The organism is Butyrivibrio sp. MB2005 (assembly GCF_000424285.1).
Lineage (GTDB): Bacteria > Bacillota > Clostridia > Lachnospirales > Lachnospiraceae > Butyrivibrio.
Genome location: NZ_AUJP01000026.1, coordinates 1 through 53,791 on the forward strand (window position 1 = coordinate 1; position 53,791 = coordinate 53,791).

General features: G+C 41.9%; 47 protein-coding genes. 46 read left to right on the forward strand and 1 reads right to left on the reverse strand.

Annotated elements, in window-relative coordinates; all coding sequences use genetic code 11:
- Nucleotides 1-291: 291 nt before the first annotated feature.
- The 38 genes from G610_RS20890 (at nt 292) to G610_RS0113325 (ending at nt 45,628) form a co-directional block, all read left to right on the forward strand.
- Nucleotides 292-2,241 carry a beta-L-arabinofuranosidase domain-containing protein gene (locus G610_RS20890; RefSeq protein WP_051197997.1) on the forward strand — a complete coding sequence of 650 codons (1,950 nt, stop codon included), beginning with the start codon at nt 292-294 and terminating at the stop codon, nt 2,239-2,241.
- A gap of 150 nt (nt 2,242-2,391) precedes the next feature.
- Nucleotides 2,392-3,363 carry a hypothetical protein gene (locus G610_RS0113145; protein WP_026525174.1) on the forward strand — a complete coding sequence of 324 codons (972 nt, stop codon included), beginning with the start codon at nt 2,392-2,394 and terminating at the stop codon, nt 3,361-3,363.
- Nucleotides 3,364-3,462: 99 nt separating this feature from the next.
- Nucleotides 3,463-5,043: a Y-family DNA polymerase gene (locus G610_RS0113150; protein ID WP_051197998.1), complete on the forward strand. Its 1,581-nt coding sequence runs from the start codon at nt 3,463-3,465 to the stop codon at nt 5,041-5,043.
- Between the two features lie 70 nt (nt 5,044-5,113).
- Nucleotides 5,114-5,518: a hypothetical protein gene (locus G610_RS0113155; RefSeq protein ID WP_026525176.1), complete on the forward strand. Its 405-nt coding sequence runs from the start codon at nt 5,114-5,116 to the stop codon at nt 5,516-5,518.
- 173 nt (nt 5,519-5,691) lie between these two features.
- A complete protein-coding gene (locus tag G610_RS0113160; protein WP_026525177.1) occupies nt 5,692-7,059 on the forward strand; it encodes a hypothetical protein in 1,368 nt (455 codons plus the stop codon).
- 377 nt (nt 7,060-7,436) lie between these two features.
- Nucleotides 7,437-8,915: an MBOAT family O-acyltransferase gene (locus G610_RS0113165; RefSeq protein WP_026525178.1), complete on the forward strand. Its 1,479-nt coding sequence runs from the start codon at nt 7,437-7,439 to the stop codon at nt 8,913-8,915.
- A 64-nt stretch (nt 8,916-8,979) separates the two neighbouring features.
- Nucleotides 8,980-10,134 (forward strand): alginate O-acetyltransferase AlgX-related protein, encoded by a 1,155-nt coding sequence (locus G610_RS0113170; protein WP_026525179.1) that lies wholly within the window; start codon nt 8,980-8,982, stop codon nt 10,132-10,134.
- Between the two features lie 91 nt (nt 10,135-10,225).
- Nucleotides 10,226-11,269, forward strand: coding sequence for an NAD-dependent epimerase/dehydratase family protein (locus G610_RS0113175; protein WP_026525180.1), 1,044 nt, complete (start codon nt 10,226-10,228; stop codon nt 11,267-11,269).
- Between the two features lie 137 nt (nt 11,270-11,406).
- Nucleotides 11,407-12,828 carry a GGDEF domain-containing protein gene (locus tag G610_RS0113180; protein WP_026525181.1) on the forward strand — a complete coding sequence of 474 codons (1,422 nt, stop codon included), beginning with the start codon at nt 11,407-11,409 and terminating at the stop codon, nt 12,826-12,828.
- Between the two features lie 102 nt (nt 12,829-12,930).
- Nucleotides 12,931-13,890 carry an ArsR/SmtB family transcription factor gene (locus tag G610_RS0113185; RefSeq protein ID WP_026525182.1) on the forward strand — a complete coding sequence of 320 codons (960 nt, stop codon included), beginning with the start codon at nt 12,931-12,933 and terminating at the stop codon, nt 13,888-13,890.
- 176 nt (nt 13,891-14,066) lie between these two features.
- The gene (locus G610_RS0113190) at nt 14,067-15,377 is read left to right on the forward strand and encodes an ABC transporter substrate-binding protein (protein WP_026525183.1); all 1,311 of its coding nucleotides are present in this window, start codon (nt 14,067-14,069) and stop codon (nt 15,375-15,377) included.
- Nucleotides 15,378-15,393: 16 nt separating this feature from the next.
- Nucleotides 15,394-16,329 (forward strand): carbohydrate ABC transporter permease, encoded by a 936-nt coding sequence (locus G610_RS0113195; RefSeq protein WP_081667473.1) that lies wholly within the window; start codon nt 15,394-15,396, stop codon nt 16,327-16,329.
- A 3-nt stretch (nt 16,330-16,332) separates the two neighbouring features.
- On the forward strand, nt 16,333-17,181 hold the full coding sequence (locus G610_RS0113200) for a carbohydrate ABC transporter permease (protein WP_035797576.1): 849 nt from the start codon (nt 16,333-16,335) through the stop codon (nt 17,179-17,181).
- Nucleotides 17,182-17,246: 65 nt separating this feature from the next.
- Entirely contained in the window at nt 17,247-19,073 is a 1,827-nt protein-coding gene (locus G610_RS0113205) for a glycoside hydrolase family 2 protein (RefSeq protein WP_026525186.1), read from the forward strand.
- Between the two features lie 176 nt (nt 19,074-19,249).
- On the forward strand, nt 19,250-23,092 hold the full coding sequence (locus G610_RS22300; protein WP_051198000.1) for a starch-binding protein: 3,843 nt from the start codon (nt 19,250-19,252) through the stop codon (nt 23,090-23,092).
- Nucleotides 23,093-23,277: 185 nt separating this feature from the next.
- On the forward strand, nt 23,278-24,294 hold the full coding sequence (locus tag G610_RS20905) for a LacI family DNA-binding transcriptional regulator (RefSeq protein ID WP_051198001.1): 1,017 nt from the start codon (nt 23,278-23,280) through the stop codon (nt 24,292-24,294).
- A 275-nt stretch (nt 24,295-24,569) separates the two neighbouring features.
- Nucleotides 24,570-25,895 (forward strand): extracellular solute-binding protein, encoded by a 1,326-nt coding sequence (locus G610_RS0113225; RefSeq protein ID WP_026525187.1) that lies wholly within the window; start codon nt 24,570-24,572, stop codon nt 25,893-25,895.
- 93 nt (nt 25,896-25,988) lie between these two features.
- Nucleotides 25,989-27,350: a carbohydrate ABC transporter permease gene (locus tag G610_RS0113230; RefSeq protein ID WP_051198002.1), complete on the forward strand. Its 1,362-nt coding sequence runs from the start codon at nt 25,989-25,991 to the stop codon at nt 27,348-27,350.
- Entirely contained in the window at nt 27,350-28,612 is a 1,263-nt protein-coding gene (locus tag G610_RS0113235; RefSeq protein WP_081667475.1) for a sugar ABC transporter permease, read from the forward strand. Before G610_RS0113230 ends, G610_RS0113235 begins: the two co-directional genes overlap by 1 nt.
- A 13-nt stretch (nt 28,613-28,625) precedes the next feature.
- A complete protein-coding gene (locus tag G610_RS0113240; protein ID WP_196809845.1) occupies nt 28,626-30,476 on the forward strand; it encodes an alpha-amylase family glycosyl hydrolase in 1,851 nt (616 codons plus the stop codon).
- Nucleotides 30,477-30,674: 198 nt separating this feature from the next.
- Entirely contained in the window at nt 30,675-31,196 is a 522-nt protein-coding gene (locus tag G610_RS0113245) for a cysteine hydrolase family protein (protein ID WP_026525191.1), read from the forward strand.
- A 92-nt stretch (nt 31,197-31,288) separates the two neighbouring features.
- Nucleotides 31,289-33,262, forward strand: a complete 1,974-nt coding sequence (locus tag G610_RS0113250; RefSeq protein WP_026525192.1) for a glycoside hydrolase family 31 protein — start codon at nt 31,289-31,291, stop codon at nt 33,260-33,262.
- A gap of 35 nt (nt 33,263-33,297) precedes the next feature.
- The gene (locus tag G610_RS0113255) at nt 33,298-33,780 is read left to right on the forward strand and encodes a PTS sugar transporter subunit IIA (protein ID WP_035797578.1); all 483 of its coding nucleotides are present in this window, start codon (nt 33,298-33,300) and stop codon (nt 33,778-33,780) included.
- A 41-nt stretch (nt 33,781-33,821) separates the two neighbouring features.
- Nucleotides 33,822-35,261, forward strand: coding sequence for an N-acetylglucosamine-specific PTS transporter subunit IIBC (gene nagE / locus G610_RS0113260; protein ID WP_026525194.1), 1,440 nt, complete (start codon nt 33,822-33,824; stop codon nt 35,259-35,261).
- Nucleotides 35,262-35,364: 103 nt separating this feature from the next.
- A complete protein-coding gene (locus G610_RS0113265; RefSeq protein WP_026525195.1) occupies nt 35,365-35,661 on the forward strand; it encodes an STAS domain-containing protein in 297 nt (98 codons plus the stop codon).
- 114 nt (nt 35,662-35,775) lie between these two features.
- Nucleotides 35,776-37,362, forward strand: coding sequence for a bifunctional metallophosphatase/5'-nucleotidase (locus G610_RS20910; protein WP_035797579.1), 1,587 nt, complete (start codon nt 35,776-35,778; stop codon nt 37,360-37,362).
- 5 nt (nt 37,363-37,367) lie between these two features.
- Nucleotides 37,368-37,634, forward strand: coding sequence for a GIY-YIG nuclease family protein (locus G610_RS0113275; protein WP_026525196.1), 267 nt, complete (start codon nt 37,368-37,370; stop codon nt 37,632-37,634).
- 70 nt (nt 37,635-37,704) lie between these two features.
- Complete coding sequence (locus G610_RS0113280; protein WP_026525197.1) at nt 37,705-38,631, forward strand: aldo/keto reductase; 927 nt, start codon at nt 37,705-37,707, stop codon at nt 38,629-38,631.
- Between the two features lie 44 nt (nt 38,632-38,675).
- Entirely contained in the window at nt 38,676-39,806 is a 1,131-nt protein-coding gene (locus G610_RS0113285) for an aldo/keto reductase (protein WP_081667477.1), read from the forward strand.
- A 148-nt stretch (nt 39,807-39,954) separates the two neighbouring features.
- On the forward strand, nt 39,955-40,356 hold the full coding sequence (locus G610_RS0113290; protein ID WP_026525199.1) for a hypothetical protein: 402 nt from the start codon (nt 39,955-39,957) through the stop codon (nt 40,354-40,356).
- Nucleotides 40,357-40,369: 13 nt separating this feature from the next.
- Complete coding sequence (locus G610_RS20915; protein ID WP_051198003.1) at nt 40,370-41,296, forward strand: glycoside hydrolase family 43 protein; 927 nt, start codon at nt 40,370-40,372, stop codon at nt 41,294-41,296.
- Nucleotides 41,297-41,393: 97 nt separating this feature from the next.
- Nucleotides 41,394-41,861 (forward strand): cysteine hydrolase family protein, encoded by a 468-nt coding sequence (locus G610_RS0113300; protein ID WP_026525200.1) that lies wholly within the window; start codon nt 41,394-41,396, stop codon nt 41,859-41,861.
- A gap of 297 nt (nt 41,862-42,158) precedes the next feature.
- Nucleotides 42,159-42,422: a hypothetical protein gene (locus G610_RS0113305; RefSeq protein ID WP_035793279.1), complete on the forward strand. Its 264-nt coding sequence runs from the start codon at nt 42,159-42,161 to the stop codon at nt 42,420-42,422.
- Between the two features lie 106 nt (nt 42,423-42,528).
- The gene (locus G610_RS23115; protein ID WP_155831032.1) at nt 42,529-42,900 is read left to right on the forward strand and encodes a hypothetical protein; all 372 of its coding nucleotides are present in this window, start codon (nt 42,529-42,531) and stop codon (nt 42,898-42,900) included.
- The gene (locus G610_RS0113310; RefSeq protein WP_051198004.1) at nt 42,803-43,243 is read left to right on the forward strand and encodes a GNAT family N-acetyltransferase; all 441 of its coding nucleotides are present in this window, start codon (nt 42,803-42,805) and stop codon (nt 43,241-43,243) included. Before G610_RS23115 ends, G610_RS0113310 begins: the two co-directional genes overlap by 98 nt.
- 29 nt (nt 43,244-43,272) lie before the next feature.
- Complete coding sequence (locus tag G610_RS20920; protein ID WP_242829654.1) at nt 43,273-43,908, forward strand: YunG family protein; 636 nt, start codon at nt 43,273-43,275, stop codon at nt 43,906-43,908.
- Between the two features lie 15 nt (nt 43,909-43,923).
- Nucleotides 43,924-44,463: a histidine phosphatase family protein gene (locus G610_RS0113320; RefSeq protein ID WP_026525202.1), complete on the forward strand. Its 540-nt coding sequence runs from the start codon at nt 43,924-43,926 to the stop codon at nt 44,461-44,463.
- Between the two features lie 61 nt (nt 44,464-44,524).
- Nucleotides 44,525-45,628, forward strand: coding sequence for a hypothetical protein (locus G610_RS0113325; protein WP_026525203.1), 1,104 nt, complete (start codon nt 44,525-44,527; stop codon nt 45,626-45,628).
- 44 nt (nt 45,629-45,672) lie between these two features.
- Here G610_RS0113325 and G610_RS0113330 read toward each other — a convergent pair whose 3' ends face one another.
- Complete coding sequence (locus G610_RS0113330) at nt 45,673-45,870, reverse strand: (2Fe-2S)-binding protein (protein WP_026496556.1); 198 nt, start codon at nt 45,868-45,870, stop codon at nt 45,673-45,675.
- A 653-nt stretch (nt 45,871-46,523) separates the two neighbouring features.
- Here G610_RS0113330 and G610_RS22305 point away from each other — a divergent pair.
- The 8 genes from G610_RS22305 to crcB all read left to right on the forward strand — a co-directional run bounded on the left by G610_RS22305 (nt 46,524) and on the right by crcB (nt 53,711).
- Nucleotides 46,524-47,180, forward strand: coding sequence for a hypothetical protein (locus G610_RS22305; protein ID WP_022766337.1), 657 nt, complete (start codon nt 46,524-46,526; stop codon nt 47,178-47,180).
- A complete protein-coding gene (locus tag G610_RS0113340; protein WP_026525204.1) occupies nt 47,173-49,110 on the forward strand; it encodes a Mu transposase C-terminal domain-containing protein in 1,938 nt (645 codons plus the stop codon). Before G610_RS22305 ends, G610_RS0113340 begins: the two co-directional genes overlap by 8 nt.
- A gap of 3 nt (nt 49,111-49,113) precedes the next feature.
- The gene (locus G610_RS0113345; protein ID WP_026525205.1) at nt 49,114-50,112 is read left to right on the forward strand and encodes an ATP-binding protein; all 999 of its coding nucleotides are present in this window, start codon (nt 49,114-49,116) and stop codon (nt 50,110-50,112) included.
- Nucleotides 50,093-51,421 (forward strand): hypothetical protein, encoded by a 1,329-nt coding sequence (locus G610_RS0113350; protein ID WP_155829732.1) that lies wholly within the window; start codon nt 50,093-50,095, stop codon nt 51,419-51,421. Before G610_RS0113345 ends, G610_RS0113350 begins: the two co-directional genes overlap by 20 nt.
- A 78-nt stretch (nt 51,422-51,499) precedes the next feature.
- Nucleotides 51,500-51,760, forward strand: a complete 261-nt coding sequence (locus tag G610_RS0113355; RefSeq protein WP_013282470.1) for a type II toxin-antitoxin system HicA family toxin — start codon at nt 51,500-51,502, stop codon at nt 51,758-51,760.
- The gene (locus tag G610_RS0113360) at nt 51,757-52,104 is read left to right on the forward strand and encodes a type II toxin-antitoxin system HicB family antitoxin (protein WP_022766333.1); all 348 of its coding nucleotides are present in this window, start codon (nt 51,757-51,759) and stop codon (nt 52,102-52,104) included. The genes G610_RS0113355 and G610_RS0113360 overlap by 4 nt, the downstream gene beginning before the upstream one ends.
- A 279-nt stretch (nt 52,105-52,383) precedes the next feature.
- Complete coding sequence (locus G610_RS22310) at nt 52,384-53,310, forward strand: GNAT family N-acetyltransferase (protein WP_013282472.1); 927 nt, start codon at nt 52,384-52,386, stop codon at nt 53,308-53,310.
- Nucleotides 53,311-53,342: 32 nt separating this feature from the next.
- Complete coding sequence (gene crcB / locus G610_RS0113375) at nt 53,343-53,711, forward strand: fluoride efflux transporter CrcB (protein ID WP_013282473.1); 369 nt, start codon at nt 53,343-53,345, stop codon at nt 53,709-53,711.
- The last annotated feature ends 80 nt before the right edge of the window (nt 53,712-53,791 follow it).

Genomic DNA, 53,791 nt, shown 5'->3' on the forward strand with positions numbered 1-53,791 from the left:
CAGGTATATAAGGATAGAAATATGATGCACTTTTATATACTTTTTTCTGTGCTTTATAAGTACCAGGGGTGAGTGTTACAGGAAATGCTTATCGAAAAAGTATATAAGTCAAATTATCATTTTCAATTTATATACCGAGCGGAGAAGTTACGGGAGAAATAGGTATATAAATTTGACGTAAGAGCTTTTCTTATATATGTTGTGCAAAATGGCGCGTTATAAATATTTTAGGAACACTTTTGTAAAAAGAGAGAATAAAATAAAATAAATCAGAATTATAGGAGATTTTTTATGGAAAAAATGTACTACGCATCAAAACTTGCAGACGTTAGTGTGAACGACAAATATTTGGATGAAGCATTTCATCTTGAAGTAAAGAATCTGCTTTTGCTGGATCCGGACAGGCTTCTTGCGGGATTTCGCGAGACAGCAGGACTTATTAAGGGATTGGATGATGATGGCTGTATAGCACTTATGAAAGGAAAAAAGCGCTACGGCGGAATGTGGGAGGATGGACTTATCGGAGGACATACTCTTGGACATTATGTTACGGCTTTGGCTCAGGCTGTGGTTAATCCCGTGCTTTCTGATTCAGAGAAAAAGGATGTATCAGACAGACTCACATATATTTTGGTGGCTCTTAAGCAGTGTCAGGAGCTTGTAAAAGGCACAGAGGGCGAAGGCTTTTTGTTTGGCGCATCATTCCCATCAAAGGAATTCAGAGACAATCCCTTCTTGCAGTTTGACAACGTAGAGCATGGACTTCAGGAGCTTTTCACACAGGCATGGGTGCCGTGGTATACAATGCACAAGATTTTAACCGGCTTAAATGCATCCTTTAAGATTGCAGGGGATCCTCTTGCGCTGGAGATTGCAAACGACCTTGGAATCTGGATTTCAAAGAGGACAGAGAGCTGGTCAGAAGAGGTAAACAGGACCGTGCTAGGCATAGAGTATGGCGGAATGAATGACTGTCTCTATGAGCTTTATCAGATAAACCGCGATCTGAAGGAGAGCGGAAGTGAGTTGTTCCATCCTGAATTTGAAAGATTTGCGAGGGCTGCTCATCGCTTTGATGATACAGAGCTTTTTGAGAAGGTTTTGTCAGGGAAAGAGAACATTTTTAATAACGTTCATGCCAATACCACAATCCCTAAGTTTATCGGAGCACTTGCAAGATATGAGTCCTTCCATGAGGAGACCAGATATCTTGATTATGCCGAAGCCTTTTTTGACATTGTGATTGGCAAACATACCTATGTGACAGGCGGAAACAGTGAAAATGAGCATTTTGGTGAGGACAATGTCCTTGATGCAGAGAGAACCAATGTAAATAACGAGACATGCAATACCCACAATATGCTTAAGTTCGCAAGACGCCTCTATGAGCAGACAGGTAAAAAGAAATATCTTGATTATGCAGACAGAACCTTTGTAAATGCCATAATGCCTTCTCAGAATCATGAGACCGGCTTTACCACTTATTTTCAGGCAATGGCTACGGGTTATCAGAAGGTATTCAATAACCTGGACGGTAATTTCTGGTGCTGCACAGGAACCGGCTATGAGAATTTTACAAAGCTCCAGGACGGCGTATTTTTCGAGGATAAGGAAAAACTCGTTATTGCTCTTTATATGGCAGCTGAGCTTAAAACTGAGTGTTATTTGGTAGCTATGGACTGCGATTTTGTATCTTCCGATGAGGTAAAAATCATTGTAACTCCTGCAGAAGGCAAGAGCTTTACTAAGGATCTGTATCTTGTTATTCCCACATGGCTTAAGGGAGAGATGACCGTTACATTAAAAGGCAGTAAGTATGAGGCAAAAGAAAAGGACGGATTCATTATTGTTCCCGAGGATGAGCTTTCAGGCGGCTGTGAGATAGTACTTAAATTACCTATGGAAATTACCTGTCACAACCTGCAGGATGGCAAGGATACCTACGCATTTATGTACGGACCTTACGTGCTTTCTGCTAGACTTGGCACAGCAAAAATGCTGACTAAATCCCATGGAGTTGCAGTGAGTGTTGCCTGTGAGAAGGCGGTAGATTCTGATGAGATTGTCATAGAGAGCGAAAAGAGTGTGGATGATTTTATCACCAATATCAGTGATCATCTTGTTAAACGTGATGGCGAGATGGAGTTTGACCTGACAGGAACAAATAGGAATCTTGTTTTCACAACTCACTATAATCAGTACAAGGAAAGCTATGGAATTTATTGGAAATTCAGGGTTTAAAACGGAAAAATTATTGAAAAATCTCCCATTTATATAACGAAGAATGGCTTAAAATAGGCAAAAACCAGCCGTGTTAGACATTTGTTGGACAATGGAAATTATAATTCAAAATGTAAATTTAAAATTTCTTTTGTGAGGGAGAGAAAATCAATGAAAAAGATCACATTTAAAAACGGTATTATAGTTACTCTGGCAACAATGATGGCAATGGCTGCAATGGCAGGATGCGGTAATAGTACAGCTGCTGATGCTACTGAGGAAGATCAGATCGTAGAAGAAACAGTAGCAGATGAAGAGGTTCCTCTTGCTTCCGGAGAAGAGGCTGTTACAGACATTCCTGCAGCACCTTATTTTTCTAAGGGCGTATATGTGAACTACTCTAAGGATGCTGAGAATCCGCCTAAGACCTATTTCTATGTTTTCAGTGATGATTCATATGGTTACACAGCAGACGGTGAGAACGACGACATGGGCGTTCCCTTTGATATTACACAGACTGACGGACAGGTAGAGTTTTCCTTCGGCGGCGCAGAGGAATCCAAGGATGTTCTCGTAATCACAGGTGTTGAGAACGGAATGATCTATGGCTGCTTCGAGGATGTTCCTGAGCGTGAGCTGGTATTCGAGCCTGTTGCAGATGCTGATCCCGAGAATTTCAGTGCTGTTAATTATCTGAGTTCTATGACCGGTGGAGATAATGTATACAGAGATGCAAACGGATGGAGCGTACATTACAATCCTTCATGCATCACAGTTAACCAGGGTGGCCCTGTAACAACATTCGTTTACACAGGTGACTGCGCAGGAACATGCATGATTACTGCTACATACGACGTTGATAAGGATGCAAAGACAGCTGCAGAGGATCTAGCTGCTTCCTATGGCGATCAGGCAATGGTTTCAGATTGCGTATTCCCCGGAACAGAGGATGTTGAAGGCTTCTATGTAGATGCTGTTCCCGGACAGACAGGCCCCGGCCTCTATGCTTCTGCTTTTGTAAGAGAGTATATGGGTGGATACCTTATATTCGAGTTTACACAGCATGTAGCAGGAGATGATGAGATGGATATGGCTGTATCTGACAATCTCTCAGCAATCATTGATTCACTTTCATTTGAATAATATTTATAAATACCAAATGCTGATGTGATAAATCCCCTAAGTAGATATGAAAATCTGCTTAGGGGATTTTTATGTCATAAATATTTTCCAGGCTGCATAATGTTTGCCCTTACTTTGCTACTTTACTATAATATTCATGAGGAAAAAACAGTGAAACAAAGAGCTTATGTGGCAATAGATTTAAAGTCCTTCTATGCATCTGTCGAGTGCATGGATATAAGCCGGGATCCGCTGACCACGAACCTTGTGGTTGCAGACAAAAGCAGGACCGAAAAGACAATATGCCTTGCTGTATCGCCGTCCCTGAAAAAATGGGGAATACCGGGGAGAGCAAGGCTTTTTGAGGTGGAACAAAAGCTAAAAGAAGTAAACAGAGATAGACTTAGAAAGGCACCGGGCGGTGTTTTTACAGGTGAATCCTATGATGACGAGGAGCTTTCCAAAAATCCATCACTCAAAATCGGATACATTGCAGCGACACCCAGAATGGCCAGATACATGGAGCTCAGCACCAGAATTTACAAGTGCTACCTTAAATATATCGCACCTGAGGATATCCACGTTTACTCCATCGACGAGGTTTTCATGGATGTGACGAACTACCTTGGAATCTACAACATGACCCCCAGGGAGCTGGCATCAACCATGATAGAGGAGATTAGGAAAAACACGGGAATTACAGCTACTGCAGGCATCGGAACCAACCTTTATCTGTGCAAGGTAGCCATGGATATAGTAGCCAAGCATGTAGAAGCAGATGAAAAGGGCGTACGTATAGCAGAGCTGGATGAGATGAGCTACAGAGAAAAGCTATGGGAACACAAACCCCTTACGGATTTTTGGCGTGTCGGGAGAGGATATGTGAAAAAACTCTCAGCCCTTGGTCTTGAGACCATGGGAGATATAGCAAGATGCAGTATCGGTGGCGCCAGGGATTTTTATAATGAAGAGCTATTATACAAGACCTTTGGGATAAATGCAGAGCTTTTGATAGATCATGCCTGGGGATATGAGCCCTGCACCATGGAGATGATAAAGGCCTACAAGCCTGAAAACAACAGCCTTAGCCAGGGACAGGTCCTTCATTGCCCTTACACCTATGACAAAGCAAGGATAATTGTCAGAGAGATGGCTGATGCACTGGCTTTGCAGCTTCTTGGTGAACATAAGGTAACGGATCAGGTGGTGCTTTCAATTGGCTATGACAGGGAGAGTCTTGATAATCCTGAAATTGCCCGTAAATTCAAAGGTAATATCAAAAAGGATTACTATGGAAGAGCAGTCCCGGAGCATGCCCACGGAAGCCGGAGTCTTGAAGAATTTACCTGCCTTGGCAGTCATATCATAGATGCGGCACTTTCGATTTTTGATGAAAAAGTAGACCCGGATCTGCTTATCCGGCGCGTGAATATAGTAGCTGCCCACGTGATTGATGAAGCGGATGCAGTAAAGATAGAAAGCGAAGCATTTGAACAGCTTTCGTTATTTGAAGATATAAACCAAAAGGAAGAGAAAAAGCAGCAGGAAAAGGTTCTGAATGAGAAGGAAAGAGCCCTTCAGGAGGCTGCTCTTGAGATAAAAAAGCGATTTGGAAATAACGCTATAGTAAAGGGAACCTCAATGCAGGAAGGGGCAACAGGACTTGACAGAGGAAGGCAGATAGGAGGTCATAAGGCCTGAGTACTGCTAATCTTGGAATTTAAGGCCCGGTTGTAATATAGCGAAGCGGCAACAAAGACAGGATAGGGAAATGGGAAAATACGACGACATAATAAATATGGAAAGACCAATATCGAGAAATCACAGACCCATGGCTCTTGAAAACAGGGCTGCACAGTTCATGCCCTTTGCCGCCCTTACGGGCTATGATGATGCAGTGGAAGAGACCGGGCGCCTTACTACAGAAAAAATCGATCTGACTGAGGAGCGAATACGGGAGCTTGATGAGAAGATTTCAGAAGTTGCCGCACATATCAAAGATGGTCCTGTGAAAATGCTTGTCACATATTTTGTTCCGGATCTCTATAAATCCGGAGGAGAATATGTGACAAAGGAAGTTACCATAAGGAAGATAGATTCATACAAAAAAAGTCTGGTCCTGGCAGATAAAACCGAGATTTTCATACATGATATTTACGACCTGATCACGGTATAAAGCGGGATGGATTCCTACAATAAGTAGGAGCGATAAAACTGAGAAATGCGGCTACGGACATTTGTTGGACATTGTGTGATAAAACAGTGACAGTAAGATTGATATGATGTAATCAGCATCAGATCAAGCGATGTGACTAAAATTATTAATTGTTTCAAAAGGGGGAACAACAAATGGCTGGAAAAGATAAAATTTATACAAATGATAATACTCCTTCAGGAGATAATATTATTGAAAGCTCCGAGAATCAGGAGAAGGAAATAATAGATAATCCTTATTTAAATGACGATCAGAATGATCCTGAACATAATCCTGATGAGAATCAAAATAATAATGTGTTCGGCGATATGTTTAATATCAGAGAGCCCGAGCTTGGAGAAGTATACATCGATGAAGATGTAGAAGAGGTCCTGGAGAAATACAGGGAAGAGCAAAGACAGCGCGAAGAGGAAATTCGCAGAGCAAAGGAAGCTGAGGAAAAAGCTAAGTATGATCTTGAGCATCTCCGTTTTGTAAACAAAAAACCTGAGCTCTATGATATCGAAGATGAGGCAAAGGAAAACCAGGTCAAAGATCAGAATGATAATGATTTTAGTATCTTTTCAAATTATGAGAAGCAGAATGAAGATGAAGAGAAATATGTAAACACACCTACCGGCAATGAAAACTCTGAAGCGAAGAAGCCTGACGACATAGGCGAGAATCCTTTTGCTAAAGCCAAAAAGGATAATGTAAAGAAGGTAAGTGCAAATGACCTTCAGAAAGAAGTGATGGCTCAGCAAAAGCAGGTTTCCGGCATAGAAAAACCATTAAACAAACAGATGGTCGACGATCCCGACATCATTCCTGTAATGGACACTCCTATGCCAATGACTTCTAAATATAAAGGTGATGTCATCGTTAAAGGAAACCATAATGGCATTATAAATGACATTATCAACGCCGGAAGCAAAGAAAGCAGAATTATTGATAATGAATCTGTAATTATCAAGGAAGATAAAGCTGTTAAAAGCATTAACCTGATCAACATTGAAGAATCCGTTAATGGAGGAAATAAACGTCAGAATAAGTCGAAGGGATTGCATTACCAGCCTATCTTAGGTAGTGAGACTCCCGGCTGTCTGAAAAAGACATATCCTGTAAATGGGGATACCGTTTCTTATTTGCAGGCCATGGTTGCTACTGCTAACATGAGCCGTGGATTTTTCCGCGATTCAAGGCAGTACAACGAGTTTGTACACGCTATGGTCATTTGCCATGATTTAGCATGGGATATTAACAAGCATTCAAAGAAAAGAAATTATGACCCGGCAAAGCTGGCTCGTGAACAGAAACAGTACGACGAAGCAGTTGAGCACTTAAAAGAGACAGCCAGAGCTTACAAGGCGTACAAGTATTCAAGTAAGGAAAAAGAACTTGATCCTGCTAAGAAGACGCTTAACAGTGATGACAGGAAAAAGCTTAAGCTTATGGATGATGTTTTAGGGAACAGAAATCGATATTTTAGAGGAAAAGATCCTCTCAATACCATTTCTCTGTAAAAAATGATTTTTTTAATCATATAACCTAAAGTAAATAACAAATTATCCGATAATATTATCAGAAAGATAAAAATACAGGGAACGCGACAAGACTCCGGTTTCTGTATTAGCACTTCCCGAGAGGGCCCGAGCTCTCAGAGGTTGAACCAAACGAAACATACTAAAGAGTAGTAAACCAATAACGGAAGTAACGAGATAAAACTCCTTTTTTAATTCCTCCCATATAATAGTGTTAAAAACAGTCCGGTTCGCCATTTCCGGACTGTTTTTATTTAATGGACCATGGGGACGGGGTCCATATTGCGCTAAATAACGTAACCGTATTAAAATAGGAAATGTGTTTTACACACTAATATGGTAGAAATGGAATTTTAATAATGGTTTTCAGCTCAACAGTATTTTTGTTCTGCTTTCTTCCGGTGACCATCATCGGATATTTCATAATAAATAATCCTACATACAGAAACACCTGGCTGCTTCTAATGAGTCTGGTGTTTTTTGGCTGGTCTCAGCCCGGGTACTTGTGGATCATCATTGTCAGTATCATCGTCAATTACTTATCGGCCTATATAATCGCTTATTCTAAAGAAAAAAAGAACAGACATATTCCCACGGGATTTATCCTGTTTGTGGCAGTTACGGTAAATCTGCTCCTTCTTTTTTACTTCAAATATCTGGATTTCATGATACAGACCGTAAACGACCTGGCTCATTTGAATTTAGAGCTTAAAAACATCGTGCTTCCCATAGGTATTTCATTCTTTACCTTCCAGGGAATGAGCTATGTTATCGATGTCTACAGAGGTGATGTGCCGGTTCAGAAGAATCCTCTTAAGGTTGCGCTCTACGTGGTGCTTTTCCCGCAGCTTATCGCCGGTCCCATCGTTCGTTACATCGATATCGCAAATGAGATCAATGACAGAAAACACACCATCGATGATTTTACCAAGGGAATCACCAGATTTGTGATAGGTCTTGGAAAAAAGGCCATCATCGCCAATACAATGGCGGAGGTTGTGGACAGTGTCTGGAACGCAGGCGTTACCAACAACACTGTTGCAATTGCATGGATTGGAAGTATAGCCTATTCACTACAGATTTTCTATGATTTCTCAGGCTACAGTGATATGGCGATAGGAATCGGAAGAATTTTTGGTTTTCATTTTATTGAGAACTTCAACAGACCCTATATTTCAAAGAGTATTACGGAGTTCTGGAGAAGGTGGCACATTTCGCTGTCCACCTGGTTCAGAGATTATGTGTATATCCCTCTTGGAGGAAACAGAAGGCATCTTTACAGGAACCTCAGTATAGTGTTCCTGCTTACAGGTCTTTGGCATGGAGCTTCCTGGCATTTTGTGCTGTGGGGTATCTGGAATGGCCTGTTCATGGTCATTGAGAGACGCTTTAGGAAAAAGCCCACTGACAAGAACAGCAATGCTGGTAATGGAGCCGTAGCAACAGGCAAATCTTCAGCCGGTTCATCCGGCCTTGCACTGAAGATTCTCGGCCACATTTATGCACTTTTTGTTATAAATCTTGGCTGGGTGCTCTTTAGGGCAGATAATTTCAGCCTTGCTCTTAAGTACATCGGAACCATGTTCGGTGTTGGAATCTCACAAACACCGGGCTTTACCATTATGTGGTATCTGAACAACTGGGTTATTTTCGTATTTATCCTTGCGGCTTTGGACATAGCAGGAGGCTTCATGGGCCTTAGAAAAGCTGTGGAGAACAGCTTAAATCCGGCACTTTGTAAAGTGGCAAAAATAGTTGTGGTTTACGGAATCCTGATTCTCTCTATCATGCGAGTTATGTCAGGAACCTATAATCCTTTCATCTATTTCCAGTTTTAAGAGAGTCGAAAGAATTCAGAGATGTAGGAGCTTACCGTTAAAAACTCCCACGGAGTAACAATATATGGAAAAAAAGATTTTTGAAAAAATATATATCGCCGGCGTTGCGCTGATTCTGCTGCTTCCGGTTCTTACGATAAACAGGGATCCGGACGCCATTTCGGAGAAGGAGAACAGGCCTCTTACCGGACTTCCAAAGATTGTAAGGGATGGCAGCATAAATAAGAATCTTCCTGTGGATATCGAGAGTTATTTAGATGACAGAATCGGCTTTCGCGATCTTCTTATTTCAGCCAATGCTCTTTTGCAATATCACGTATTCGGAAGAATGGAAGACGGCACCAGATACAGACTTGGTCCCGACGGCGAGTTTAACATCATTGAGAGCGATATGGTGGAATCCTATCAGCATGCAAACCTGTTTTCTGATGAGGAATTAGCAGAAGTAACAGCTGATTTTAAATCCATTTCCGATGGTCTTAAGAAGAGAGGCACCGAGTTTTATTACATGCAGTGCTGGGATAAGCAGTCAATTTACCCTGAGTATTTTCCTGACAGTGTGCTGCAATACGGGGATATCTCAAGAACGGACCAGGTGCTTACATCTCTTGCAGAGAACACAGATGTAAATGTGATTCCACTAAAGGATAAATTCATCAGTGAAAAGTCCAATTACGAGGTTTACAGTAAATACGGCGATCCTGTGCACTGGACTCCCAGAGGAGCGCTTATAGGCTATACAGAGACCATGAATGTCATCAATGAGGGAAGGGATGAGCCCTTTAAGGTCCTTACAGATGATGATTTCAATATAACCATGACGGATCAGGGCATGAGCTTTTATGGCGGCGTTAAGAGAAGCAATATGTCCGAGGCATTCGAGCTAAAAGAGACTCATGCAGTCATGAACGAGGATTACGACGAGGAGCATGAGGCCTTTGACGGCTACAGAACATACCATTTTACCAATGAGAATGCGGGAAATGACACAAAAGTCCTTATTATCTGTAACAGCTTTATCGTTAATTATCTTAAGGAGGATTTTGCGGAATCCTTTGGAGATACGCTGGTTATATGGAATGACATAAACAAGAAGCTTCCCAAGTGGATTGAAGACTATGATCCTGACATTGTGATATATGAGATGGTTGAGCGTTATGTATCCTATGAGCATCTCCACAAAGCAGGAAAAGCCATGAGAAAAGCATATGACAAATAATAATAAGCCCTATTGCGAAATATTAACAGCGATAGGGCTTATTTTTGTCTAGAATTAAATATTAGATGAATAAAAGAGGAGGTACTTTTTAATGAAAGCACTTTTTATTGGTGGTACAGGCACAATCAGTATGGGAATAGTAAAAAAGCTTGCGGAGGATCCTCAGTGGGAGGTTTATTTATTAAACAGAGGAAACCGCGCAGATGAAGTCCCTGAGAGCGTTCATCAGATAACAGCTGATATAAATGATGAAAACAGCGTACTTTCAAAGCTTGAGGGTATGAAATTCGACGTGGTAAGCGACTTTATCGCTTTTGATGTAAAGGCTGCAGAGCGTGATTACAGATTATTTAAGGATAAGACAGCTCAGTATATTTTCATTAGCTCGGCATCCGCATATAACAAGCCATCTGCAAGCTATGTGATAACGGAAGGAACAACTCTTGCCAATCCTTACTGGGAGTATTCCAGAAATAAGATAGCCTGCGAGGAATTCCTTATGGAAAAATACCGCAGCGAGGGCTTCCCTGTTACAATCGTAAGACCAAGCCATACTTATGATGAGAGAAATGTGCCCCTTGGCGTACATGGAAATAAAGGCTTTTATCAGGTAATTAAGCGTATGCAGCAGGGTAAACCCGTAATTATTCAGGGAGATGGAACATCGCTTTGGGCATTGACCTTCAACAGAGATTTTGCAGTGGGTTACACAGCTCTTATGGGTAACAGACACGCAATTGGCGAAGCATTCCAGATTACAGGTGATGAGATTCTATCCTGGAACCAGATTTATCAGACAATCGCAGATGCCCTCGGAGTAGAGCTTAAGGCCTGCCATGTTTCATCAGAATTTTTGAGCGCTGCAGGAGAGGCATACGGCTATGATTTCACAGGAAGTCTTATAGGAGATAAGGCTGTATCTGTAGTTTTTGATAACAGTAAGCTTAAAAAGCTTGCACCCACCATGACTACAACAATTCCTTTCCATAAGGGTGTTCGTATTTCACTTGATTACGTGTTGTCACATCCCGAGAAATATCAGGAAGATCCTGAATTTGACGCATTTTGTGACAACGTGATAGCTGCAATGGAGAAGGCAAAACAGGATGTTGTTGCAGCAAAATCTGTCAAATGATGGTGTAATGCGATTTTTTGATACTTAATTCATAAATTAATAATAAGTTCATAAGAAATAGATTATCAATGATTTGCTATAATTGTATGTGACACAATATTTGTTGTAACTCTGCATACGAAAGGCGGATTGCAGCTATGAATTTTCAGAATGTGGCAGATAGCATAAAAGCAATGACCTGTATAGTATCCGTTGAAAAGCTTGAAGGTGGAGGACACGGCACTATACGTATTGTCACGGGCAATAAGGCTTATATTGACTCCATAGAACACCCTATGGATGGGGTTGCTATGCTTACGGATAAGTTTGTTCCAAACTGCGAGTACACCACATATCTGCCAAAGGATCTGAATTTCGAGGATTTCTGCTACAGATCCGCAGTTGAGAAAAAGTGTCTGCATTCCTATGCACATCCGGATCGTTTCGATGTGTGGTTTAATATGACTTTTATGCCGCTGTGGCCTGATGATGGGAATATCTGCTATTGTACGTATTCCATGGAAATCAATCAGGAAGCAGATGCTGCCAGAATGTCCAATATATCCAGCGATATCGCAGCTGCCGTACTTGAGACCTGTATCATGCTCCGTGGAACAACGAATTTTATAAAGACGATAGGCGATATTGTCGGTTTTGTAAGATCATTGTGTAAGGGTGACAGGTGCTGTCTGATTACCATGGATCATGTCGAAAAAACAGTCACTGTTCTTGGAGATGATTTTGATGAGAGCTTAGGAGTCAGAGAAGTAGAGGAAGCTTTTGGTGATAGATTCTATGAGATTGCATCCACATGGGAAGATACAATTTCAGGCAGTAACTGTCTTATAGTTAAGGATCAGCAGGAAATGGAGGTTGTTAAAGAACGCAATCCGGGTTGGTATGAGTCCCTGGTGGCAGCGGGAGTAAAGACCATTGTTCTTTTCCCTCTGAAATACAGACTTGAGCTTCTTGGTTATATGTGGGTGATCAATTTTGAATCTTCTGAGGCACCGCGTCTTAAAGAAGCCCTTGAGGCTGCTTCATTTATTCTGAGTTCTGAGATATACAATTATCTGCTGCTGGGACGCCTTAAAACCCTTAGCTCCAAGGATATGCTTACCGGTGTACAGAACAGAAATGAGATGAATAACATGGTTGACAGTTATGTCAATGGCACTGCAGAGTATTCTGATAAGTCTGTCGGCATCATTTTTGCAGATCTTAACGGACTTAAAGCCATTAATGATAATGAAGGTCATGTAGCAGGTGATGAAATGTTGAAGGATGCAGCTGCGGTACTGGCTGAAGTCTTCGATGAGGATAATATATATCGTGCAGGAGGCGATGAATTCACCATTATAGCTCCGGGAGTTACTGAGAACGATCTGGCAGTTAAGATTGATGAGGTCAGAACCATAGCTGAAAAATATGAGGACGTTTCCTTCGCAATGGGATATGCTGTCGTGGAGAATTCAGCAGAAATAAGAACAGCGCTAAGAAAGGCTGACGAGCGGATGTACGTCGATAAGGAAGCCTATTATGAAAAGCATCCTGACAAGCGCCGGGATGCAACAAGATAACCTGAATTAAACAGCAAAATATTATGATAATCTAATTGGCACCTCAATTTTTGAGGTGCTGATTTTTGAAATGATGCTAAAAGATGGGAGGAAGTATAATCTGTGGCTAAAAATATGCATTTAAATTTGGGGAAGCCTGAAGAACTTACTGCCGTTGGCAGAGCGCTCTCTGTGCCTATAAGGGCGCAGATTTTATCTATTATAAGTAAGCAGGTTTTGAGTATAGCTGATATAGCAAGGGAACTGGGGATTCCTGCATCCAGCTGCGCATCTCATATTAAAGCGCTTCAGGAGGCAGATCTGGTGCGTGTAGAGCAGATTCCCGGTACAAGAGGCAGCATCAAGGTATGCTCCAGAAATGTAGACAGAATCGATATCAGACTTGTGGAACCTGAAAAGGACGTTGATGATGTTTTGAAAATTGAGATGCCCGTTGGAGCATATACTAATGTAAGCGTTGCAGAACCATGCGGACTGGCCGATGAAAACGGCATAATCAGTATGGATGACAGGGAAGAGAATTTTTATCTTCCGGAACACATAAATGCACAGATTCTTTGGTCAGGACAGGGATATATTGAGTATTCCTTCCCCAATCAGATTTTCTCATTGCCGTTTAAGGCGGATGTACACAGAATATATATTTCTGCAGAGATGTGTTCTGAGGCGCCGGGCTTTAATCCGGAATGGAAATCTGACATAACGCTCTGGATAAACGATAAGGAGTGTGCTACCTGGCTATGCGGAGGGGATTACGGTGAGAGAAAAGGCCTTAACAATCCTGATTACTGGCCTAATGGAAGAACTCAGTACGGAGAGCTTGTAACCTTTGAGGTCACCAGGGAAGGAACTTATGTTAATAACAAGAAATGCGGTCAGGTGACAGTGGAAGACTTAAGACTTATGGATTCCCACAAGATCAAGGTCAGATTTGGAAACAAAGAAGATGCCAAACATATGGGAGGATTCAACATCTTTGGCAGGAAATTCGGAGATTACGCCCAGGGAATAGTAATGGGAATCGGTTATCAGTACGCCGGTTCCGGGAAAAACGGAGTTTAATGCTCCGTTTTTTTGTTGCACTTTTTCTATATGGAATCACTTAAACAAAAATCATGTTCAAATCACTAAAAATCCGCTCAAAACCACCCTTTTTAACAACAATCATGTTGAAATACCAGTACAAAAACAGCAATAATTATCTTGTAAAAAACAACAAAGCTTTTCTAGGAGGAAGTATGATGAAGCGAAAAAATGTATTGGCAGGGTTACTTACAGGAGCAATGCTCGCAACCGTAGTGGGATGCGGAAGCGGACAGGCAACAGAGGTATCTGACGAGGCAGTGCCTACAGCAGGGGATTTGGATGAGGCAGCTGAGGAGGTTCCCACAGTTGAACCCGGAAAAAAAGGAACTATCGAATTCTGGACAGTGTTTACAGGCGCTGATGGAACAAGCATGCAGGCCATGGTAGATGCCTACAATGCCACAAATCCCGACTACACAGTAAATCACAGAGCTATGGAAGCAAATGATCTTTATCTGAAGATGCCACTTGCTATCCAGTCCGGAGAGGATGTGCCGGATGTTTGCATCAACCACGTGGAGAGAGTTCCGCTTTTTGAGGAAAACGGATACCTTGAGGATTACACACCTTACCTTGCAGATTCTGAGGTGAGCGCTGAGAACTACAATCCCAAGGCATGGCAGATGACAGAGCTGGATGGCGGACACTACGGAATACCGCTGGATGTTCACTCTTATATTCTTTATGCGAACATGGATCTCTATGAAAAATACGGAAACGGAGTGCTTGATGACGGCCTTCTCACATGGGATGAGATCAAATCTGTAGGAGATGCCTGCGTAGCAGACGACATTATTCCCATCGGAATGTCATGGCTGAGAGTTAAGTTCCTTTCATCCTATGCACAGCTTGGCGGAAAGCTCAGCTCTGACGGAGAGACACCTGATTTTAACAACGATAACGCACTTAAAGTCCTTAACACTTGGAACGAGCTCTATGATGCAGGCTATACACACAAGGACGGCGATGATCCCTGGCAGCTTTTCCTTGCAGGCAAAATGCTTTTCTGTCCTGAAGGAATCTGGATGTACAACGACATCAAGGAAGCAGGCCTTAACGCAAAGATGCTGGATTACCCGGTATTTGACACAAACAGCGTAGGTAACTGGACATCTTCACACCAGTTCGTAATTCCCAAGAACGATAACAGAGACGATGAGAAGACACAGGCAGTCCTTGATTTCATCAACTTCATGGGTAATCACTCCCTTGATTGGGCAAAAGCCGGACAGTGTCCCGCACACGTTTCCATCAAGGATGTAGCAGAGTTCCAGGATATGCCTCAGGCTTTCCTTGCTGATGAAAACGATGAGCTCAAGATCTATGACTACAAGTATTACGGATATGCTGTTGAGAGCCTTGATGTAGTTCTTGGTGATGTTCTCTTTGAGAGAATGACAGCCCAGGAAGCTCTTGATAAGGCAGTTCAGGAAACCAAGGATAAGATAGAGATGGGTGAATAATACCCGGGAGGTACGTATGAACAGTTCTGATTATGCTATCGATATACCACTTGAACAGACCAAGACTAACACGAAAAAATCGAAGAAATTTAGCATAACTCCCTACCTTTTCATAGCACCGCATATCTTATTGTTCGTTGCATTTTTCCTGATACCTATGGTGTATGGAATTTATGCATCCTTTACCAAATGGAATCTGTTTGGAAGTCCCAGCTTTATCGGGACTTCCAACTATGAAACCATCTTTTTCAACCATGACTCCACGTTTTATAAGCAGTTTTGGAATGGTCTGAAAAATACGGTTACTTTCGTGCTGATATGTGTGCCTTTTCAGATATCTTTGCCGTTGATAATTGCGGTACTTCTGGATAAAAAGCCTAAGGGTAGGAATATTTTTCAGGGAATTTTTTATTTGCCGACGCTATTTTCAATAACTTCGGTGACACTTACATGGTTATTCATTTTCAACAGGACGCTGGGACTTTTCAACCATCTTTTTGGTACTGACATCAACTGGTATGGCGAGCAGCCCTACGCCTGGATGACTATTGTTATTGCAACGTTGTGGTGGGGAATCGGAGGAAATCTGATCATCTATGTGGCGGCCCTTGCAGGAATCGACAGGTCGATTACAGAGGCTGCAGCATTGGACGGAGCTACAGGTTTTAGGAAGTTTTTCCATATAACACTTCCGCAGATACAGTTCCCTCTTACATATACGATTGTTGTATCTGTTATTGCGCAGTTCAATATCTACGGACAGCCTCTAATGATCACAGGCGGCGGTCCCAGTGAGAGTACGCATGTGCTCCTTATGTACATTAGAAATCTGGCTTTCGGAACAGGAAAATCTGTTGCGGGAATGGCCAGTGCGATGTCGACAGTTCTTGGACTGATAATAGGTGTTGTATCAGTCATTCAGATAATAATGATTAGAAAACAGGAGGCTTAAGCTATGGGGAGAACAAGAGAAAAAAGAGTTAAGATCTTCGCATTTATATGCCTGCTTTTGGTTGCTATAGTGATGCTGGTGCCCATGCTCTGGATATTCATATCATCCTTTAAGGTTGAGAGTGAAGTAATTCAGGCAGGTGGATTCCTGTTTTTCCCTAAGACCTGGACATTACAGAATTTTAGGGAGATTCTGGATTTTGGCAACAAGCAGCTTCCTGTTTATAACTGGTTTGTAAATTCATTTGTAGTATCGGGATTACATACAATTCTTGCTGTAATATTGTATTCACTATCAGCGTATGCGTATGCTAAACTTAAATTTAAGGGAAGGGATTTTATCTTTATTTCTATGATGTTTTTATCATCTTTTCCCGCTATTACCAACATCATCCCGATGTACAAGATCATGCACAACCTTCACTGGCTAAACCACCTGGTATCACTGATAATTCCGGGACTTGCCGGTGTCTACAATATTTTCCTGATACGTCAGTTCATAATAGGCATTCCGGATTCACTGCTTGAATCCGCAAGAATTGACGGAGCTAATGAGTTTTTCATTTACAGACACATAATAGTTCCATGCTGTAAGCCAATTCTTATCGCTGTGGGACTCTTTACTTTTACCGGCAGCTGGAATGACTTTTTATGGCCTTCCATCGCTATCAACAACCTGGACAGACTTACACTGACGGCAGGACTCCAGCTCGCAAAGGGCGTTTACGGCAATAAGATAGCGCAGATGAGTGCCATAGCTACTATTGCGATTGTGCCTATGATCATTCTGTACATGTTTACTCAGAAGTATTTTGTTAAAGGAATAAATATCTCATCCGGCGTTAAAGGATGAGGAAAAAGAGAAGAATTATTATTCACCCGTTAGGACAGGGTGATTGAGGAGAGAGGAATATTTAAATGGCTACAAAAAGCTACATTAAGGATTATCCGAGACCGCAGATGGTCCGCGATGATTTCGAACTTTTGAACGGAAGCTGGGATTTTGCTTTCGATGATGAAAACAGAGGAGAAGAGAAGGGCTGGAATGCGGGTTTTGACTCGGATCTTGTGATTCAGGTGCCCTTTACCTATGAGACAAAACTCAGCGGAATCTGTGATGAGACAAGGCACGATCATGTCTGGTACCAGAGAAAGATCACTTTAGAAAAAGCAGAGGATAAACAGTACATCCTGCATCTTGAGGGAAGTGATTACCTGACTAAAGTTTGGGTAAACGGAAGTTTAATTGGCAGCCATGAAGGCGCTTATGAGAGAGCGAGCTATGACATGACAAATGCGCTTAAAACAGGCGTAAACCGAATTGTTATAGGAGTATCGGACTCTTTCTCAATATCGCAGCCAAGAGGAAAACAGCGTTGGATAAACAACAATTTCGGCTGCTGGTATGTTCAGACTACAGGTATTTGGAAGACTGTATGGATGGAGGCTGTGCCCAAGGTACACTTCGACGAACTGAAGATAACACCTGATATTGATGATGGCGCAGTGGAAATTACAGCAGCAATAAAGGGAATTGTGGGCTGTGCCGATGCCGGAATCTGCGGCGCACCTGCAGATAATGAAGGCACGAATGATAAAGCCGCCCTCAGTTTATATGGTGAGATTTCTTTTGACGGCAAGACAGTAAAAACATTCTGCGAGAATATCCATAAGAATCTGACTGAGCTAAAGGTTGATATTAGAGACTACGAGCTGACAGAATGGGGCTTAAAGCTCTGGGATACCTATGATCCCAATCTTTATGATATGACTCTTGAAATCAGGCGAGGCGATGAGTGTGTTGATAAAATCGGTTCATATTTTGGAATGCGCAAGGTCAGCATAGAGAACGGCGAAGTGCTCCTTAACAACAGACCGATTTATCAGAAGCTTATTCTTGATCAGGGCTATTTTGCAGATTCTCACCTTACACCTCCCAGCGAGGATGCGCTTATAGAGGATATCGACAAAATACATCAGCTTGGATTTAACGGTCTTCGTAAGCACATGAAAATTGAGGATGAGCGCTTTTTATATCACTGCGATGTAAAGGGAATGCTGGTATGGAGCGAGATGGCGGCCTGTTATGAGTTTACGGATGAGGCAGTTCGCAAATTCACTGACGAATGGGTTCAGATAGTAAAACAGAACTATTCACATCCATGCATCATCACCTGGACTCCATTCAATGAATCATGGGGAGTTCCGCAGATCGCAAGGAATGAGAAACAGAAGAAGTTTACAGAGGCTATCTACAATCTGACAAAGAGTATAGATGATACCAGACCGGTCATTGTAAACGACGGATGGGAGCACACTGTATCAGATCTTCTGACTCTTCACGATTACGAAGAGGACGGTGATGTTTTCAAGAAGAGATATGTGGATTACAAGGATGAGATCCTTAATGGTACCTACTGTCATAACAGAGCGAATCTGGCTATTGTGGAGGGCTATGGCTACAAGGGTCAACCTGTGATCATCAGCGAGTACGGCGGAATCGCATTTTCATCAAAGGATGATAATCAGTGGGGCTATGGTAACTGTGTTTCCGATGAGGAGGCGTTCCTTAAGCGTTATAAGAAGATTACTCATGCCATAATGAGCATCCCTTATATCAAGGGCTTCTGCTATACACAGGTCAGCGATGTGCAGCAGGAAGTGAACGGTCTCATGACCATAGACCGCAAGTTTAAGGTAAATCCTGATAAAATTCGTGAGATCAACAGGGGAATAGGACTGTAATTGTTTTTGAATATAAGCTTTTTGGCAATTGGATTTTATGTAATTCGCACAAATTTAACCAAATAAAAACGCAAAAAATGACCAATTGACTACTATGAAGCGATTTTAATATAATTAGTATCGTTTAAATGGTTAATCGCTTAACGTCACTTTAATACGCTTCATAGGGAGGTTTTATGCGTAAAAATGGTAAATGGGGTAAGCGATTTTTAGCCTTGGGACTGAGTGCTTCTTTATTAGTGGGAGCACCGATCACCACAGGCACAGCTTTTGCTGCAGAGGATGAAACTGTAGCAGATATCGAGACAGTTACAGAGGAATCAGACTTAGCGGAGGAGACTCAGGCAGAGGAAACTCAGGTGGAGGAAGCTCAGGCAGAAGAGTCTGAAACAGAGAAAATCGAAGAGGAGACTAAAAATCAGAATAGTACAGATTCTGAAGAGGTAAGCACAGAACCGGAAAAAGTGCTTACTGAGGAAACAGAGGATCCTGAGGAAGAACTGGAAATAGACGCAGAGGAGACAATCACCTCAGTATTCGAAGAAGAGGAAGAAACAGTTGTTGAGCAGGATACAGACGCTGACACAAGAAAAGCTGAAGTTCTTGCAAAGCAGAAGGAAAGAGCTTATAGCAACGGTAATGAAAACGATTCAGCAAGCGTAAGCAGAGAATCCATCCATGATGGTGCCATCCTTCATGTATTTTGCTGGAATTTTGACACTATAATCGAGCACATGGATGAGATAGCTGATGCAGGCTTTACAGCGATTCAGACATCACCTATCAATAAGGTGATTGATACCCACCCTGCACTCACATTAACCGGTGATGGACAGTGGTACTATCATTATCAGCCTACAGACTGGACTATAGGTAACTATCAGCTCGGTGACAGAGAGGGCTTTAAGGCTCTTTGCGACGCAGCTGATGAGTATGGAATCGGTGTTATAGTAGATATTCTTCCGAACCATACAACACCTACAACAAGCCAGATCTCACAGGATATGATCGATGCTGTGGGCGGCCTTGATAACCTTTATCACAAGGGTAAGAACAGCAGCATGAACTACAGCAATCGTCTGTCTGTTACCTATGATGATATGGGCGGACTTCCGGACGTTGATACAGAAAATGATGATTTCCAGGAGTATTTCTATGCATATCTTCAGGATTGCATCAACTGTGGCGCAGATGGATTCCGTATTGATACAGCTAAGCATATAGCATTACCTGATGACGAAGTATCAGCAGCTTATGCAGATGAGCCGGACAGAAACGATTTCTATCCCAACATGGTAGAAGCTCTTAACGAGTATGCAAACGAAACAGGCAGAAAAGAATATGACAACCTGTTTGTTTACGGTGAGGTTCTTCAGGGCTCCGCATCAAGACTTCCTGCATATCAGCAGTATATCGGCGGAACAACAGCCAGCAACTACGGAAGCACCATCAGATCTGCTCTTGCCAATGACAACTTCTCTGTATCAAGGGTTTCAGATTATGGAATCGCAGATGAAGGCGATTACAAGGCAGATGAGGATAAGCTTGTAACATGGGTAGAGTCACATGACAACTACATCAATGATACTTCTTATACATCTATCAATGACAGCGATACAGTACTTGGATGGGCGGTTATTACAGCAAGAAAAGACGGAACACCTCTTTTCTTCTCAAGACCTAATAACAGCTCCAAGAACAATCCTTTTGGTGACAACATTTTAGGCGCTGTAGGAAATGATCTCTATAAATCTCCTGAAGTTAAGGCTATAAACAATTTCAGAAGAGATATGGCAGGTAAGGACGAAGCTCTCTCCAATCCCGGCAATGACAATCATCTTATCCTCATTGAGAGAATGGATGAAGGCGCAGAGGTTGCAGATGGTGCGGTTCTTGTAAACTCATCATCCAAACCTGTAGCAGTAAAGGGTGATACCACTCTTGCTGACGGAACATATATGAATGCCGTAGAAGGCGAAAATGATATTTTTGTAGTAAAGAACGGCTCACTGAGCGGTGTTATCGCTGCAGAATCTGTTGTTGTATTAAATGAAAAGGCAGAAAACGAGTACACAACAGTTCATTTCTACAACACAGAGAATTTAAGCACAGTAAAGGCAAGAATATCCGGACAGGACGAGCTTATTACAGGCCTTGATGAAAATGACGGCTGGGTAAGATTCTATGTTCCTGCTGAGGATTTTGAAATCAGCTTCGGCGATGGCGCAGAGTTTGGTACATACACTTACAGCATCAGCGGCGGCAAAGAAAGCTATATCGCACCTTCCAAGAGCGATGTATTTGATTCTGCAGAGGCTACAGAAGCGGCTCTTGGCATAAAGACAGAGTCAGTATATTTCTTCAACACTTCTCTTTGGGAAGATGTAAAGGCTTATGCATGGTTTGACGATGGAACAATGCTTGCAGGCGCATGGCCCGGAAAGAGCACAACAGACGTTGGCGGCTACTGGATCAGAGCTGATCTTAAGGTAAGCGAGGACAATGAAGAGCCTATCAATATTATTTTTAATAACGGCACTTCACAGACACAGGATATTAAAATTGATGATGAAAACATCTATATTGCTATGGATGAGGCTCAGTCATCAGGTGCAAAGAAAGTTACAAAATATGCTTCAAAAGAGGCTGCAGAGGAGGCTCTTGGAATCTCTGCAAATATGACCACAGTATATTTCTACAATATGGATAACTGGGAAGATATTCATGTTCATATGTGGGAAGCCTACGATACAGGCGAATGGCCCGGAATCCCTGCTACTGATGAGGGAGACGGCTGGTGGAAGGTAGTTATTCCCGCAGGTGCAGGCTCTGACTTCAACATTATTTTTAATAATAACAATAATGGCAAGCAGACCTCCAACCTGAAAGTAACAGATATTACTAAGAGATATATTGCAGATAATCAGAATTTTGCATCAAAAGAAGCTGCCCTTAAGAAGATTTCAGGCGTAGTAGAGTACAAGCCGGTTTACTACTATGATGATAACGAATGGGATGAAGTATATGCTTACATCTGGGGCGGCACAGATCAGGTATACAACGATCTTCTTGGCGGATGGCCCGGAACCCAAATGACCAAGGGAGAAGATGGCTTCTACAGTGTTGAAGTTCGTGAGGAAGCACTGGAAGACGGTGATGTACATCTTATCATCAACAACGGTAACGGAACTCAGCTTAATGACAAGATGATAAGAAATGCCACAAACGTATACTTTAACACCGAAGACACAGATGGTTATCCTTCTGCGAAAGAGGCTCTTGGAGACAGAGAGCCCGGATCAGATGAAAACGGCACAGGAGATGAAGAAACCGGTGATTCTGAGGGTGGAAATGCCGAAACAGGTGGCTCAGAGGATGGAAATACTGAGACAGGCGATTCAGATACAGGTAATTCCGAGCAGGACAATGCCGGCACTGAGAATAGCAATGATGTAACAACACCTCAGGAGACTCAGCCCGCGGTTTCAGAGCCTGAAAAGGTTCAGGAAAGCGTAGCTGTCACAGGTGTAAGCTTTGACAAAAAGACAATCAAGCTCGGTAAAGGCGGAAAACAGCAGCTTTCTGTAAATGTTGCTCCTGCAAATGCCACAAACAAAGACGTGACATATAAGAGCAGCAACAGTAAAATTGCGTCAGTATCAGCTTCAGGACTGGTTAAGGCCAAGAAGAAGGGTACTGCAACAATCACAGTTACAACAAAGGATGGCGGATTTACTGCATCCATCAAGGTTAAGGTAACAGATCCCGTTAAGGTTAAATCAGTTAAGCTTAACAAGAAGAGTAAAACCTTAAAGGTTAAGGCAAGTTATACTCTTAAGGCTACAATTAAGCCTAAGAATGCCACAATTACTGATGTTACATGGAAGAGCAGTAACAAGAAGGTTGCAAAGGTAGATGCAAACGGAAAGGTTACAGCTGTCGGAAAAGGAACAGCAGAGATTACAGTAACAACTAAGGATGGCAAGTATAAGGCAACCTGTAAGATTAAAGTAAAATAATTAACCAGTAAAATTTATTAAGCTTCCCACATTCCGGTATCAGGCATGCATGGATATTGCTGAGATATTAGGGAATTGTGGGAAGTTTTTAATTGTAGCTTGACATAGTTTGTGAGGTTTATATATAGTTAAAATAAGTTAATCGCTAAACCAACAATGATGTTTTTATAGTGATCGGAGCAAAAATGAATCTTAAGACTATTGCACAGATTGCCGGAGTAAGTACAGCAACTGTTTCAAACGTTATAAATGGGAATTATCACAAGGTTTCAGAGGATACCAGGCGTAAGGTAGAGAAGATCATAGAAGAGTCCAACTACAAGCCCAGTGTCATGGCCCGTTCCCTTGCTAAAAAGGAGAGTCATCTTATAGGCGTTGTGGTTCCTTATCTCAGTAAGGACGAAGACTTTTTTTCTAACCCATATAATGCACACATTATCGCAGCCCTTGAGAGATATGTAAGGCAGCACGACTATTACATAATGCTTCGCTGCGTGGGGGCACCAAGGGAGATCATTCCTCTTTTGTCTTCCTGGAACGTGGATGGCGCATTTTTCCTGGGGGTTTATAAGGAAGAGGTCCGTGAGATCAAAGAGAGAATCGATATTCCCATGGTATTTATCGATACCTATGCACCCGGTGAAAACATAGTTAACGTGGGCATTGAGGACTACAGAGGCGGATATCTGTCCGCAAAATACCTTATAGGTAAAGGCCATAAAAATCTTGCACTTGTGGCCCCTGTTATAACAGGAGAGGGCGTTATCAAGGAGAGACAGCAGGGATTTATCGATGCCTGCAAGGAGAGCGGAATCGATTTTAAACCCTCAAGGGATATTTACATCTGCGATTCTATTTACGGCGGCGCTGTAGAAATCGGACAGGACCTGGTATTTTCGGGTAACGGCTACACAGCTGTTGCGACCATGTCTGATATCGTGGCATTTGGCGTTATAGAGGGACTTACCCAGTGCGGTATCAGAGTGCCCTTCGATATGTCGGTTGTGGGATTTGATAATTTACCTGATTGCGATTTCATGACACCTAAGTTAACCTCTGTGGCGCAGGATTTTAGCTGGAAAGCTGAGAAAGCGGGAGATTATCTGTTCCGCATGATCGCAGGAGAAAGGGATCTGGTGGCAGATATACGCCAGCCTATCAGAGTAATGGAGAGACATTCAGTACGTAACCTGGCAGATTAACATAAATTTAACTGATTACGCAGGATTTAAACCCGGTTTTAACGGATTTTGTCCTGCGTTTTTTAGTGCACCTTTGGTTAAGCGAATAACATAAAACAACAAAATAATCAATTGTGAAAAATCAATAAGAATCAAAGCTTAGAATTATTCAAAGTATAGAAAAGTTAAAAAGAGGTTGACCGCTTAACCAGCATGGCGTATAGTCCTAGTAAAGCGATTAACCAAACACGTTAGAGAAACAAATTTTACAAGCAACAAATCTAGGAGGAATTGAAATGAAATTGAAAAAGTTAGGAGCGCTTATGATGACCACTGCTGTTACAGCAGGCGTTCTTGCAGGATGTGGAAGCAGCAACGCTTCAGAAACTGCAGCACAGGGTACAGAAGCAGAGAGTACAGCGGCTGACAGCACAACAGCATCAGATACAGCAGAGGCTACAGAGGAAGCTGCTACAGGCGAGACCGAGGCAGTTAACCTTAAGATCTGGGTTCCTGAAGAGGAAGTAGACATCACAGATCAGATGGTAAAGGATTTCGATGCAGCTCATGATGAGTTCGACATCACATACGAAATCGCCGTTGTAGGAATCGATGAAGCACCTCAGGCACTTGAGACTGACGCTGATACAGCAGCTGATATTTTCTACACACCTTCAGGCGGTGTTGCAGATCTTGCAGGTAAAGGCCTTCTTCTTCCTATAACCAAGGATTTTGATACATTAACAGGTGACCTTCCTGAAAGTGCTATCAATGCAGTAACAATTGATGGCCTTACATACGCAGTTCCTTTTTCACCCAATACATACTTCATGTATTACAACAAGGATCTACTCACAGAAGATGAAGTAAAGAGCCTTGATACAATCATGGCAAAGGATCTTGGTGATGGAAAGTGGAACTTCAGTACACAGATCACAAACTCATGGTATATCGAGAGCTTCTTCCTTGGTAACGGATGCACACTTTTCGGTGCTGACGGTAAGGATGCTTCAGATTGTACCTTCAACGACGCAAACGGTCTTGCAGCAGCTGAGTACATCGTTGATCTTGCAACAAACAGTAAGTATCTTGAGGATGCTGACGGTGTAGGCGGTTCTGCATTTAAGGAAGGTAATCTCGGAGCAGTAACATCCGGAGCATGGAGCGCACCTGAGTTTAAGGATGCTCTTGGTGACAGCCTTGGAGCAGTTGCTCTTCCTACAGCAAATATCGGTGGCAAGGATGTACAGCTTTCAAACTTTGTTGACTTTAAGACAATTACAGTTAAGTCAAATACAGCTCATCCTTTAGCAGCTCAGCAGCTTGCAGTTTACATGGCAAATCCTGACAGCTGCCTTACAAGATACAACACACAGGGCGATGTACCGGTTCTTAAGTCTCTTTCCGAAAGTGAAGAGATCAAGAATGATTTTGTAGCATCTGCTCTTAACGATCAGGCAGCACTTGCAACAAACCAGCCCAGCATTCCGAAGATGGGTGATTACTGGGATCCTGCTAAGGCACTTGGCGAAGGCATCTATTCAGGTGATATCAACAAGTCCAACCTTCAGGAGAACCTCGATGCTCTTGTAGACAGTATCACAGGTACACTTACAGAGTAATCTTAAGGCGATTTTGATTAGTTTTGGGGCTGCGCTTCTTAGCAGCCCCATTATATTATGAGCCTGCTAATCGTTATCAAAATGGAGTTCATTATGAATACAGAATACAAAGATAGAAATCTGATCACAATTTTTACCAAGGGTGATATTTTTTCAAAGTTATCATTTATATTTTGCGGTCTAGCCAATATTCGTTATGGCCAGGTTATCAAAGGGTCAATATTTTTACTTTTAGAAATCTTATACATTGTTTTCATGGCAGTTAAAGGTGGAAACCTTCTGCATGATCTTTCTACTCTCGGAGAAAATCTTCAGGGTATGGCATACAATGAGTCACTTGGCATTTATGAGATGCAGCAGGGTGATAATTCAATGCTGATCCTGCTTTACGGCGTAATGGCGATAGTAATCACAGCAGCATTTATCGCTCTTTGGAACTTCTCAATTCGTTCAGGTGAGAATGCCAGAAAAAATAAGGAAACCGGACATCACGTAAACAATTTTATACAGGATGTAAAAAGTCTTACAAATGAGAATATTCGCTTCCTGCTTCTGTCAATTCCTGTAGCGGGACTTTCAATATTTACTGTAACTCCTCTGATCTACATGATCCTGATGGCTTTTACCAACTATGATTCAGAGCATCAGCCCCCGGGAAATCTTTTTGACTGGGTTGGAATAGAGAACTTCAAGACACTTCTTGCAACAGGTGACAGACTTGCATCAACCTTCTGGCCTGTTTTGGGATGGACTCTCGTATGGGGATTTTTCGCGACATTTACCTGCTATTTTGGCGGAATGATACTTGCGATGATCATCAATTCAAAGGGCATTAAATTCAAGAAGTTCTGGAGAACCATATTTGTGTTTACTATGGCTATCCCTTCTTTCATATCTCTTCGAGTTGTTGCAACAATGCTGGGTGAGAGAGGAATCTTCAATGTTCTTCTTCAGCAGTGGGGATTCACAAGCAGCGCTCTTCCTTTTTTGTCAAATGCGACATGGGCAAGAGTTTCGGTAATTGTAGTTAACTTTTGGATCGGCGTTCCGGTAACAATGCTTATGGTAAGCGGAATCCTGATGAATATTCCGGGAGAGCTTTATGAGAGCGCAAGAATAGACGGAGCCGGTCCGTTCACAATGTTTAGAAAAATCACATTCCCCTATATGTGGTTTGTGACAACACCGTATCTTATTTCAAATCTAATAAGTAACTTTAACAACTTTAACACCATCTTCTTCCTGACAGGAGGAGAACCTCACACACTTACATATTACAAAGGTGCGGGAAAAACAGATCTGCTTGTTACATGGCTGTATAAGCTTACCAAGGACAGCAACGATTACAACCTTGCATCCACAATCGGAATCATAATCTTTGTAATATCTGCAGTGTTTACACTTATCTCGTTTTCAAGGTCAAATGCTATGAAAAATGAGGAGGGATTCCAGTAATGAAAAAAACAGTAATAGGATTAAATCTCATATATTATGTGCGGGCTGCAGCAGGCGCTATCCTGTCCTTTATCTGTCTCTTTTTACCTTATATTTCAAGAGATGGAAGCCGCAGCTCCATGGTTTCTACAGCGCTTGACCTGTTGAAAGCACAGGAGACTTCAAAGATAACATTTTTCGTCTATGTGGCTGTTGCCCTTACGACATTGTCGTTTATCTGTGCTGTTTTTAACTTTGTAAAAACATCAGTTAAGGGCATGAAAATCTGGCAGGCAATACAAGTAGTTAACACAGCGTTCTGGACATTTTTGCTTTTTGCATCAAAGACAATCCTTGAGAAGGCAGGACTCCAGAGCGGCTTCATGAATAAGTATCTGGGAATCGGTTTCTTCCTTGGACTTATCGCAACATATTTCGCACTTGTGTACATTATGAAAGTTACTCAGACAAACAGAGGATATATCATTCTCACAATTCTGGGCGTTATATGGATGTTCCCTATTTTATGGATACTTTTGACAGCTCTCAGAGCAGAGCAGGGCTACTATGTGGGTTATTTCTTCCCTCATAAGCTTACCTTCCAGAACTTCATAGATCTGTTCAGTAACCAGAGCGTACTTCCTTTTGGAAGATGGTGGCTCAACACACTGATAGTTGCGGTTTGCAGCTGTATTATCAATACACTGATTATCCTTATGACTTCATTCACCTTAAGTAGAACCAGATTTAAGGGCAGAAAAGGTTTTATGAATGTTCTTATGATAATCGGCATGTTCCCCGGATTTATGTCACTTATCGCAGTGTATAACATCCTTAAAGGTCTTGGACTTAATCAGTCTCTTGCAGCCCTTGTTATCGTAGGTGCGGCCGGAGCAGCCATGGGTTATCACGTAAGTAAAGGATTTTTTGACACAATCCCGAAGGCAGTAGATGAGGCGGCAATTATCGACGGCGCTTCAAGACTTCAGATATTTACACATATTACACTTCCGTTATCAAAGTCCATAATCGTTTATACGGTGCTTGGAAGCTTCCTTGGAGCGTGGTCGGATTATATTTTTCCCAGCATGCTCTTTGGAGACAAGCAGAGTTCATATACTGCAGCAGTAGGTCTTTACTGGCTAACTGACTTTAGAAGAATCGATACATATTACACACAGTTCGCCGCAGGTGCAGTGGTTGTTGCGGTGCCTATCGTAATCCTCTTTGTATGGCTTCAGAGATTCTATGTTGAGGGTCTTTCAGGCTCAGTAAAGGGATGATATGGGTGATTTTATGAAAAATTGGCTAGACAGTATTTACAGCGACGGAACACCCGGCTTTGTGTCAGATGCTGATCCAAAGCTGGGTGACAGCATCACTGTTTCCGTAAGATTATATAAGACTTCTCCCGTGAAAAAGGTCTTCCTGCGAAAAATGACCAATGGCGCGGAAGAATATATTGATATGGAAAAGGGCGAAACTAAGGGGAATCTTACCTACTATAAGGCGCAGATTAAGATAAATGAGCCCTCCGTAAAATATATTTTCGTGTTCATGACAGAGGATATCATCTATTACTACAATCAGGCGGGAGTAACAACCTACGTTCCTGATTACAGGCATGATTTTGTGATCCTTGCAGATAACCACAGACCTGATTGGGTAAATGGAGCGGTGTTTTACCAGATTTTTCCTGAGAGATTCTGTAACGGTGATAGGTCGAATGATGTGAGAAATGCAGAGTATGAGTACAACGGCATTCCAACTATTCACATGGATAACTGGGATGATAAGCCTCTTTTGCCGGATCAGGGAAGAGCTGTTGATTTCTTTGGAGGTGATATTCAGGGGATAATTCAGAAGATACCGTATCTGAAGGAACTGGGAGTTACCGCGATTTACTTAAACCCAGTGTTTACGGCATATTCGACACATAAATACGACTGCATAGATTTTTTCCATGTGGATCCTCATTTCGGCGGAGATGAGGCACTGGCAAAGCTTTCAGAGGCACTTCATGAAAACGACATGAAGCTGGTGCTTGATATATCCATAAACCACACAGGTATAAAGCATCCCTGGACAGAGGAGAAGCCGGAATTTTATTTTAAGAATCCTGATGGCTCCCTGAAGGGATGGGCAGGCTTTGCGTCTCTTCCTGTTCTTGATTACAGGAATGAGGAGCTGCGGGATCTGATCTACAGAGGTGAGAATTCCGTGCTCAGGAAATGGCTGAAGCCGCCTTACAATATTGACGGCTGGCGCTTTGATGTGGCAGATGTCCTTGCAAGAAATGATGAGGTTCAGCTTTCTTCAGGGGTTTGGAGGGAAGTCTGCGATGCCATCAGAGAAGAAAAGGAAGATGCCATTATCATAGGCGAACACTGGGCTGATTGTAACGAATACCTTCAGGGCGACCTCTGGACAACGCCTATGAATTACTATGGTTATGGAAGGATCATCAGGCAATTCATCGGCCTTCCCGAGCTTTTCGTATCAAGGAACAGGGACCTTGCACAGGTGGACTACAAAATGACTGCCATGGATGTGGTAAAAAGAACTGCGGACCATTACAGCAGTATTCCCCAGGCCATTGCGGATTGTCAGATGAATCTTTTTGACAGTCATGATATTCCGCGAGTCCATAATTATAAAAAAATAGACTTTCCCAAATGGAAGATAGCTGTTCTTTCACAGCTCCTTTGGACAGGTATCCCATGTATCTACTACGGGGATGAGCAGGGAATTGACGGTTATACTGAACATGATGCCGGATTTCGCTATCCCATGAACTGGGATGAGATCACAGGCAAAAGAGCAGATTTCTTCAGGATATATCGCAGGATGATCCAGCTGCGAAGGAATGAAAAGGCTTTTGCCCAGGGTGGAAGGAAGGTCCTTTTTAGCGATGGAAAAATACTTGCCGTTTCCAGGTTTCATGGAGACAACATGTTTGCCTGCATAATATCCATGGAGGATGAAACTAAGACCATAAGTCTTCCACTGTGGCAGATTGGCGCAGCAGGAACTTTAGACGTAACAGATGAGTTTGGCGAGATAGTCAGTATCAGGGAAAATTCTGAGGATTTAGTACTTGAGATACCACCCTTTAGCTCATATATTCTGAGACTGTTACCTGTGTGACACTTGTGTGATAAAAGCTCTGATATTATTACATCATAAACAAGCCCCTTCCAAAAACTTTATTCACATATTACACAACAAAAGCCCTGCATTTTTCTTGTGAGAGATGCGGGGCTTTTGTTATAATAATTGTTGAAAAATCAAAGATTTTTTGCCGCTAAATGGCGGATTATTTTTTGACATTTTGGAGGAATGAAAATGAAAGTTTTGGTGGTTGTTGACATGCAGAATGATTTTATAGATCAGGCGCTTGGCACAAAGGAAGCAGTGGGGATCGTGGATAATGTTGCTGCGAAAATAAAGAACTTCGACGGCAAGGTTATTTTTACAAGAGACACTCATCACACAGATTACATGAGCACACAGGAGGGACATAACCTGCCTGTTGAGCATTGCATTAAGGATAGCGAGGGATGGCAGATTTCTTCAGCACTTCCTGTAAGTGAGGATGCGCTGATCATTGATAAGCCCACCTTCGGATCCAAGGAACTTGGACTTTGTCTTGAAAAAATGGCTAAGGAGAATGACATTGAGGAAATCGAGGTCATCGGCCTTTGCACAGATATTTGCGTAATCTCAAACGCACTTCTCATAAAGGCATTTCTGCCTGAAGTGAAAATTACTGTTGATGCATCCTGCTGCGCCGGAGTAACACCACAGAGCCATCAGACTGCGCTGGATGCCATGAAAGCATGCCAGATCAACATAATCGGAGCATAATTCATTTTTGAGAAGTGACGAAGGTTTTTCAAATCGATCCGGACAAACTCATATTAACTAACTAATCATTTTTAACTCGAAAGGAGAGTACTATGTCACTTGAAAATATCAAAAAATACGAATTCGGTAAGCCCTTAAATACAGGTGCTGTTGTTGTGGACATTCCGAAAACAGAGGGAATTCCCACAGGTTTTACCTATGATGAGGGTTCTAAAGAAATCACTACAACTCTTAACAAAAAGGATGTGGTATACGGTCTTGGCGAGACTATCCGCGGTATAAACAAGCGCGGATGGCTCTATATAAGCAATAATGCAGATGAACCGCACCATGAGGAGACCAAGCACGGCCTCTACGCATCTCAGAACTTCCTGATGCTGGATGACGGTAACAGGTGTTTTGGTATTTTCGTGGATAATCCCGGAATCGTTCAGTTTGACATTGCATATACTGACGCAGATAAGTTCACCATCCGTTTTGAAGATAATGATACATATTTCTACGTTATAGATGGAAAGACACCTTATGAGATCGTGTCATCCTTCAGAGAACTCATTGGACGTAGCTATATTCCTCCGCTTTGGGCCTTTGGATTTGGTCAGAGCCGCTGGGGCTACAAGACTGCCGATGATGTTCGTGAGGTGGCAAGAAGATATAAAGAGCTTGGAATTCCCCTTGATATGATCTACATGGATATCGATTATATGCAGGATTTCAAGGACTTTACCATTAATCCTGAGCGTTTCCCTGATTTCGAGGCATTCGTTAAGGAGATGAAGGATGAGGGCATCCGCCTTGTTCCCATTATCGATGCCGGTGTTAAGATCGAGGAAGGCTATGACGTCTATGAAGAAGGCGTTAAGGAAGGATATTTTTGTAAAAAAGAGGATGGTACAAACCTGGTGGCAGCTGTTTGGCCCGGTAAGGTTCACTTTCCGGATTTCCTTAACAGCGCTGCAAGAAAATGGTTCGGAGATAAGTACAAGCTACTTACAGATGCAGGAATAGAGGGCTTTTGGAATGATATGAACGAGCCTGCTATTTTCTATACAGAGGATCACCTCAAGGAAGTTTTTGCAGAAATAAAGGACTATGAAAATAGAGAGCTTGATATTTGGGGATTTTTTGCATTTAAAAATCTCATAGGCTCCATTGATAACAATCCTGAGGATTACAGGAGATTTTATCATGATTTTGACGGCGTGAAAGTACGCCATGACAAGGTTCATAACCTTTATGGTTTCTACATGACAAGATCCGCAGGCGAAGCCTTTGAGCGTAACAATCCGGATAAGAGAATTCTTATGTTTTCAAGATCGTCCTATACCGGAATGCACAGGTATGGCGGCGTTTGGACAGGAGATAACACTTCATGGTGGAGTCATTTGCAGCTGAATATCAAGCAGATGCCATCACTTAGTATGACAGGATTCCTTTATTCCGGCGCTGATGTGGGCGGCTTTGGCGGCAATACCACAGAGGACCTTGTTATGCGCTGGACTGAGTTTGGTATTTTCACACCTCTTTTCAGAAACCATTGTGCCCTGGGCGGCAGAGAGCAGGAGCTTTATCAGTTCGGAAAGCCTGAGGACTTCAAGAATATCGTAGAACTCAGATATTCGCTTGTTCCTTATATTTATTCAGAATTCATGAAGGCTGTTTTGAATAATGGAATGTACATGGCACCTCTTTCCTTTGAGTATAGGGATGATGAGAGATGTCGCGAGATAGAGGATCAGCTTCTGGTGGGCGATTCCATCATGGTTGCACCTGTCTATGAGCAGAATAAGACCGGCAGATATGTATATTTGCCTGAAAAGATGAAGCTTATCAGATTCAGAAGCTATAACGATTTTGATGAGGAAATCCTTGAAGCAGGCGATCATTATGTAAAGGCAGAGCTTAACGAAGTTCTTGTTTTTGTAAGACCCGGAAAGGCACTTCCACTAACAAAACCCGCGAAATGTGTGGATGATCTTAGCTGGGATGATCTTAGCTACATCACCTTTGATGCGGATCCTGAGAGCTATGATATGTACAAGGATGACGGTATCAGCAGACTGTAATTTTTTCATAAGATTTTATTCGAGGGGACATAAAAATGGGACTGTTTGATAAGCTTTTTCATGGCAACAAAATAGAGATAGCAGCACCTGTAAATGGAGAGATCGTTCCCATAGACACTGTGAGCGATCCCACATTTTCACAGGAAATGGTAGGAAAAGGAGTGGCTATTATTCCTTCTGAGGGCAAGTTCTATGCTCCTGCGGACGGTGAGCTGGTGGCTGTTTTTCCTACGGGACATGCTTATTGCATAAACACTGATGATGGAGCCGAGCTTTTGGTTCACATCGGAATAGACACTGTAAAATTAAATGGGGAATTTTATACAATACACGCGCAGCAGGGAACCAGAGTAAAAAAGGGTGACCTGATCGTAGAAGTAGACATAGAAGGCGTTAAGGGCGCCGGCTACGATATAATAACGCCTGTGATTATTTCTAATCACGCCAAGTTTAAGGGGCTTGAAAAGGTGAGTGGTAAGGCGGTAGTCGGGGAACCTGTAATCCTTCTTAGTCAGTAATATAACTAACAATTTAATAAAGTAGTGGGAGGTGTTGTTGTATGATGAAGTATTTACAGAAAATCGGCAAATCACTGATGTTGCCTGTAGCGGTTCTTCCTGCAGCAGGTATTCTCTATGGTATCGGTTATTGGATCGATCCCAGCGGATGGGGCGCAAACAGCGTTCTTGCGGCGTTTTTTATAAAAGCTGCTTCCGCTATCATTGATCAGATTCCGATCCTGTTCGCTATCGGTGTTTCCGTGGGCATGGCAAAGGATCATGACGGCACTAGTGCTTTGGCAGGTCTTGTATCTTTCCTTATGATCACGACACTCCTTAGTTCAGGCGCTGTTGCCATGTACAAAGGGGTTGACGTATCAGAAGTTCCTGCAGCTTTTTCCAAGATCAGCAATGCGTTTATCGGTATTCTCGCAGGTGTTATCGGATCAAGCTGCTACAACAGATTTAAGGACACTAAGCTTCCGGACTGGCTGGCATTCTTTAGCGGAAAGAGATGCGTAGCAATAGTAACCGCAGGTGCATCCATTATTACAGCGGCTATTCTCTATTTTGTATGGCCTCTTATCTTTGCTGCACTCGTTGCTTTCGGAACAGCTATCATCGGCCTTGGTCCTGTGGGCTCAGGTATCTATGCAATGCTTAACCGTGCGCTTATTCCTCTTGGATTGCACCACGCACTGAATGCGGTATTCTGGTTCGATACAGCAGGAATCAACGACCTTGGCCTTTTCTGGTCAGGCGCTGACGGAGCAGTAAAGGGTGTTACAGGACAGTACATGACAGGATTCTTCCCGGTTATGATGTTCGGTCTTCCCGCAGGTGCTCTTGCAATGTATCACACAGCCAAGGATACCAAGAAAAAAGAAGCTGCAGCACTGCTTATGGCCGGTGCTCTGGCATCATTCTTTACAGGTATCACAGAGCCTCTTGAATTTGCATTTATGTTCATGGCTCCCGGCCTTTACCTTGTACATGCAGCTCTTACAGGCGTATCAGCTATCATTTGTACACTGCTTCCTTTCAGAATCGGATTCAACTTCTCAGCAGGTCTTGTAGACTGGATACTCAGCTTCAAGGCTCCTATGGCTGTTAATCCCTGGATCCTGATTCCGATAGGCTTGGTATTTGGCGTTATCTATTATGTTATTTTCAGAATCGTTATTCTGAAGTTTGACTTAAAGACTCCCGGAAGAGCTGATGATGAAGAAGAGGATGAAGGCGCTGTTCTTGCAAATGATGACTTCACATCTATTGCAAGCCTTGTTCTTGCAGGTCTTGGCGGTAAGGAAAACATCAAAGAACTTGACTACTGCGCAACAAGAATCCGTGCTGAGATAAATGATTATACTCAGGTGGATGAGAAGGCTATTAAGAAAGCCGGTGTTGCAGGTGTTATCCGTCCTTCCAAGACAACAGTTCAGGTTATTGTAGGACCTAAGGTACAGTTCGTTCATGATGAATTAAAGAAGATGCTTTAATAGAAATTTAATTAAATATGTTGATTTATCGCATGGTTTTATTATGATTTCAAGGTTATAATCTAGTTGAGACTAATAAGTCTTTGAAAGGAGATGCGCAGTAATGACGATTAACAAGAATAAAGATGGTAACAGCTTAAAGGTAGCGATTGAGGGAAGACTTGATACCACGACAGCGCCTCAGCTTGAAGAGGAACTGAAGAGTTCATTTGAAGGTGTAGAGAAGCTGGAACTTGATTTTGCAAAGCTGGAGTATATCTCATCTGCGGGTCTTCGCGTACTTTTGTCTGCTCAGAAGGTTATGAACAAGCAGGGCACTATGGTCATCAAAAATGTCAGTGATGAGATCAGCGAGATTTTCGAGGTGACAGGCTTTAGTGATATTTTGACCATCGAATAATAATATATGATCCAGAGTCTGAGTGTTGTGCGAAAGCACTTCACTCAGATTTTTTAGTTTATACGCAGGTGAAAGCCTTTTTATAAATTCATTATTCTACTAAGGAAAATAAAAATGAGAATCATTTTTACTTCAGACACACATGGTCATGTTTTTCCAATAAATTATGCCACGGGGGAGCAGGAAAATTCCGGGCTATTGAGCATCGCAGCCCAGATGGAGGGCGAAAAAGAAAAGGATGGAAACACCCTTGTAATCGACGGCGGCGACAATCTGCAGGGTACGCCTCTTATGGCATATTATTTAAGCCACATGGATGAGTATGATTTAAATCCCATGGCGGAGGGCTTTAATGCCATGGGGCTTGATTACTATACCTTCGGAAACCATGATTTTAACTATGGATATGAGGCTTTCAGAGATTTCGCAGAAGCCATGAAGGCCACTTTGGTGTGCGCCAATGTTATAGACAGAACAGGCGGACTTAACATCAAAAAGCACGTGATCCACATCCTGGAGGATGGCACAAAAGTCGGCATAACAGGCGCTGTAACAGGGTTTGTGAATGTCTGGGAGCAGGAAAGGAATCTCATTAACTATATAGTAGAAGATCCGATAGGAGCTCTGAAAAAAGAGAATGAAGAGCTTGAGGGAAAGTGCGACATCAAGGTTTGCATCTACCATGGCGGCTTTGAGGAGGACCTTACTACAGGCAGTAAGTTATCTGATAGTGAGGAAAATCAGGCCTGCAGGATAATCAGGGAGATGAATTTCGATATTATTCTGACGGGACATCAGCATAAGCCCATAGAGGGCATCGCCATGAGCGGAACCTACGGAGTACAGCCCCCTGACAAGGGTATGCAATACTGCGTTCTTGACGCTGAGTACGTGGGAAAGGATGAGGACAGGGATGTAAAGGGCAGAACCCTTACAGGCAGTGGATGGAGTGTTATGTCATTCCTGATACCGGTGGAGAAGCACTACGCAGATTTTGAAAAGCTTAATGATGCAAATCCGGGACTTAAGAAGATGAATCAGGATCTGCAGATATGGCTTGATGAGCCAATCGGCTGCCTTGAAAAAGAAATTGAGTCGGAACAAAAGCTTGAATGTGCCATTAATGGCAGTAAGGTTGCGGCGATTTTCAATCAGGTTCAATTGGAGTTTACAGGAGCAGATTTTTCAAGTACAAGCATCTCCAATGATCCTCTGGGACTTCCGAAGAATATTACTGTTCGCGATGTGCTTAACATATACCGTTTTGCCAATACAGAGGTTGTGAAGGAGATCACTGGAGCAGACCTAAAGGAAGCCCTTGAGCGCTCCGCAGAGTATTTTTCCATAGATGAAAAAACCGGAGAAATCTGCGTGTCGGAGGCCTTTTTGAAGCCTAAGGTTGAGCACTATAACTATGACTATTTTGCAGGGCTTTGTTATGAGTTCGACATATCAAGGCCTGTAGGTGACAGGGTTGTGATGCTCAAAAAGCTTGATGGAACTGAGATTTTTCCGGATGAAAAGTACACCATCGTGACAAGCAATTACAGGGCCACAGGAACCGGCGGATATAAGAGCATAGCCAGGGGCAGGACCGTAAGAACCTATACCGAGGAGATGCCGGATCTTTTGATTGATTTTATAAAAAGGAATTCTCCCGTAGGAGAGATCGACAATTGCAGGTATAAGGTGAGGTTTTGATAAAAATGAATTACACATATTTAGTTGAATGCGCAGATGGAACCTTATACTGCGGCTGGACCAATGACCTGGAGAGGCGCATGGCTGACCATAATGCCGGGAAGGGAGCAAAGTACACAAAGCCCAGACTTCCGGTTAAGCTCGTATATTACGAAGCCTTTGAAACAAAGGAGGAAGCCATGAGCAGGGAGTGGCATATTAAGCAGCTTAGCCGCGCAGAGAAGATGAAGCTTATCACAACAAAAAATGATAATACCCATTTCAATCCATAATAAGTAAGAGAGTCCGCAATTTGTTAGCATAAATTGTGCACATTTGATTTAATGACAGAGAGGAAAAATCATGGATTATATAAATGTAGCAAATGGGCCTCAGAACGTATCAAGAATCATTCTTGGATGCATGAGAATGCCTGCTCTTGACGTAGATGGTGCTGCTAAAATCATTAAAACCGCATCAGAAGCCGGAATCAATTATTTTGATCATGCCACCTGCTATGGGGATGGCGAGGCAGAAACACGTTTTGGCGATGCATTCCCGCTTACAGGACTTAATAGAGAGGATATTTTCATTCAGAGCAAATGCGGCCTACATTTTGACCGCCAGGAATTTGACTGGAGTAAGGAAGATATTTTAAGCAGTGTTGACGGCATACTTGCAAGACTTAAAACAGACTATCTTGATGCACTTTTGCTCCACCGCCCGGATCTTCTTTTTGATCCTGAGGAAGTGGCAGAGGCCTTTGACAAGCTCCATTCAGAGGGAAAGGTAAGACATTTTGGTGTCAGCAACGTTACTCCCGGTCAGCTTGAGCTTTTAAAAAAATATGTTAAACAGCCTCTTGTTTTCAATCAGCTGCAGTTTTCACTTGATCAGACACAGCTTATAGATACTGTGCTATACTTAAATAATAAGACAACAGACCGTTCAATCGACAGAGATAACGGCATTCTGGATTACTGCAGACTTAACGATATTACTATTCAGGCTTGGTCACCTCTGCAGATCGGCATGTTCCAGGGCTGCTTCGTTGATCATCCTGATTTCCCTGAGCTTAATGCAGCACTTGCAAAGATCGGCGATAAGTACGGAATTTCCAAGACCGCTGTTGCAATCGCATGGATCTTAAGGCATCCCGCAAAGATGCAGGCTATCGCAGGCACCATGAATCCCGCACATCTCAAGGATATCTGTGATGCAACAAAGGCTAATCTTACTCACCATGAGTGGTATGAACTGTATCTTGCATCAGGCAAGTTTTTACCGTAAAAAGATAATAAACGCAGAAATAAGCGTAGGTTGGAGGACTATATATGGATAATTCATTTCCGGAGATTAAAAAATTATTTGGCTTTGGCTGCATGAGACTGCCGATGAAGGGCACAGAAGTAGATATCGAGCAGTTTAAGCAGATGGCAGATTACTTCATCGATAACGGTTTTAACTACTTTGATACCGCACACGGATATATCGATGGAAAATCAGAAAAAGCAGTTAAGGTGGCTGTTTCTGACAGATATCCCAGAGAGAAATTCCTTCTGGCAGATAAGCTGACAGAGCCCTATTTCAGCAAGGAAGAGGATATCAGACCTTTCTTCCGGAGTCAGCTTGAGCTTTGCGGCGTAGAGTATTTTGATTTTTATCTGATGCATGCGCAGAATGCCAAGAATTTCGGGCACTTCAAGAAGTGCAGAGCATACGAGACAGCATTTGACCTGAAAAAAGAGGGTAAGATCAAGCACGTAGGTCTGTCTTTCCATGACAGCGCAGATGTTTTGGACAATATCCTTACAACTTATCCCGATGTTGAGTTTGTACAGATTCAGTTCAACTATCTCGACTATGAGGATCCCGGCGTTCAGAGCCGTAAGTGCCTTGAGGTTTGCAAAAAGCATGGCAAGCCCGTAGTTGTAATGGAGCCAGTAAAGGGCGGAAGCCTTGTAAATCTTCCTGAAGCAGCTCAGAAGGTATATGATGAGACCGGTTCAGGCTTATCAAATGCCAGCTACGCTATCAGATTCGCAGCTACACAGGAAGGTATCAGAGTTGTTCTTTCCGGCATGAGCGATTTCGAGCAGATGAAGGACAATGTATCCTTCATGAAGGATTTTAAGCCTCTTGATGAGAACGAGTTTGGCGCTATCGCTAAGGTTACAGGCATCTACAAGGGCCTTGATACAATTCCCTGCACAGCATGTCATTACTGCGTTGAGCAGAATCATTGTCCCATGAACATCATGATTCCGGAGATTTTCTCCTGCATGAACACCAGAAAGATCTTCAACGACTGGAACCAGAAGATGTACTACGAAAACGTAATTACATCCGGCGATAAGGGTAAAGCTAGTGCCTGCATCGAGTGCGGCGGCTGCGAAAATGCCTGCCCTCAGCACCTGGAGATCCGCGCTCTGCTTAAGGACGTTGCCAAGGAATTTGAGGGCTGATAAGGGTAAGACTTCCTTAAGTATCCGGTGAGGGAAGTCTTAATATCAAATAAATAGCACAATTTGAGCAGTACATGACTATTAGTGAATAGTGTACTGCTCTTTTTGTGGGTATAATTAGGGTGACTTTAATGTATTGGAGGTTTGTATGGGAAACTGGGGCGATGATACAGATTTTGAGGTAAAGGCGCTTAAGGATTACGAGGGTCGCTTTACCATCAATTTTAAAAAGATTTTTATGGACGTGGATGAGATCTCGGAAAAGACCCTGGAGGTTACGGATAAGCATCCCAAGGATTCACTTATGAAGCTGTGGGCAGGAACAATGGCAGGTATGTTCATATTTTTCCTGTTTTCATATCAGGTGTTTGCCCTTGTTATGATTCCGATAATTGCGTTCTATCTTATAGCACTGGTTCGAATCTACAAGTGCTGGAAGAGCTTTAAGTACAGTGTTGCGCAGTTCTGGCTCATGAGTATCGCTGCAATTTGCGCTCTGCTGGTGGTTTCTCAGGTTCTGCAGCGATTCCTGGTTAATACATTATTTTAAGGAGAATGACCCAATGGGAGATAAGAATTTTTGTGAAAATCCGATTATAAAAAACATCTATACCGCTGATCCTGCGCCGATGGTTTTGGGAGATACACTTTATCTTTACACAACTCATGACGAGGATGAGCTTATTAATGATTTCTATACAATGAAGGACTGGCGCTGCTTTTCAACCACTGACATGGTGAATTGGACTGATCACGGCGTTATTTTTTCACTGGATGATATTGAATGGGCAGACGACAGAGCCTGGGCGCCTCAGGCGGTAGAGAGCAACGGTAAATTCTACCTTTATTGCCCTGTTCATAAGAAAAACGGAGGAATGGCCATAGCTGTCGGCGTTTCCGATAATCCGGCAGGTCCCTTTAAGGATCTTGGCCATCCACTTGTGGATGAAGGAGACTGGAATGACATAGATCCCACAGTTTTCATAGATGATGACGGACAGGCTTATCTTTATTTCGGAAATCCGGAGCTGCGCTACGTTCTGCTGAATGAGGACATGATTTCTTATGATGAAAAGGTAGGCGTAGTGAAGATCCCCATGACTGAGGAATCCTTTGCGAAGGGCAGTCATGACACAGGTACTTCCTATGGTGAAGGCCCCTGGTTTTATAAGAGGGATGGCCTTTATTACATGGTTTATGCGGCCTTCGGCGTAGATAAAAAGGATGAGCATCTGGCTTATTCAACCTCAGTATCACCCACAGGTCCCTGGGTTTACGGGGGCGTTATCATGACAGAGGAGGACGGTGTTTTCACCAATCACCCCGGTATTGCTGATTTTAAGGGACACTCGTATCTCTTTTATCACACAGGAGATCTGCCCGGGGGAAGCCTTTTCCACAGAAGCGTCTGCGTGGCAGAGTTTTCCTATAACGCCGACGGTTCCATCGATACAATCGACAAATGCGGCGGCGTAAACAAGATTCAGTAGATTTTTTCTTGTAAAAATGCATGCATAGGGATAGAATTTAAAGTAAGCATCAATAAAAGCAGCAATGAACAGGTAAACGGATTAGAGAGGGGGACTAATGAGGGCACTTGTAGTCATTGACATGCAGGAAAAATATCTTGATGAGTACGACGACGGGCTTTTGAAGAGCATAAATCGCAAGATCCGTCTGGCGCACGAAGAAGAGGATGTTTCCATTGTTTATGTAAAAAATGTTGGGTTAACCGGAAGCAGAGCCGGATATGAGCTTTCTGATGGTCTGCTTTTGGTGTCTGATCTTGTGTATGAAAAGGATGAACCCAGCGCTTTTTCATCAAAAGCTTTTACTGATAAAATTAAATGTCTGAAAGCCACAGAGCTTGAGCTTGTGGGCGTTGATGGCAGCTCATGCATCGCGAAAACAGCCATGGATGCCATAAAATACGGCTATAAGACCAAGATCGTCAAGTCATGCGTCGGAGCCAGGGATGAGAAAATCTACGAAAAGGTGCTTGAAGAGCTTGAGGATGCGGGAGTTACGGTTTTATCCTCAGGATCAGGCAAATAGAATAAATAAATGGAAAAAGAAAACTATGCTAAGCGGTTGGCACAATTTTAATGAATATAGCTGTCTCTGAAAATGGATCAGGGACAGCTTTTTTACGGCACCATGTGCCTTTCGGACGATAGAGTCCAATAAATTTCCCAGCACTATATTTAGTGGTTGCAAAACAGAACATACATTCGTATAATTAGAAACACAAACAGAACAATTGTTCACCATGCATGGGTTTTACATTGATTCAGGGTATGCAGTGTACACAGGGCATGCCTTAGTTTCGGAATGGCAGGTGATAGCAGCATTATGGCTAAGAGAATAGGTTATAAGGTTTATGTGGATACGACTGTAAGGTTCTCGTCTGACGGGGAGATTAGGCCATTGTCCATTGTATGGGAGGATGGCAGGAGGTATGAGATCACAAGGGTCAAGGACTGCGTTCCGGGAGCCAGCAGACGTGCAGGAGGAGCAGGCCTTGTTTATACGTGTATCGTAGATGGAAAAGAGGTACATTTGTATTTTGAGGACTGTCCGGGGGGAGCAAAATGGTTCCTTGAATCAAAGGCGTGACAGCCTTAAAGAGTTTAGGGGTGATAATTTTTTAAAATATGTTTGACCTTGCCCTTAGGGAATACTTTATGCTTTAAACACAATAATAAAAAGCGAGGTTAAGAAAATGCAGATTGGTAGTTCAAACGATTCAAAGGCAGTAAAGGAGCAGTACTCATCATCAAAGGGGATAAATACGAGATTATCATTTCATGATAAGTGCTCCACGAACAAGCAGGGATATGGTAATTGGATTGTGTCGAATTATGAGATCACGGAAGGCATGAAGGTTTTGGAGCTTGGCTGCGGAACCGGCAGCATTTGGATGGGGCGTTTGACTTACCTAAAGATTATGGTATGTTTATTTCTAAATGATAAAGCAGGAGCGTATTTAACAAACAATGGAATACAGAATAATGACAGAAGACGACCTGCAGTATGTAGCAGAGAAATACACAGAATACTACAACACTGTAGAGGAATGCTGCTGGACACATGAGAAGGCATATAAGAGAATCCATCAGGTTTTAACTATGGAGGATTCCATGTGTATGGTTCAGACAGATCAGGAAGGAAATATAACCGGATATCTTATGGGATATTTCAAGGAATATGATGATATACGGGGCTATTTTCTTGAGGAAATCGTGATATTTATGGGCCATCAGGGAAAAGGCTACGGCACAGCTTTCCTGAAGCATTTAGAAGAGGTAGTCAGAGAGAACGGGGTTTCAATAGTTGAGCTTAGCAGCGTTAATGATGACAAGCATGAGAAATTCTATTCCGGTTTAGGCTTTTATCCCGCTGATAACTTTGTACTGATGAGTAAGTTCATGGAATAAATGCTAAGAGGAATTACAAGGAGAGAAACATGGAATTGGAATTAAAGAGGACTTATAAATTTTTCGGGTGGCAGGATGCAGATAAGGTAGCTCCCAAGACCCCTGAATTTGAGAAAATAAAGGATCTCAGATTCATGTATGATATCATGACCGAGATTTGGTGCAGGGAGACATGTGCGCCCAGGATGAGAGATGATTGGACTAAGGAAAACATGACGCTTGGACAGTGTTCCATCACAGCATTTCTCATTCAGGACATATTTGGAGGAGAGGTTTACGGAACAGAGCTTGAAGACGGAAATTTCCATTGCTACAACGTAATCGACGGAATGACCTTTGATCTTACCAGTGAGCAGTTTGGGGATGAGGTTCTTAATTACGAGAATAACCCGGCACAGCTCAGGGAAGTGCACTTCGGAAAAGAAGAGAAGCATGAGAGGTATCTGTACCTTAAGGCAGAGCTTGGTAAAAAGCTGAATAAATTATCCATGCTTGAGCTTATAGATAAGGCTGCAAAGGGTAGCATAGATGCAGCAGCTGAGCTGGCTGAAGCGTATTTTACAGGTAAATACGGAGATGAGAATCCGGCTAAAGCAAAGAAATGGGCAAGCTATGCAGCTAAAAAGGGAAGCAGTCTTGCACAGGAGCTGTTATCCAAGCTTTGAAAAGGGAGATATTGAATGAGTGATCATTTTTATTTTGTAAGGCATGGCGAAACTGTATGGAACGTAGAGAACAAAATCTGCGGAGCCACAGACATAGCGCTTACATATAGAGGACATGAGCAGGCGATAGAGACCGGGGAGAAGATTCTTTTGGAAGGGATTAAGGCCGATGAGATTTTATCATCACCGCTTGTGAGAGCTTCCGAGACAGCACGTCATATATCAGAGATGACAGGGATCCCTATGAGGATCGAGCAGCGTCTTATTGAGCAGAACTTTGGCAGATATGAGTCAACTCCAAGGGACGGAGCGGAGTTCCATGAAGCCAAAAAGCACATGGCAAGCCGTTTTTCTACAGGTGAATCCATGATGCAGCTTGCTCAGAGGATATACAACCTTCTTGATGATATAAGGGATGATGATAAGACATATATCCTGGTGGCCCATAACGGCATTGCAAGGATTGTGGAGTCCTATTTTAGGGAGATGGATAACGAGGAGTTTTCAAGCTTCGGCATAAAGAATTGTGAGATAAGAAGATACGATTTTGACTAATATTGAGTTGTGAAAAGGTATGGGGAAATTGCTCTATAGAGCATTGAAAGGGGAACTAAGTATGAAAAAAGTAAATGTAAAGAAACTACTAACGTTAGCACTTGCGATATGTCTTACTTTTACATCAGCATCAGCATTTGCACCTAAGGCAGCCATTAAAGCTCAGGCAGCGGGGAGCATCACCAATCCTACTTCCATGCAGCCAAGCACTGATTATTCAGCGAATTGGAATGGCCTGGCAATGGGTCAGCATGATTGTTATAAAGTGACTCTTCCGGCAGATGGCAAATATACAGTAATTCTTATGGCACAGAATTCATCAGATATGGTTTGCTGTATCAGAAATGCTCAGAGTCTTGATAACGCATCTGTTCTTGAAAGTACCTCTGTTTTTTGCGAGAACTTGAATTCACCATATACAAACACTAAAGCTACTGTTCTTTCTGCAGGAACATATTATATTACTGTTGAAAACAGACTCGGTGAATCAAGTGGCAAATACAAATTAAAGACTACTTACGAGAACTTCGGTTTTTCAGAGACTCCTGACAGCTATGATTCACCTAAGTCTTTAGTAGTGGGCAACACTTACACAGATGCCCTTACAAAAACAGACAGTGAGGACTGGTACAAGGTAACTATTCCCGGAAGCGGAAAATATACTCTTAGATATTCATCATTTCAGAGTACTGTAAGATTCACTCTCAAAGATGTCGATCTTCGTGAAGTAGCAGCAAAAGACGGTTATGAGAATTCTAATGAATCGGTTGATGTTTTCCTTAATACAGGAACTTACTATCTCCATATAAACGGATGGCCTTCAAAATATTCATTCTCACTGAATAACGCCCAGATCAGTCAGTCTTCAATTGCCAAGGTAAAGGCTGTCAGAAATAAGAAGGTAGACGTAACATTCAAGAAAGTAAATGATGTTGCAGGTTATCAGATCAGATATTCAACTGACAAGAATTTCAGGAAAAATGTTAAAACAAAAACCTTTAGCATAAATAAAGCAAAATCTGCTAAAGGCAGTAAGAAAGTTTATACCATTTCAAAGCTTAAGAAAAACAAGAAGTATTACTTCCAGATCAGAACATACGTAGAAAAAAACAACGTGAAATACTACTCTGACTGGTCAAAGTCAAAGAATGTGAAGGTAAAATGATTATTTAGCACCAAGAGCATTGGTGCGGAGAAATGGTTTAGGAATCAGGATTCGTAATCCTCAGGAAACATCAGGATATCGCGAACCATAGTGCTGATGAAATCGCGGCATTGTCCACAGCCGGTACTACATCCGGTGACCTCCTGGACTTTTTCGAAGGTGTCAGCGCCGCCTTTTACGGCATCAAGGATCATTCCATAGTTGACATTTTTGCAGTGGCAGGCTATTTTTTCACGTTTCATACAGGACCTCCTTGATATTTGTTGGGTTCAGTATAGCAGATTCGGAAAACACTTTCATCAGATTGTTTCAGGTTTGAATGAGTCTTTCAAAAGAGGCAGTTTTTGGTAATTCTGCTAATAGGAATCAGTCATTATCACAAGTTAAAATGTTTCTACAGGACGAGGAATTACAAAAACTTCAAATAATTATTTTTTAGAGGCCAGGCAGTGCTTGAGATTTTCTCAGTATTGTCTGGTCTCGCCAATTAATGGGGCATAATTTATGAATAATTAGCGAGAAAACTCCTTCCGACGATGTCGGTCGGGGATGAATCGCCCGTCTTCAACGCTTTGCTTTAACATATTTTCCAGATTTCTCATATTTTCTTCGATGGTCATCTGTCAGATTAACCTAAAACAGTAAAATATACATATACGAGAAAGCTCACAACCATGGGCTTTCTTTTTTTTCACATTTTACATTACTCTCCATTTAGGTTAAATTTTTAAAGCTAAAAATCGTAAAAAGCCGTACCATTTAAGCTATTTTTGTAAAAAGCCGTAATTTTATAGATAAAAGTGTAAAAAGCCGAATATGAGTGCCAAGGATATAATTATGCCGATAATATTATCGTTATATAAACTTAATTTTATCGATAGGAGGTGCACTAAAAATGTATCGATACGAGGAACCTATTTTCAGGCTGAGAAGTTCAAGCTATGGCAGTAACTATTGGGTATTTCACAGCAGAAAACTTCGGAGAAGAGTAGCAGTATTTTCTAACCTTGAATATGAGAATATTCTTACTCTTGAGATGAATCCTGATGTGGAGTGGTACTGTGAATATCCTTTGGAAACTACTGTCTATATAGGAGGGAAGGAGTCAAAGGTTCTGTTCAATGCATGGGTAAAATATAAAGACGGAACAGAAGAATATCAAGGTGTTGCATATCTTTGCAGTTCTGATGATAGTAAGGATCATGTGAAGGTTGCCTGCCAGTCGGCGTGGTGCTTACAGAATGATGTCAATTTTGTATTCCGAAACGAAAAGAATATTGAAATAGGACCTTTCTATATCCGAAATATATCGCTTCTTGCAGCCAGGGCCAGAAGATTCACAGCTTGTGGATTAAATGCAGACAGGATCTTCCTAAGTTTTATCCAGGCAAAAAGGCATATATGTATCGGTGAACTTGAAAAGATGGGGCGCCTAGAAAAGTACAGAGCGCTGGATTATATTTCAGATCTGTACTATAGAGGATTGGTCACACTGAGCAATATGAATACAGACTGCATCTCTGCAGATACGGAGGTGATCTCCATTGGCTAATAAAAAATATAATATCGAAGAACTCCGCCAGGCAAGGAGCATGTGGACTGAACCGCTTATCAGTACTGTCCCTGAATCTAAAAGAAGTAGGTATATGCTAAATAAGCAGGCTGTAGATATGTACATAGATGGCGAATCTGTAAAAAAGATTACTGAAATGACAGGTATCCCCGGTTCGAGAATGGTATCGCTGATAGAAAGATGTCTTTCTTCAAATGATACAGGGAATATTCTTGGATATCACGGTCTTTTAACAGGAAGTAAACCCTTTAGAGAAACGAGATCAGGACATGGCAGAGAGTTTGATCAGCTTCTGGAGAAGTATCCTCAATTGAAAGAGTTCATAGTAGGGTGTTATTTTGGTGACAGGAAATATACGCTTGTCAGGAACATGAACATAACATCACTTCACAGGTTATTTCTTAAAGAATGCCGCAATCTTGGCATCACAGAGTGGCAGTACCCATTTACTACAGAAAACCGTGGATATGTCAGCATGTGTGCCTACGTCCATAAACTTGAAGCTGATAACATTTCTTTAAATGCCAGAAGATTTGATAAAAATACTGCCCAGAAGCTTGCGTCTACAGGGATTGGGCACAGGCTTACAGTCAATCCGGTGGCTCCTTTTGCTACAGTACAGATTGACGGCCACATCATAGATATCGAATATGTAATTGATGTACCCAATACAGACGGCACTGTTAGCAAGGTTGTTGCTACAAGGGCGTGGTTAATAGCCGTGATAGATATAGCAACAAGATGTATCCTTGGATATTCCCTTTCTCAGGAATTTAATTACGACCAGTATGATGTCATGGATGCTATTAAAAATGCCATCATACCGAAAACTCTGCTGGATCTGACCATCGAAGGACTTCAGTATCCATCTAATGGCGGTTTCTATTCAACCGCGTTTTCTGATTTCAAATATGCAGTCTTTGATTCAATAATGCTGGATAATGCAAAATCGCATCTGTCAGCATACACGGTAGGAAAACTTGTAGATGAGCTTGGCTGCTGCGTTAACTATGGATCTGTTGCAACTCCCGAAACAAGAGGAATTGTTGAAAGATTTTTCGGAACGCTAGAGTCCAGAGGATTCCATATGCTGCCATCAACAACCGGGTCAGATACCAAAGATCCTGTCAGAAAAAACCCTGAAAAAAATGCAATAAAATATGATGTCACATATGAACAGATGACTGAACTGATAGATGTTCTCATAGCTGAGTATAATAACACACCCCATAAAGGGGTAGATGGACTTTCACCCTTAGAGTGCATGAGCTGCAAACTGTTTCAAGCAGGGCTTTACCCATATGTGGCTGACGAAGATATGATCATATCAGTCATAGAACGTCTGAACATGAGGATGGACAAACGCACTGTCAGAGGTAGGGCAGCACATGGCAAACACGCATATATTCAGTTTATGGGTACTGAGTATCGTAGCAAGATACTCTCTGCCACTGAACACTACCTTGGACAGTCACTGACCATCCTTTATGACCCCAGGGATATTTCCAGTATTGAGGCATATGATCAGGATGGCAGATATATAGACACGCTTAAGGCAAGTGGGGAATTCGGTACAAAATCACATTCCGTCAGGACGAGAAAGAATGCCCTGAAGCTTGCCAGAGAGCGTGGGAGATCAAAACTAATATTTGATACACCGATAGATGCATATATATCAAGCCTTGATGTCAAAGGAAAGAAAAGCCGGAGAAACGCTACCATGGCAGATATAGTCAGACGTGAGATTAGCAAGGGCATAGCAGCAGAACAGCAAAGTGATAATACATATAACCTGGAGACTGTACGTAAAAAACAGGAAACTGGGGCTGTACTAAGATATGAAGATATTAAAGGTCTTTCACCGGAAGACCTTTATACGTTGATGTTCCAAAGCAGAAAGGAGGGTTAATGCGTGTATTCTACAAAAGAAGCTGTATCAGCTAATAATATATCAGAACAGTTCATATCACAGATGACTATCCGCTATCTTACTTCCCATAAGCTTGTATTTCCGACTAAGAGCATCCTTGATGAAGAACGGAGAATCAATTCATGGCTCGGCATAGGAGCTTGTGGGAGTATTACTTATGGAAGAGCCAGGATAGGCAAGACGGTGTGCATGAACTATGTAGCTGAATCCATAAGAAATCAATATGGGAGCCGTGAAATGGTCATTATATGGAATGTGACTGACCACCCCGAAACTGAGAGAAACTTCTATGCCTCGATACTTATGGCTATGGGCTATGAATGTCCCAGATACAGTACCGCACTAATACTAAAAGAACGAGTTCTTAATGAGCTTATATTACGTGCTCACGAGACCCCCTTTAAGAAAGCAGTCATGTTCATTGATGAAGCATGGAAACTAAGGGAAAAGGATTTTTACTGGCTTATGGATTTATATAACAATCTTAGCGGAAAAGATATCCAGTTATCTGTGTTCATGTACGGGACAAGGGAACTTAAGGATCTTAAGCATTCCTTTAAACTTCAGGGCAAAGATCAGATAGTTGGACGTTTCATGATCAATGAAAGCCAGTTCTTTGGTATACAGGATCCCAAAGAGCTCCAGTTCTGCATGGCTTCGGTAGATAAACTTCATGTTTGCATTACAGACTATGAAATATTATCGGATGGACTTGTGGATTTTTATTTTCCTTACGCAGATGGTAAGACCTTTTTTGATATCAGCAATGACTTCTGGGAAGCATTTCAGAGTGTAAGGATCCAAAAGAGGATTGCGGCAGAAGATATTCCCATGAAATATTTCATAGATTCACTGGTGATCTGCCTCAATAAGCATGGAAAACTGGGAAGCAGTCCAATTGCATTCCCTACGAGAAAGGAACTTGAAAGTTGTGTAGCGCTTTCGGGCTATGGTGAATCAGATGATGAATACACTAAATAAAGAGGATTTACTTTTTTCCAGAAAATACAGATGGGATAAAAAATGGGTGAGACCTTATGAATCCATATTCAGCATTCTTGCAAACTTTTGCAGGGTCAACATATGTTCAAGTAAACATGCGCTCAAAATGCTTGGAGCTGAAGCGACCAACGAGAAGAAATATATAGAAGGATTTCAGATGGATGGACATTGCAGAAACAGTTTAGAAACAATCGAGTGCCTTAATAAAATTTTGCCCCAGTGGTATATAGACAAAATGGAAATCTTTGCGCATATGGATTATAACACTGCAAGATCTTATTTTGGTACATATCATATGCGAATATGCCCCAAATGCCTGAAAGATGGATATCATAGCATAATCCATCAGTTCCATTATGTAAAGACCTGCCCTTTCCACCCGGGAACAGGGACGGATGGGAGATTTGTTTTTGAACATAATTTTTATCACGCTGAAGGAATCAGATGCAGTCCGTATGATAAAGGGACAGGATTTAATGCTTATTTATTACCCCTTCCTTGTTGCAGGACTAATCCAAATGACTTTTATGATACAGATGTGATCAATAGATCTTTTGAAAAATATGGGAAAGTGTACACTTCAAATATAAGTTATCTTTATTCACCTATTCTTTCTAAAGAAGCAGATAAAACGCCTATAATATCGAAAATGTATGTTGATCGACGCCCGGAAACATATGATTGTTTTCAAGCGGGTTTCTTCACGTGGTTTAATCAGCAGAATGTAGTATATAACCCATTTGAGCGCATAAAGAAGTTCTTCCGTATTATGCCTGCAGAGTATGACTCTTATGATATGGTTGACTGCTTTTTATTCGCAAAATATATGTCTATCATAGGCAAGGGCATTTTCTCACTGTCAGAAAACGATGTTAACACCTTACATTACGTGGACAGTATCCGTGATTCGGATATGACACTGCTCGCAATATGCTTCACATGGATAATGCAGGGCTTCGAAGAGCCCGGTGATGCTATCAGCGCAGCCTGCCTTGGACACAACATCCGGCCTGTAATGCAAAGAAATTTACGGTCATATACTCTGGAAGATGTTACTTGTGTAGGTGGGATACGTTTTTACGAAATTGGCGAATCTGAAGCAGATAAAGTTTATCTTAAACTTTTCATCATGTCAGATATGATAGATGACCTATGGATCCAGTTCAAGAAATCAGCAACGTCTACAGGCGGAGTATATATATCTGATCCATGGAACACACTAATAATCCCGACATATCAGGTATTGTATCTGAAACATGAAGATATGTATGAAATAAGGAAATGCTAGCTGTTACTCTGTTGGAATTGACGAGGTAGGGCTAAAGTGTTATATTGTAACTAGAAAATAGTTGCAAGAGGAATTACTGTGCCAAAGAAATCAAAATTACTAGAAAAAATACTGTCCAAACCCGCACCGACAAGTTTTACAATAAGAGAACTGGACGCACTTATGAAGCAATGTGGCTGCGAAAAGTTCGAGGGCGGAAGAGGATCAGGAATAGGCTATTATCATGTTGAAACCAAGCGCATCCTTCAATTTGACGGTCCACACCCAGGCAATGAGCTGTACAGGTATCATGTAAAGATGGTCATAGCATTTCTTAAGGAAGTAGGTGAGATAGAATGATAAGTTCACTGATGGAATACAACGGATATCATGCAAAGGTAGAATTTGACCAGGAAGATCAGATTTTTATCGGTCATGTTCTCGGAATCAATGATTCTCTGAACTTTCATGGAGAATCGGTAAAAGAGCTTTCCCAGTCAATGCATGACTGTATAGATAATTACCTGGATTACTGCAAAAAGATTGGTAAAGAGCCTGAGCGTGAGTTTAAAGGCTCCTTCAATGTCCGTATTAAACCCGAACAGCACAAGAAAATTGCATTATATGCTGCCAATGAAGGAATCACAATAAACCAGTTTGTATCCAGAGCTATTGATGATGAACTGGACATCCTAGAAGGTTAGCCCAAAGACGCAATATTTTTGTTAATTCGCCGATTCGAGAACTGATAACTAAAGATGGATTTTATAATGGAAAGGCCTTGATGACAAGGCTTTTCTTTATTTGTTTCAACTATTAAAAAATAAGGGTATGAAACCTTTTCTGAGCAAATTAGATATGATGAGTTTAAAAAAGTTGTGGAGAAAATTAGGACATTATAATCTGTAGAAGTGATTCATTTCGCTGATTAGATTTCAGTTAAAACTGACTAAGACAAACTAAAGATTTAGGGGCTGAACTAAGTGATAACTATTAAAGAATCAACATATGATGATATCAAGAATATACAAAACCTGTGGGCAGATGAAGACGTCATGCAGTATATCTGGCCAGGAGGATTGCATGAGACAGGGGAAGCAGTACGAGAATGGTTAGATAGATTCATATCTGCAAGACCAAAGCAAAATCATTATTCAATTTTTGAAGATGGCAAATACTGCGGTGAGACTCAATATCGTATTGATTCGGAAACTAAAAATGCTTCTTTGGATATTAAGTTATTTGAATTTGCCAGGGGCCGAGGGATTGCAACGCAGGCGCTACTATACTCTATTCAAGAAGCTTTTAAACAAGGAGCTGAAAATCTGTGGGTTGATCCCCATCCAGCTAATGCCAAGGCAATAAATTTGTACCGTAAGTTGGGATTTATTCAGAAAGAAATGCCTGAGTATGTTATTGCTTTAGGAGAAGATCCTTCTCTTTATATTTACATGGAACTGGGTAAAAAAGAATTCAATGATAAGTTTGAAAAATCTTGCGGGGCAATAGTATACACTATAGACGGTGGAGTAATAAAATATCTTTTAGTTGAGGAGATGAGCGGATCTCACAGCTTTCCAAAAGGACATATGGAAGAAGGCGAGACTGAAATAGAAACTGCGCTTCGTGAAATAAAGGAAGAAACAAATCTGAAAGTCGAGTTAGACACTGAATTTAGAGCAAGCGAACAGTATACGCTTTCAGAAAAACCTGGAGTGACAAAGCAGGTAGTTTATTTCCTTGCTAAGTATAAAGACTCATCTCCGAGCATAACAAGACCAGACGAGGTCAAAGCTCTGAAGATTCTTAAACTTGAAGATGCTATCAATACCATAGAGTATGATAACAAAAAAGAGATGCTTAAAAAGGCTGATAGCTATCTTAAGAGTAAGGCAGAGAATACTTTTTAAATTTCAGTATATATGACAATAGAGAGGTTGATATGAATTTTCTATTTGTAGCACTTGGTGGTGCCTTGGGTGCAGTAGCGCGATATGCAATAAGTCTGATTCCTGTTAAGACTTATTTTCCGATATTAACTCTGATTACAAATATCCTCGGTGCCATACTAATTGGATTCGTTGTTGGAATTACCAGTAACCGAGAAAGTGTATCTGATAATACCATTCTTTTCTGGAAGACAGGGGTGTGTGGAGGTTTTACCACATTCTCTACATTTTCCCTTGAAGCTTTTAATTTGTTTGAGAAGAAACAATATATGAATGGCGGATTATATGTGGTACTGAGTTGTTGTTGCTGCATATTTGGAATTCTATGCGGAAAGAAACTTGCGACGATAATAAAACTTTGAATTTCAGGATAATGAAATAAGCAAATCGGGATTAGTGGAGTAGAACATGGATAAAAAAAGGGCTTTGTCTGGCGCCATAA

Bases quoted from the DNA above. Each gene is read 5' to 3' on its own strand.
- G610_RS20890 (WP_051197997.1), top strand. From the start codon at position 292: ATGGAAAAAATGTACTACGCATCAAAACTTGCAGACGTTAGTGTGAAC.
- G610_RS0113145 (WP_026525174.1), top strand. From the start codon at position 2,392: ATGAAAAAGATCACATTTAAAAACGGTATTATAGTTACTCTGGCAACA.
- G610_RS0113150 (WP_051197998.1), top strand. From the start codon at position 3,463: ATGTTTGCCCTTACTTTGCTACTTTACTATAATATTCATGAGGAAAAA.
- G610_RS0113155 (WP_026525176.1), top strand. From the start codon at position 5,114: ATGGGAAAATACGACGACATAATAAATATGGAAAGACCAATATCGAGA.
- G610_RS0113160 (WP_026525177.1), top strand. From the start codon at position 5,692: ATGGCTGGAAAAGATAAAATTTATACAAATGATAATACTCCTTCAGGA.
- G610_RS0113165 (WP_026525178.1), top strand. From the start codon at position 7,437: ATGGTTTTCAGCTCAACAGTATTTTTGTTCTGCTTTCTTCCGGTGACC.
- G610_RS0113170 (WP_026525179.1), top strand. From the start codon at position 8,980: ATGGAAAAAAAGATTTTTGAAAAAATATATATCGCCGGCGTTGCGCTG.
- G610_RS0113175 (WP_026525180.1), top strand. From the start codon at position 10,226: ATGAAAGCACTTTTTATTGGTGGTACAGGCACAATCAGTATGGGAATA.
- G610_RS0113180 (WP_026525181.1), top strand. From the start codon at position 11,407: ATGAATTTTCAGAATGTGGCAGATAGCATAAAAGCAATGACCTGTATA.
- G610_RS0113190 (WP_026525183.1), top strand. From the start codon at position 14,067: ATGATGAAGCGAAAAAATGTATTGGCAGGGTTACTTACAGGAGCAATG.
- G610_RS0113195 (WP_081667473.1), top strand. From the start codon at position 15,394: ATGAACAGTTCTGATTATGCTATCGATATACCACTTGAACAGACCAAG.
- G610_RS0113200 (WP_035797576.1), top strand. From the start codon at position 16,333: ATGGGGAGAACAAGAGAAAAAAGAGTTAAGATCTTCGCATTTATATGC.
- G610_RS0113205 (WP_026525186.1), top strand. From the start codon at position 17,247: ATGGCTACAAAAAGCTACATTAAGGATTATCCGAGACCGCAGATGGTC.
- G610_RS22300 (WP_051198000.1), top strand. From the start codon at position 19,250: ATGCGTAAAAATGGTAAATGGGGTAAGCGATTTTTAGCCTTGGGACTG.
- G610_RS20905 (WP_051198001.1), top strand. From the start codon at position 23,278: ATGAATCTTAAGACTATTGCACAGATTGCCGGAGTAAGTACAGCAACT.
- G610_RS0113225 (WP_026525187.1), top strand. From the start codon at position 24,570: ATGAAATTGAAAAAGTTAGGAGCGCTTATGATGACCACTGCTGTTACA.
- G610_RS0113230 (WP_051198002.1), top strand. From the start codon at position 25,989: ATGAATACAGAATACAAAGATAGAAATCTGATCACAATTTTTACCAAG.
- G610_RS0113235 (WP_081667475.1), top strand. From the start codon at position 27,350: ATGAAAAAAACAGTAATAGGATTAAATCTCATATATTATGTGCGGGCT.
- G610_RS0113240 (WP_196809845.1), top strand. From the start codon at position 28,626: ATGAAAAATTGGCTAGACAGTATTTACAGCGACGGAACACCCGGCTTT.
- G610_RS0113245 (WP_026525191.1), top strand. From the start codon at position 30,675: ATGAAAGTTTTGGTGGTTGTTGACATGCAGAATGATTTTATAGATCAG.
- G610_RS0113250 (WP_026525192.1), top strand. From the start codon at position 31,289: ATGTCACTTGAAAATATCAAAAAATACGAATTCGGTAAGCCCTTAAAT.
- G610_RS0113255 (WP_035797578.1), top strand. From the start codon at position 33,298: ATGGGACTGTTTGATAAGCTTTTTCATGGCAACAAAATAGAGATAGCA.
- nagE (WP_026525194.1), top strand. From the start codon at position 33,822: ATGATGAAGTATTTACAGAAAATCGGCAAATCACTGATGTTGCCTGTA.
- G610_RS0113265 (WP_026525195.1), top strand. From the start codon at position 35,365: ATGACGATTAACAAGAATAAAGATGGTAACAGCTTAAAGGTAGCGATT.
- G610_RS20910 (WP_035797579.1), top strand. From the start codon at position 35,776: ATGAGAATCATTTTTACTTCAGACACACATGGTCATGTTTTTCCAATA.
- G610_RS0113275 (WP_026525196.1), top strand. From the start codon at position 37,368: ATGAATTACACATATTTAGTTGAATGCGCAGATGGAACCTTATACTGC.
- G610_RS0113280 (WP_026525197.1), top strand. From the start codon at position 37,705: ATGGATTATATAAATGTAGCAAATGGGCCTCAGAACGTATCAAGAATC.
- G610_RS0113285 (WP_081667477.1), top strand. From the start codon at position 38,676: ATGGATAATTCATTTCCGGAGATTAAAAAATTATTTGGCTTTGGCTGC.
- G610_RS0113290 (WP_026525199.1), top strand. From the start codon at position 39,955: ATGGGAAACTGGGGCGATGATACAGATTTTGAGGTAAAGGCGCTTAAG.
- G610_RS20915 (WP_051198003.1), top strand. From the start codon at position 40,370: ATGGGAGATAAGAATTTTTGTGAAAATCCGATTATAAAAAACATCTAT.
- G610_RS0113300 (WP_026525200.1), top strand. From the start codon at position 41,394: ATGAGGGCACTTGTAGTCATTGACATGCAGGAAAAATATCTTGATGAG.
- G610_RS0113305 (WP_035793279.1), top strand. From the start codon at position 42,159: ATGGCTAAGAGAATAGGTTATAAGGTTTATGTGGATACGACTGTAAGG.
- G610_RS23115 (WP_155831032.1), top strand. From the start codon at position 42,529: ATGCAGATTGGTAGTTCAAACGATTCAAAGGCAGTAAAGGAGCAGTAC.
- G610_RS0113310 (WP_051198004.1), top strand. From the start codon at position 42,803: ATGGAATACAGAATAATGACAGAAGACGACCTGCAGTATGTAGCAGAG.
- G610_RS20920 (WP_242829654.1), top strand. From the start codon at position 43,273: ATGGAATTGGAATTAAAGAGGACTTATAAATTTTTCGGGTGGCAGGAT.
- G610_RS0113320 (WP_026525202.1), top strand. From the start codon at position 43,924: ATGAGTGATCATTTTTATTTTGTAAGGCATGGCGAAACTGTATGGAAC.
- G610_RS0113325 (WP_026525203.1), top strand. From the start codon at position 44,525: ATGAAAAAAGTAAATGTAAAGAAACTACTAACGTTAGCACTTGCGATA.
- G610_RS0113330 (WP_026496556.1), bottom strand. From the start codon at position 45,870: ATGAAACGTGAAAAAATAGCCTGCCACTGCAAAAATGTCAACTATGGA.
- G610_RS22305 (WP_022766337.1), top strand. From the start codon at position 46,524: ATGTATCGATACGAGGAACCTATTTTCAGGCTGAGAAGTTCAAGCTAT.
- G610_RS0113350 (WP_155829732.1), top strand. From the start codon at position 50,093: ATGATGAATACACTAAATAAAGAGGATTTACTTTTTTCCAGAAAATAC.
- G610_RS0113360 (WP_022766333.1), top strand. From the start codon at position 51,757: ATGATAAGTTCACTGATGGAATACAACGGATATCATGCAAAGGTAGAA.
- crcB (WP_013282473.1), top strand. From the start codon at position 53,343: ATGAATTTTCTATTTGTAGCACTTGGTGGTGCCTTGGGTGCAGTAGCG.